The following is a 55,103-nucleotide window of genomic DNA, read 5'->3' on the forward strand; positions in this document are numbered from 1 at the left end:
CCCAATACAAACCCATGCCTGATTATGCCTCTTGCTCAATTTCATTATCAGTATCGTAGGGCGGGTGAAACCCGCCCTGCAAATTAAAAAACCAAGTCTCTCGCTCAAGAAATCTATCTACACAGAGTCCATTGAGTAAGAGGCGTAATCAGAAACCCATAAATTTGATGCGCTTAATGAACAACATCTTCTCATTATTTTTTATCACTTTGCTGTGCTATAGCCATACTGCATTTTCTGGCGACAACCCACTGACTATTGCATTTTTTGATTTTTCTAGTGGCGTAGGCAAGGCAAGCTTTAAATCGCTTCGCACAAGCGGCATTGAACACCCTTGCTGGCATGAAAGTTTTGTAGAAATTAGTGGCATTGAAACTGCGTATATCGAGAAACTACCAAAATCCTTAGACCCAAACGATTTTCGTCAGGCACTTCTCGGTAATACCGTAGTAGCAGAGCGTTTGCGTAAGTCTATTTCAGCTGCTGGGCTAAATGGGACTTATGCTTTTACTGTTGATGTATCGGGAAAGTTTGGAGTAATTCATGGTATGGGCACGCAGAACATAGGAATTGCATCATCTGCCTCTACACCAATTATTGAAGGCAAACTTATCCAAAACAGTACATTTTCTAAGCGCCTATGTGAGGCGAGTAAATCAATGGAATAGCCGTATTGCCGCAGAAAACAATCAGGACCAACCCAAAAATTTTCACCTGTCGAATGCTGCGACATTTTATATTTATTATTTTTTTCTATGCTATAAGCGCAGCTACAATGAGCTGGAAAATATTAACTATTTTTTTGATTTTATTAAAGGCCTAGGTATGAAAATCAATATGCGTAAGCTAAGTATGGCTATTGCACTCATCGCTGGCATCTCGGCCAATAGCTTTGCCGCCCTGCCACCAAAGTATCTTGAAATTAAAGATTTTAAACAATGCTTACAAGAAAAAGAAATCAATAGCTATCGCATCGTGTGCATGCCTAAAAAGAAGCTTGCTGCGTGCCCTAGGGCGAGCTGGAAGCAGCTCAATGCCTTAACAGAAAACGACAAAATACCCGCGTGCGTACAAAAATAATTTCAATTAAAGCGCCCTTAGTGTGGGAGCGAAGGCCCCCGCACTTATCGCTATCGGATTGATATGAACAGTACAATCAAAGATTAATACAAGCCCGCGCTTATTTTATGGCCTCTTATGCGACATCTATTTTTAATCTTGCTTCTCTCCCCTCTGATTACATGCACTGCACATGCGGCCAGCTGGCAAATATGTGATCTGGAAGTCCATGTTAATTCGCATAAGAAAGCCGATCGGCAAATGGATGTGAGCGTATTAAAGCGGCTTGATAAATCAGCTGCTGAATGTCCAACAATCGGGGAGCAAATTATTTTCAGGCCTGAAACGGCAGACTTTCAGAGTGAGTTGCCTAAAAAGTATTGGCCAAAAAGTGGTGCGTTTATTAAGATGCGCTATCAGTATCTGGATGGCATTTGCAAAGACAGAGGTCCTTGCAGGATTAAGCATTACCCGCTCTTACGATAAACGCCTCAAGATTATATCGTGCGGAGGCCCAGAAATGGGTTGAGGGCACTTTGCCATGCACGGGGATGCAAACCCCCATCCCACCCCACTTAACGCTTATTCCAAGGCCCTTTCATGGCTTATCGCCCACTAAAAAAATATCAAGGCAGTTGTCACTGTGGTGCCGTTCAGTTTGAAGTTGAAACGGATTTTCCAGAGCTTACGCGCTGTGATTGCTCGATTTGCTATCGAAAAAATGCGCTGATGGTTAAAGTGCATGAAACCGCATTTAAGTTATTAAAGGGCAATGAATATTTAAGTGAATATCAATTTCACACTCATACGGCTCATCATTTTTTCTGCAAGGTATGTGGTATTTACCCCTTTCACCGTAAGCGTGTTACGCCTGATTACTTTGGAATTAATGTATTTTGTCTGGCAGATTTTAATGCCGAAGGAATTCCAATCAGGCAGACTATTGGTATGGCAATGCCATAGCTATATCTACTAGGACTTTTAAAATGTATTTATCTAATTGGTTTGTTTTCTGCGGTGTAGCGCTACTGGTTACTTTTACACCCGGCCCCGGCGTACTACTGGCGATTTCCAATTCGCTGACTATCGGGCCATGGCGCAGCATGATTAGCTCGCTTGGCAATATGGTGGGGCTGTTTATTGTTTCTGGTGTAACCATGGCAGGTATGGGCGTTGTGCTGGCTACATCCGCCATCGCCTTTACTGCATTAAAACTAAGTGGTGCGGCGTATTTAATTTATTTAGGGATTAAACAGTGGCGTAGCAAGGCCAGTCTTTTTTCTGACACCCAAAGCCAGGCAAGCTCGCTGTCAGGCTGGCGTTTATTCTGTCAGGGCTTAACTGTTGCGTTGACTAATCCTAAGGCTATTCTGTTTTTTGCGGCGCTGTTTCCGCAATTTATTAAACAGGATGCGCCTGTCCTCACGCAATTCACCGTATTAACCACCACTTTTGCAGCTTGCGCCCTAATATCACATGCTTTTTATGTGCTACTGGCCCGTAGCTTAAAAAGCCAGTTTGCCAACCCTCGCCGTATGCAGCTGTTTAATTATGTATCAGGCGGTTTATTTGTTGTGCTAGGGCTTAGCTTGCTGCGCTTACGTAATAAAACGGCTTAAGACATTGCACCTGCGGGTGTATCCAAAGTATTGTGGCCTTTATCTCATTTAAGGAATCACGCCATATGGCTACTTTTGACCAAGTTGAATTACAAACATCACGTTTATTACTTCGTCCGCTACAAGAATCGGATGCGGCTGCCCTGCTGGCTATTTTTTCTGATGAAAAAGTTATGCAATATTGGAGCACACCACTCTGGGATTCTATTGATATTGCTCACGCGCTGATTGCCCGTGATTTAAAAGCAATGGCGGAAGGAACATATATTCGCCTGGGTATTGAGCGCGCAGAAGATCATGCCTTAATTGGTAATTGCACGCTGTTTGATCTGAACCAGCAAAGCCGCCGTGCAGAAATTGGCTATGGCATGGCGTATTCTGCCTGGGGAAAAGGCTATATGCATGAGGCGCTTAGTGCTCTGCTTGATTTTGGCTTTTCAGAATTAAAATTAAACCGCGTAGAGGCCGATATCGACCCTAGGAATCTCGCTTCCGCTAAAAGTCTGGAGCGCCTTGGCTTTAGCCGCGAAGGCTATTTGCGTGAACGCTGGATTGTAGATGGCGTGGTATCTGATACGGCGCTGTATGGGCTTTTATTTAGTGATTGGAAAACACGCGGCTTATAAAATCGTACTATTTGGCAAAATAAGGGTGGCGATTTAATCGCTACCCACCTGCTCGTCAGTTTTTATTCTGCCTACCCCTTTCGTATCAACACACTCGCCACTAAAAGCATTAAGCTATCGGCCAGCAAGCTGGCTTTTCTCATGCAGACCAGCCGCCTCTGTTTAATTGGAGCTTTAATGACTGCCAAGCACTTTATTGCGGCCGCTATGGCCTGTATTTCTATTCCCGCCTTTGCCGATGAAGTTCAAGTGGCTGTGGCAGCCAATTTTTCGGGGCCGATGCAAAAGATTGCTGCGCTATTTGAGCAGAGTAGTGGTCATAAATTACTACTGTCCAGCGGCGCAACAGGTAAGTTTTATGCGCAAATTAAAAATGGTGCGCCTTTTGAAATCTTACTGGCAGCCGATGATGAAACCCCTGCCAAGCTAGAAAAAGAAGGCTTAGCCACGAATCGTGTTACTTACGCCATCGGCAAATTAGTGCTGTGGAGTGAAAAAGCCAATTATGTTGACGATAAGGGTGAGATTCTAAAGAAAGGTAGTTTTGCTCACCTCGCCATTGCCAATCCCAAGCTTGCCCCCTATGGCTTAGCCGCAAGCGAAACATTAAAAGCCTTGGGCGTTTTTGATCTCCTTGCGCCTAAATTTGTGACTGGCGAAAACATCGCCCAAACCCATCAGTTTATTGCCACCGGCAATGCAGAGCTGGGCTTTATTGCGATGTCGCAAGCGTTTGTTGCGGGCAAGCTTAAAAGCGGATCTGCATGGGTTGTGCCGCCGTCTTTATACTCTGCGATTCGGCAAGATGCTGTCTTGCTGAACAGGGGCAAAGGTAAGCCTGCGGCTGAAGCGCTGTTTAAATTTTTACAATCACCCTCTGCCAAAGCAATCATTAATGCTTCTGGGTATGCGATTTGAGATGTGGCCTTGAAATTGGCCTGCGCCCCACCCTATATCGACCGGAAAAAAATGCATGCTTTTAACAGAGAGTGATTTGCAAGCCATCTGGCTGACGCTAAGGCTGGCAAGCATCGTAACCATCATCCTGCTCATCATCGGCACGCCGATTGCGTGGTGGCTGGCGCGCAGCAAGAAATGGTGGAAAGGGCCAGTGGCGGCCGTCGTGGCGCTACCGCTGGTTTTGCCACCTTCAGTACTGGGCTTTTATCTGCTGCTAGCGATGGGGCCGCAGGGGCCGGTTGGGCAGCTTACTCAAACGCTTGGTCTTGGGCTGCTACCGTTTACATTCTGGGGGCTGGTGATTGCTTCGGTGTTTTATTCACTGCCCTTTATGGTGCAGCCCTTGCAGACCGCTTTTGAGGCCGTGGGGGAACGCCCAATGGAAGTCGCCGCCACCTTGCGCGCGTCTCCGCTCGATGCTTTCTTTACCGTAGCCGTTCCCCTCTCCCTACCCGGCTTTATGACCGCAGGCATTCTGACTTTTGCCCATGCCGTGGGTGAGTTTGGCGTCGTGCTGATGATAGGCGGCAACATCCCTGGCGTCAGCCGTGTGGTTTCGGTACAGATTTATGATCATGTAGAAGCAATGGATTATCTGCAAGCACACCGGCTTTCCGCTGTCATGCTGGCGTTTTCCTTTTTTGTGTTGCTGGCGATGTATCTCTGGCGACCGAGTAGGGGCGTGAAATGACAGGTATTCAGGCACGCTTTCAATTGGATTGGCCAAACTTTAAGCTGGATGTCGATTTAGATTTACCCAGCCATGGCATCACCGCCCTTTTCGGATCTTCTGGTTCGGGCAAAACCACCTTGCTACGTTGTATTGCGGGGCTGGAACGTGCCGCAGGCCAGCTCGTCATCAATGGTGAAGTTTGGCAAGACGAGCACCATTTTTTAGCCACGCACAAACGTGCGCTGGGCTATGTGTTTCAAGAAGCTAGCTTGTTTGCGCATCTAAGCGTATTGGGTAATCTGCGCTATGGGCTAAAGCGCGTTCCCGCCAAGCAGCAAGTCAACTTAGAGCAAGCCATCGAGCTACTCGGTATTGCTCACCTGCTGGAGCGCAAACCCGAGCGACTATCGGGTGGCGAGCGCAGCCGAGTTGGCATCGCACGTGCCCTTGCGCTTAGCCCAGATATCTTACTGATGGACGAGCCACTGGCCGCACTTGATGTAAAACGTAAGCAAGAAATCCTGCCCTATCTGGAACGCCTGCACGAAGAATTGCGCATCCCTGTGCTGTATATCAGCCACTCCCCCGATGAAGTCGCCCGGCTCGCTGATCATTTGGTGGTGATGGAAAACGGTCGTGTACTGGCAACAGGCCCGCTGGCCGATACGCTGACCCGGCTCGATCTGCCGATTCGCTTAGGTGAAGATGCCGGTGCCATTCTGGATGTCAGCGTGGCAGAGCTGGACGCAGAATGGCATTTAGCCAGAGTCACTTTTTCAGGCGGCAGCCTGTGGGCCAGAGATCAGGGCCTGCCGGTGGGGCGTAAGCTGCGGGTGCGGGTACTCGCCAGAGATGTCAGCCTGGCCATTGAGCCGCCAGGCAAAAGCAGCATCCAGAATGTTTTACTTGGCTGTGTTGATGCCCTTGCCGGCGATGAACACCCCGGCCTTGTGCTGGTCAGGGTAAAAGTGGGCGAGGCCATCATTCTGGCAAGGCTGACCAAAAAATCGGCAGCCATGCTCAATATCCGTCCCGGCCTGCAGGTGTGGGCACAGATTAAATCAGTGGCTTTGATGGAATAGGCTTGGGGCGCTTTAATTAAAAAGACAGCCAAACTAGGCCACACAAATCTGCGTTTTATGATGCAAATGCTATTTTGAATTGACTCCCCAAAAATGTATGACCCTAAGGCGTTAAGGAGAAGTTTCATGATTTATAAAGGCAGCTGTCACTGTGGCCAGCTTGCGTTCAGTGCGGAAGGTGAAATTGGCAGCGCTCTCGCTTGCAATTGCTCGATCTGCTCGCGCAAAAGCTCTTTATTGTGGTTTGTGCCGGGTGATCAATTTACCCTTCATACACCAAGGGAAGCCCTCGGTACTTACACTTTCAATAAGCACCTGATTAAACACCATTTTTGCCCGAACTGCGGCATTCACCCCTTTGGCGAAGGCACAGACCCGCAGGGCAATTCTGTGGTGGCGGTTAATTTGCGCTGTCTGGAAGACATCGATCTTGCCGCCATTCCTGTACATCACTACGACGGCAAATCCTTATAAGACCCGCGGCCCGGCCATTATGGGCCCCGCCATATGCGGGGCCGCTTTTTAATTTGCGCTATTCATCACGCGTCAGCACTTCTAATAATTCCAATTCAAAAATCAAATTAGAATTTGGCTTAATATGCTCGCCGATTTGCCGCTCGCCATAGGCCAGATGCGCAGGCACCCAAAGCTTACGCTTGCCGCCCACCTTCATACCCATCAAACCCTGATCCCACCCCTTAATCACGCGCCCTGTACCAATGACACACTTAAACGGCACACCGCGATCATAGGAAGAATCAAATTGCGTACCATCTTCCAAAAAACCACGATATTGAGTGGTAATCAAAGCGCCTCTTACGGCTTCTTTGCCCTCACCCAGCTGTATATCTTCAATTTTTAGTTCATTACTCATTTTGTTCTCTTTTAAATAAGCCATATCGGAATTATAAACGCGATAGATGCAATCTCGGCATTGCATTATTCGTCGGGACCGCGAATTCAATCCTAGTTATCTACCCACGAAAAATTAATCTTGATGAAAGCAAGTTGGCATGGCAACATCAACTCCGCAATAAGGGACTGTTTGAAGTCGTAAGCAAACGCATAAGTTCACCTTTTTTATAAGGCAGTCATCATGAGCGATGAGAAAATAGAGCAGCTACTCCGTGATATTTGCCTAAACAACCCTGAGCTGCATACGGTGGTGCAATCCATTCGGGCGCTGATTTATTCTCTTATCCCCCATGCCAGTGAGCGCGTCATGTATGGCGGCTTAATTTTTGCGGATGTCACTCCGTTTTGCGGCGTGTTTGCGTATACCAGCCATATTAGCCTTGAATTTAGCCGGGGCTGTGATCTGCAAGACCCCCATCAAGTACTGGAAGGCAAAGGAAAAATTCGTCGCCATATCAAAATTCAGCAAGCGGGCGATATAGAAGCAAAACATTTAAAGACATATCTATTAGAAGCACATCAAAATAGTATTGAAAAATAGATTTAATCAATCATAAATACCCACCGGATGCTTTGCCTTGCGTTTTATTCTGCTGCTATTCATTCAAATATATAAAAAATATATTTCACCTTATAAAGGCTTTTGTTGCGCCTACCATGTCCATACAGGTAGAGCCAGCTGCTCCACACTGGGTTTTCGTGCCGTTCGCAGGTATGGTGTATTTGCAGGGCTTGCGGTGCTTAGGCAGCGCATGGCCCGTTGCGGTCAAGTTTATCGGCAACATACTCCTTTACAACGTCGCCCGCCCATCGCGCAAAGAGGAGATTGCGATCTCCCCGGCAATAGTAGCTTTAGCGATGCGGGTGATTGGCTAAGCTGCTGCTGCAATAACTGCGACTGGCCGAGACGTAAACAGCAATCAGCGAACGCTCCAAAGAAACAGTCTCGCTGGCGGCGTCAATAAAAACCGTTCTTTATCAGGAGCCACGATGCACATTTCGAACATCCCTTTTGGTGTTACCGACTGGTCCAAAATTGAACGCATCGAGCACCGTGGCGAAAGCGGAGTTGCTTTTTGGCGCACCCAGCTTTTTGGCGACCTGCGAGTGCGCATGGTGGAATATAGCGCTGGCTATTTAGCTGATCATTGGTGCAGCAAAGGGCATGTTTTGCTCTGTCTGGAAGGAGAGCTGCATACCGAGCTTGAAGATGGGCGCAGTTTTATCTTAAGCGCAGGCATGAGCTACCAGGTTGCAGATCAGGCCGAGCCTCATCGCTCGTCTACCGCGCTTGGAGCCAAATTATTTATCGTGGATTAAATCACTTATCCCCGCCTATGCCCTGTACTTTTAAGCACAAGATAAAACATCTCCCATGGCCAGAAATAGAGAAATAAAAGCCCAGATTAGTAGCATTGAAGCGCTCATCCCTATTGTGGCCGCTCTGGCACAAACGCCCCCGGAGCATGTCGCTCAGGACGATACTTTTTTCCTCTGCCCCAATGGGCGATTACACAAAAAGCCATTGATAGCCTACAAGGATGCCCATGCCCACTCATGCTAAGCCCTATAAAGGCCAATGTTTATGCGGGATGATTCAATATGAAGCCGATGAAATTGGCCCAAGGATGGCGCATTGCCACTGCACCATGTGTCGTAAATTTCATGGTGCAGCATTTTCCACTTTTGCTGAGGCTAAAAAGAGCGCTTTTCGCTGGTTAACCGGGGAAGCTTCACTCAAAACTTATCTCGCCTCCAACGGTACTCAGCGGCAATTTTGCGAGCACTGCGGTTCAAGCCTTGTTTTTATTTCATCAAATGACCAAGGCGAATGGATTGAATTTGCACTAGGCACTTTAGATAGCGATATCGACATCAAACCCGATGCCCATGTATTTACCCAATTCAAAGCACCATGGCATGAGATTAAAGATTCGCTGCCACAATTTGCAGCAGGCCGATCTATCCCTAAATAAGCACTGCCTTTAGTCATTGGGAATTTTGCGCATCATGAAATACCATATTTTATCTTTAGATGGTGGGGGTGCTTGGGCGCTCATTCAAGTTAAAACACTGATTAAACTTTATGGTGCTAATACCCGTGGACACGTTGTTTTAAAGCACTTTGATTTAGTCGCCGCCAATTCGGGCGGCAGTATTGTAGCGGCAGCGCTGATTGAAGATTTCACATTAGCAGAGATACTTGCCCTCTTTACGAGCGAGCCACAGCGGCGAGCCATATTTAGTGAATTACCTTGGTATAAGAAATTAAATCCTTTGAGTTTATTTTTGCCCTTGCCACGATTTTCTACCGCACAAAAATATCAAGCATTACTCGCTGCATTTACGCAGTACGGCTCTAAATGGCTGCGAGATATTCAAATAATGGGCAAAAACAATCAGCCCATTTTATTTATGTTTGTAAGCTACGACTATGACAGGGATCGTGCCAAGTTCTTTCGTTCATGGCCAAGCCTTGCGGGTGCAGTCACCTCCCCCTATGTCGATACATCGTTGGTCGATGCCGTGCATGCATCCAGTAATGCACCGATTCAATTTTTTGACCAACCCGCTCAAATAGCTGGCGGGCAATATTGGGATGGTGGCTTAACGGGTTATAACAACCCCGTATTAGCCGCTGCAGCAGAAGCAATTGCCGCAAATTGGAAAAAAGAGCAAATTGCCATTTTAAGTATCGGCACGGGCAATACCATGCTGCCGCTGCTAAATACCCGAAAAAACAATGAATCAAGCACACTATTTAAAGAACAACAAATATCATCCATTCAAAACGATATTAAAAAAGTAGCCGCCACGATTTTGGCCGATCCGCCTGATTCACACACCTTTCTGGCTCATTTATTAATGGGTGGGCGCTTACCATTAGCAATGGATGAATGCCCTATTATTGACTCTGGCCTCATTCGATTAAATCCTTTGATTCAAGCACGCGGCAATAGCCACGAGGGCTGGGTACTTCCAGATGGCTTTGACGAGGTGCAATTTAAGCGCCTTATCAATCTGGATATGGCCGTTATTGCACAGGCTGACATTGATTTAATTGTGCATTTTTGCGAATTATGGATGCAAAATAAGGTCCATAATCAAGCCATACGTGCTGGCAAAGATTTTATTTGCGAAATCGGCTTTGCCCGTTTTTCAGACGCCATTGAGAAATGGCAAAGCTACACCCTTACACCACTTACAGGCCAACATCATGACCACAGCAGGCAACTACTCTGACGATGACTTTTGGCAAAAACTCAAGTCATTCGCTATAAAAGCGGGCAAAAAAGTCATTGAAAAAGCCCTTTGGCTTTATTACGCAGCACAGCGCCCTGAAACACCGGCATGGGCAAAAGCCATTATCTTTGGCGCATTGGCCTATTTTATTCTGCCACTGGATGCTATTCCAGACGTTATTCCTGTGGCAGGTTTTAGTGATGATCTAGGTGCACTTGCCGCTGCAATTGGCATGGTTTCCATGTATATCACGGCAGATATTAAAGAGCGGACTGCGCAAAAATTACAGCAGTGGTTTGCTTAACTCCTGAGAGAAGCTGATGAGTATTCAAGCCATTCGATTTGAACAGGGCAAGCCCATATTACTAGGGGGCTTAAGACAACAACATGGTTTTGCTGAATCAAGCCGAAGCCAGCCTGAGCAATGGCGGCAGTTTCACTCCCTTTTGCCCATCCTTGGTCAGCAAGGCTCAAACGTTTACGGCGTGATGTGTGGCCATGATCCGGCGCATGGCTTTGAATATATGTGCGCCATTGAAGTGGCATCTTTGCAAAATTTACCGGCCGATATGGGGTGGATGCGAATTGCCAGCCAGCAATATGCTGTCTTCAAGCACAGCGGCCCTGCTGCTCATTTAGGAGAAACGTGGGAAGCGATTTGTAATGAATGGCTTCCTAACTCCGACTATCAATCCGCGCATAAGCCTGACTTTGAAACTTATGATGCGTCTTTTAACTGGAATGCGGGCATAGGTGAAATTGAAATATGGATTTCAATTGCTGATAAATAACAATCCATACTTATTGCAACGGCATATTTCTTTTGCTTGACGTAAGATCGCTGAATCTTTTATTTCAGCGGTAAGCTTATATGTCAATAAAGCGCCTGTGCAGCCTTATTTTAGTAGGCCAACTTTGTGCGTGCACCCTGCTAGGGGCGGTTGCTGGAAAACAACTTGATGATCATCGTAATACGCCTCTCTATCAAGAGCCGCTGATGCAGGTTGGCGCTGCGGTAAACGAAGAAATCATCAAGGGGCTACTCAGTAATCGCACTAAAAAGCCCGATGTTTGGGAAGAAGCCCCCATCCCATGCCCAAATGAGGTTTGCGTTTGTTCTGCTAAAAGTGGCGATTGCTGGTGCGAGCCACTTAAGAAATAGCATTGATCAGGTATGAAGCATCCCTATTTCACACACTCAAATACATAAAGATGAGCGACTCAGTGGCGATTTAGCATTGGGCTCTCTACACTGGATTGGGCGCTCAAGTCGCCTTTCAAACAGTGCATGGAATCTGCCACGCTAAAATCCTTTCTTCATTCTGAGAGCGCACCGATGAGCCGCAAAATCTTCGTCAATCTTCCTGTTAAAAACCTAGAAGCATCTCTCACGTTTTTCAAAGCACTTGGCTTTAGTTTTAACCCTCAGTTTTCTGACAGTACGGGCAGCGGTATGATTGTGTCTGATGACATCTTTGTGATGCTATTAGACGAAGTCAGATTTCAAACCTTTACGCCCAAAGCTATTTGCAATGCGCACACCCACACTGAAATGCTGCTCTGCCTATCGTGCGATAGTCATAAAGAAGTGGACGAGTTGGTCGCCAAAGCGGTAGCAGCAGGCGGCTCCACCTATAACGATCCACAAGATCACGGGTTTATGTACGCGCATGGTTTTCAGGATTTAGACGGGCATATTTGGGAGCTGGTGTATATGAAAGACGCGCTTTAAGAATTGAGTTTTAATTAATATCCATGCTTAGCCTTTATTTAAACTCAGCAAACACTAATGATTGGCGATCGTGCGGTCGATTTGCAAGCCGCACATATCAATGGCTTAAATGCTTGCGGTTTACTCTGGGGCTATGGCACTTTAAGCGAGCTTGAGGCAGAATCGCCCTCTTGCATACTTACAAAAACAAAAGAGCCTGGCCTATTTCTTCGCAAGACAGCTCAGCCATCTTTTTAACACCATGCACCCTTTGTTGCCTTATTAAAAGAAAACCAATCATCATGACAACGCCGACTCCTCGCTGCGCCCTTTCTGTAAACGTTAATAAAGTAGCGCTGCTTCGTAACACCCGCCATTTGGGGATTCCTAGTGTCGTGAAAGCCGCGCAAATTTGCCTTGCCGCTGGCGCGCAAGGGATTACGGTTCACCCCCGCCCTGATGCGCGCCATATTCGTAGCGATGATGTCAGCGATTTAGCCACCTTACTCAAAAGCTGGCCGCAAGCGGAATACAATATTGAAGGCAATCCCACTCAAAATCTGATGGATTTTATCCGTGAATTTCGCCCTCATCAGGCTACCTTTGTGCCCGATAGCGAAGAGCAATTCACCTCGAACGTAGGTTGGAATTTGCCCGCCGACATGGATCGTTTACGCCCGCTGATTGCCGAATGCAAAGCGCTGGGCGTGCGCGTTAGCCTCTTCATGGACCCTACCCCAGCAGCGATGCCCTTTGTGGCCGAGCTTGGCGCTGATCGTATCGAGCTTTATACCGAAACCTATGCCAATGCTTATGGTACAGATACAGAAAAGCAGGTTCTAGCGGGTTTTACGGCTACAGCTCAAGCAGCACTAGCCGCGGGGCTAGGTATTAACGCCGGCCACGATTTAAATCGCGATAACTTAACGTGCTTTTTGTGTGCCGTACCCGGCGTGCAAGAAGTATCCATCGGCCACGCCTTTATTGCTGACGCGTTAGAGCTGGGGTATACGCAGACGGTAAGCGAATACCTGCAGTGCATTCAAGATGCTTACGATTAACAGCGGATATTACGCAGCAAAAACCCAGATCTTGAATCACGGAGGTCACAGGACACACGGAGTTTCATGGAGAAAACCTTATTTTGTTGTGTTTTTCTCCGTAGTTTAAGATGTGGGTTCAATTCGAAATTCCATTACAACACAGGTACATCATGAAATCACTATTTGTTATCTCTCTTTGCGTCGCCCTAAGCGCCTGCGGACCCAGCCCGGCTCCGCATAAAATTGCTGAGCCACAACGCGAAGCTTTAGAAAAAGCCAAGGAAGTCGAAGGTATCGTGTTTAAACAAGCGGCAGAGCAAGCCTCCGCGGCAGAAAACAATTAAGCAGGGTGGCAATCCTTCTCTATCTAAATAATGACAAACACGACAGAATGCTCGGTTGATCATTGCACTGCTTACACTCCATGCCCGCCACTCCCGCCCTTATTACGCAACTCACCTGGCGTACCCTACTCTTACCACTGGCCTTAGTGCTGTTCGAGTTCTCCACCTATATCGCTAACGATATGATTTTGCCAGGGATGCTGGCGGTGACGCATGAATTTAATGCAGGCCCTCAGTGGATCCCTACCTCGATGACGGCCTATCTAGTGGGCGGCGCATCTTTGCAATGGCTGTTAGGGCCGCTATCTGATCGAATTGGCCGCAGACCAGTGATGCTAACGGGAGTGATGTTTTTTATTTGCATGTGTCTGCTCACGCTACTTACCCGCTCTATTGAGCAATTTATTGTGCTGCGGGTCTTCCAAGGTATCGGCATGTGTTTTATTGGCGCGGTGGGCTATGCGCTGGTGCAGGAATCCTTCGACGAGAAAACCGCAATTAAAGTGACTGCGCTGATGGCGAATGTGGCGATGATTGCCCCCTTGCTCGGGCCGCTTGCTGGCGCAATCATGATCGAGTTCGCGCCGTGGCGGATGATTTTTGTTGTGATTGCAGCAGTTTCTTTTGTGGCGTTTATTGGCCTCTGGCATGCCATGCCTAAAGTCACACCCGCTAAAGCGAATACACCATTCACTTTCAGCGCAGTTTGGCAAGATTACAGAAAGGTATTTAGCAACACCCACTTCTTAACGGGTGCATTGGCTATGGGCTTATGCAGTGTGCCTTTGCTAACCTGGATTGGCATTTCGCCCGTGATCTTAATTAAAGATGCGGGCCTTTCTCCGATTGAATTTGGCTACTGGCAAATGCCGGTTTTTGGTGCTCTGATTATTGGCAATTTCACACTGGCTAAATTAAGTAACTATCTGCCGGTGCGCCGTATGATTGGTCTAGGGTTAATTCCGCAGCTCTTTGGTTTGGCTTATTGTTTTATTAGTATGATTATCGCGCCTAGTCACTATATTTCATTGGTGATCGGCATCAGCTTCTATGCCTTTGGTTGCGGCTTGGTTAATGCCGGGCTATTCAGATTGGTGCTTTTTTCCAGCAATGTCAGCAAGGGCACGGTAGCCGCCGCATTTGGCATGATCACCATGGGCGTCTACTCCTTAGGCATTGAAGGGATTAAGGCGGGGCATTTATTGGCAGGCAATCGCTTCTTCGCTACCGCCCTCCTTATTGTTGGCGCAATTTTTGTGATTTCTTTAAAACGATTTATGGATAAGCACCAGCGCATCGAGGCGCTCAAGGCCTGATGTCTACCCCTCATGATTTTTTAGCCCGCCATCATCTACCAAGTCGCTGGCAAGGCAAAGATCGCTTTGTGATGCTGCAATTTGATTTTGCTAATGGAGCAGGGTTTTTGCAGGCATGGCAGGCATGGCGACAAGACCCGCAGCGCAGCCAGCGCCTCTACTACTTTACCATGATCAATGAGGCTGGCCTAGCAACTTGTCCGCAGCCAGAATTGGCAGGCTTACATGCCGAATTAGCCAGTCAATGGCCCGCTTTAACACGTGGTTTTCAACGGATTCATTTAGAAAACAGCGCGCTGATTCTCACGCTGATGTGGGGTGAACCACTGGCCCAGTTACGCAGCTTGAATGCAAAACTGGATGCGGCAGATATCAGCACAGATAGTCTAAGCGCTGTGCACTATAAAGCCCTATGGCGCTTATCGAGCGCTAATACACGCATAGTCACCCGCCACAAATCCGGCGAAGCGCATTTAAAAAGCGCGGGCTACGCCATGGAGGATTTAGGCGACTATCAAGCGGGCCAGTGCTCGCGCCCGCCTTTTGACAAAGCGCCCAAACACCCCCGTCACGCTATAATTATTGGCGCAGGCCTAGCTGGAACCAGCATCGCCGAGCGCTTGGCTGCCCGTGACTGGAAGATTGATTTACTCGAAGCGCAAGACGAGATTGCCAGTCAATCATCGGGCAATCACGCAGGGCTATTCCACCCTAGTGCTAGCCGTGATGATAATGCCCCCGCGCGCTTAAGCCGTGCAGGCTGCGCAGAAACCCGGCAACACTTGGCGCGATTGCAAAATGCGGGTTTAGAAGTTTTCTTTGGCATAGATGGCATTTTGCAAGTAGCAAAAGATGATGAGCAAGCTCTACTTATGCAGGAAATCGCTCAAGACTTGCCCGTCGAGGTATTGAGCTGGGTAGCGCAAGACACGGCCATGCAACTCTTAGGCGAGCGCCCGAGCCATGGCGGCTGGTGGTTTCCGCAGGGAGGCTGGGCCAATCCTGCTAGCGTATGCCACGCTAACCTTAGGTCTGAGCAGATACAGCTACGCTGCAATAGCCATGTTGCAAAGCTCGTACAAACGGGTGAAGGCTGGCAAGCACTGGATGCACGCGGCAATATATTAGCGGTGGCTCCTGTTCTGATCGTTGCCAACGCCACCGAAGCCTTAGCACTCTTGCCCGAGCTGGAGCTGCCCTTGAGCAAAACACTGCGTAGCACTACCCTCATCCCTGCATCTGACACCCCCCTGCACAGCTTAACCGGCTCTGGCTATATCACGCCTGCATTTAAAGGCTATCGCTGCATTGGAGCCACCGAAGTAAGGGGTAATGATCTCACCAGCGCCGAGCAGCGCAATCTGGCCGAGCTGCAAGCCCTGTTGCCTGAGCTTGCTCCAGTTCAAAGTGCGGGCAGCCGCGCCTGTTTTCGCCCTAACAGTCTGGATCGGCTTCCTTTAGTTGGCGCTTTGCCCGATCCGCAAAACATCAATGGCGCCATTCATCAGCTCCATCAAATACCAAGGCTGAAAGGAGCTTATGCCTTACTAGGCTTGGGTTCGCGCGGGTTAAGCTGGGCAATGATTGCGGCAGAGGCGCTGGCGTGCCAGCTAAATGGTGACCCAGCGCCTCTTGAATCTGACTTGCTACACGCGATTGATCCTGCCCGATTTTTGCTTCGTAAACATCGGCAGGCGCTAAATGAGCAGCAAGCCAAGATCAAGCCTCAATAAAAGCAAGGAATGCTAATTAGCTAAGCTATTTTCCCGAATTTTTCCATTTGTGATTGAATGTTACCGAACGTATCCGTTTGGCGGATTTACGCACATTTAACCCTTACAACCCTCATCTGCGCTCTATTCTGCAAATACAGAACAGGAGATTGATCATGCGCAGAATGATTCCTTTGTTGATTCTGGGGCTAGGCCTCATTCAGCCCCCTGCCTATGCCGACATCAATGACATCCTTGGTTTGCAACAGGCCATTCATGCTTTTTGCGGCTTAAAGATGAATGTCATTCTGGTGGACGAATCGCATAGCAACCCGCCCTGTATCATGAGCTATTCCGAAGGCTGTGAAGAAACTCAACCCGACAGCCCGCAAAGCTGTCAGGTGGTGCTAAAAGGTCAGGAAGATAAAAGCACCGAGGGCAAGGTGGTGAGTGTGTCATGGTAGAGCGATGGATATTTGCTGCCGGATCAGCTCGCCTAGGCGCGCAATGGCGTGCTCATGCTGCTGGCTCCATGATTCATTGCAGCAAATACGCAGGCAATGACCGTAGCTATGGCTTGGTGAAAACAAAGGGCCGGGAGTAAAGCTAATCCCCTCTTTCAGCGCTTGTTGCAATAACAGCAAAGTATCTACCGCCGCATTTAACTCTACCCAGAACACATAACCGCCTTGTGGCACATAAAGGCGCGTATCTGCTGGAAATGATCGCTCGATAGCCGCTACCGCATGCCCCACCTGTTCATGACAAGCTCGGCGCAAGCGGCGCAAATGATGATCGTAGCCACCACTTTCTAAAAACTTAGCAATGGTTCTTTGCAGCGGCATCGCATTTGAAAACGTATTAATAAATTTAAGCTGCTCTATTTTCTGGTGGTGTTTTCCTGCTACGACCCAGCCAATTCTAAAGCCCGGCGCAACCGTTTTAGTAAAAGACGAAATCAGCATCACATTGCCCTCTTTATCAAAGGCTTTTGCTGGCCGCGGGCGCTCGCCCTTGTAATAAAACTCACCGTATAAATCGTCTTCAATGAGGGGAATATGCCGCTCTGCTAATAATTCAACAAGGCGTTTTTTATTTTCATCGGGCATTAAACTACCCAATGGATTAGAGAAATTAGGCAGCAATACACAGGCTTTTACTTCGCCATTTCGCGTGGCAAATTCTAAAGCTTCAATAGAAATACCGGTTTGCGGATGAGTCGGAATTTCCAGCGCTTTAAGTTGAAAACTCTCTAATATTTGCAATAAACCAAAATAAGAAGGCGATTCAATCGCCACCACATCACCAGGCTGCGTTACCGCCCTTAGGCATAAATTAAGCGCCTCAATGGCCCCTTGTGTAATCAGAATTTCATCGGCTTCAAATTGCCCGCCCCAATTTAAAGAGCGGCGAGCAATTTGGCGACGCAACTCAACATCGCCGGCTGGCCGACCATAATCGGCAATTAAATCCGGATCTTGCCGAGTCACTTGTGCCAATAAACGCTGCAATTGCTGATTGGGAAATAAAGCCGGAGCTAAAATAGCAAAGCCAAAATCAACTTTAATATCGTGCAGGCGCGCCAAGGTGGCGGGCAACCACATTGGATCAATCACTACATCGCTTGGGGATTGCGGTGGCTGTGTTAATTCAGGTGCAAATAAGGCCGTTGGTTTATTGCGTACATAAAAGCCGGATTGGGGGCGCACTTCAATTAAAGCGCGATCTTCCAGCTCTCGATAGGCTTCCATGACAGTAGAAAGGCTAACCTGCCTTTGCGACGATAATTTACGAATTGACGGCAGTTTTTCCCCTGATTGCAAAACACCAGAAGCAATCGCCTGGGCAATTTCGCCCGCCAATTGAAAATACAATGTATCTGCTTTACGCCTTACGCTGGCGTTGGGCACTGAAAGATCTGCCATATGCACCCCCTTTTTAAGACTCACTATACCTGAGTATGTCAGTTACAGTTAAAAATAGTAGCTCAAAAAAAGAAAGTGTTATGGCTACTCTAGTGATCGGCTGGGGGCGACTGAGGGGTGGCCGTTAAGGCGGGGTGATTTTTATCTAAGACCTGAAAAAACACTTCATCTTGCCGAATCATGCCTAGCTCGTTACGGCCGCGCTCTTCAATTGCATCTGATCCGGTTTTTAAATCGCGCACATCAGCATCTAATGCATCGTTGCGCTCTTTTAGTTTTTCATTATGTTGTTTTTTTTCGACTAACTGATGATCAAGCTGCCAAACGCGCAACCAACTCCCCTTGCCAACCCAAAGAGGCCATTGCAAAGCGGCAATCATAATAGAAAAGATAATAGCAAGCAGGCGCATAGTTCATTCTGTATAGAAGAAAACCGGAGCCTGATAGCTCCGGTTCGGTATATTACTCTAACTCTAGTAATTATTTATTGATTTGGTAAAAAGCCCCAATACCTGGGTATACCGCTGCTTCACCTAATTCTTCTTCAATACGAATCAATTGATTGTATTTAGCAATACGATCTGAACGGCTTAATGAGCCCGTTTTGATTTGCATGCAGTTGGTTGCAACAGCCAGATCAGCAATCGTTGCATCTTCGGTTTCGCCTGAACGATGGCTCATCACGGATGTATAGCCATTGCGCTTAGCCAGATCAACTGCAGCCAGTGTTTCGGACAGCGAGCCAATTTGGTTAACTTTGATCAGGATAGAGTTACAAACGCCTAAGCGAATCCCTTCAGCCAGAATCTTAGTGTTGGTTACAAATAAATCATCGCCCACGATTTGTACGCGTTTACCCAAGCGATCGGTCAATACTTTCCAGCCCGCCCAATCGCGCTCGCCCATACCATCTTCAATCGAGATAATCGGGAATTTATTAACGAGGCTTTCTAGGTAATCCACTTGCTGCTCTGAAGTCAGCGCGCGGTTGTCGCTTTTCTTGTAAACGTACTTGCCGGTTTCTTTATCAAAGAATTCAGAAGCAGCACAATCCAGCGCGATGCAGAAATCAGTACCGGCTTTGTAGCCTGCTTTTTCGATGGCAGACATAATCATTTCTAATGCTTCTTCTGCATTAGCTACGTCTGGTGCAAAACCACCTTCATCGCCAACTTGGGTAGGCATCCCCTTGTCATGCAGAATTTTTTTCAGGTTATGGAATACTTCAGCGCCATAACGCAATGCTTCGCGGAAAGTAGGCGCGCCAACAGGAACAATCATCAATTCCTGGAAATCCAGGCTGTTTGATGCGTGCTCGCCGCCGTTGACTACATTCATCATTGGCACTGGCAGGCTCATTGGACCCGAACCACCGATATAACGATAGAGAGGCAGGCCTGCTTCTTCAGCAGCAGCCTTAGCTACGGCCATCGATACAGCCAGAATGGCATTTGCACCCAGATTGCGTTTGTCTTCAGTACCATCTAAATCAATCATGGTTTTGTCGATAAACGCTTGGTCAGCCGCATCAAGACCGATGATGGCTTCACAGATTTCGGTGTTGATATTCTCAACGGCCTTCAGTACACCCTTACCCAGATAACGAGATTTATCGCCATCACGCAGCTCAAGCGCTTCGCGCTCGCCAGTGGATGCGCCAGACGGCACTGCTGCACGGCCCATTACGCCGGATTCCAGCAATACATCGGCTTCTACAGTTGGATTGCCACGAGAATCAAGGATTTCGCGGGCGATCACTTCAACAATTGCGCTCATATTTCAAACACCTATGTGGAGGGTTGGTCTGAAGACTAGCTTGCCGGAATAATCCGGCACTAAATTACACGCCTGATATTACAGCGAGTGTTCAATATGCAAGTGTGCACTATGGTGCAGGCACTGTCTTTGAGTACGATCAGCAAATCTTTTATTCGCCACGAATGACTGACGCATCAGCCATTCGCAAGCAATATTACAAACTATGCTCGATGAAAGAATGCCCTTTTACTGCGCGGTCAATATCTTTCAATACAATCAACAGCTCTTTCATCCTTGCTAAAGGCCACGCATTCGGGCCGTCAGAAAGCGCTTTGGACGGATCTGGATGGGTTTCCATAAACAAGCCTGAAATCCCTGCCGCCACCGCAGCCCGCGCCAATACAGGTACAAATTCACGCTGACCGCCAGAGCGGTCCCCTTGCCCACCTGGCTGCTGCACCGAGTGTGTAGCATCGAACACGATCGGGCAGCCGGTTTCGCGCATAATTGCCAAACCGCGCATATCGCTCACCAAGGTGTTATAGCCAAAAGATGCGCCGCGCTCGCAGACCATTAGATTATCCAGCCCGCCGTTTGCATCGCGCGCCTTATTAATCACATTAACCATATCGCCAGGGGCCATAAATTGGCCTTTCTTGATATTTACTGGCTTGCCAGTCGCGCAAACTGCATGAATAAAATCAGTTTGACGCGCTAAAAAGGCTGGCGTTTGCAATACATCAACCACGCTCGCTACAACAGGCGCTTCGGCTTCGGTATGCACATCGGTAATAACAGGAACACCAATCTGTTTTTTAACTTCAGACAAAATGCGCAGGCCTTCATCAATTCCTAAACCACGGAATGATTTACCAGAGCTGCGATTGGCTTTATCAAAACTCGATTTATAGATAAAAGGAATGCCCAATGCATCGGTCATTTCTTTTAATTGGCCTGCGGTATCCAGCGCCATTTGCTCGCTTTCAATTACGCAGGTGCCGGCGATCAAAAAGAAAGGTTGATCGATACCGACTTCAAAGCCACATAGTTTCATTTTTCGCTCCGTGAGGAGTGAGGAGTAAGGTGTAAGGTGAGAGGGAGTTCCTCCTGGCCCCTCACACCTACTCCTCACGGTTTTAGCAGCTCAGACCTTCACGACCCTGCTCTTTGGCGTACGACAGTGCCGCCTCGACATAGGAAGTAAACAGCGGATGACCATCACGCGGTGTGGACGTGAATTCAGGGTGGAACTGACAAGCAAAGAACCAGCGATGGCCGCTTAATTCTACGGTTTCAACTAATTGCTCGGCACCTGTCGATTTGCCACTAATGGTCAAGCCAGCCGCTTCTAAGCGTGGCAGATAGTAGTTGTTTACTTCATAACGGTGACGATGACGCTCGGTAATCGTTGATGCGCCATACACGCGCGCAGCCAATGAATCCTCGCCCAAGCGACACTCTTGTGCACCCAGACGCATCGTGCCGCCCAGATTGGAGTTTGCATCGCGTGTTTCAATCTTGCCGTCGTGATTAACCCACTCATTAATCAGTGCCACAACAGGGAATTCGGTATCTAAATCGAATTCTGTTGAATTGGCGCCTTTCATGCCAGCTACATCACGTGCGTATTCGATCAGCGCAATTTGCATGCCGAGGCAAATACCGAGGTAAGGCACATTGTTTTCACGCGCATATTTCACGGCAAGAATCTTGCCTTCTACACCGCGTTTACCAAAGCCGCCCGGCACCAGAATGGCGTCCATGTTTTTCAGGCTATCCGTGCCATTTTTTTCAAGCTCTTCAGAATCCATATAATGGATCTGCACTTTGCTTGAGGTATGTACACCGGCATGAATTAGCGCTTCAGATAGAGATTTATACGATTCGGTCAGGTCAACATACTTACCTACCATCGCAATATTCACGGTGCGTGTTGGATTGTTTAAGCCATAAACAATCTTATCCCAAGCCGACAAATCAGCTTTTGGCGCGTCAATTTGTAGTAATTCGCACGCAATATCATCAATACCCTGGGCGTGTAACATGCCCGGTACCTGATAAATGCTGCCTGCGTCGTAGCAGGCAATCACTGCGTTTTCTTCTACATTACAGAACAGTGCCAGCTTGCGACGTTCTTCATCTGGCAATTCTCTGTCCATACGGCACAGCAAGATATCTGGCTGAATACCGATCTGACGCAGCTCTCTTACGCTGTGCTGAGTTGGCTTGGTTTTAATTTCGCCAGCAGTCGCCAGGTAAGGCACATACGAGAGGTGAACGTAGAGCGTGTTTTTACGACCGAGGTTGGAGCGCATTTGACGAATAGCTTCAAGAAACGGCAGCGATTCGATATCGCCAACTGTACCGCCGATTTCTACAATCGCCACATCAACATCACCCGCGCCTTCTTTCACCTTCATTTTGATTTCGTCGGTGATATGCGGAATCACTTGCACCGTGCCACCTAGGTAATCGCCACGGCGCTCCTTAGTAATCACGGATTCATAGATTTGTCCGGTCGTGAAGTTATTAGATTTACGCATCTTCGAGCGAATAAAGCGCTCGTAATGGCCGAGATCCAAATCGGTTTCTGCGCCGTCTTCGGTTACGAAAACTTCGCCGTGCTGAAATGGACTCATTGTGCCCGGATCAACGTTGATATACGGATCGAGCTTCATCATCGTGACTTTAAGGCCACGCGATTCAAGAATAGCAGCCAGCGATGCAGCGGCGATGCCCTTGCCCAGTGAGGAAACGACACCACCGGTTACGAAAATAAACTTGGTCATGGCATGAATAGCAGGTTGGAATTCGCTATTTTACCCGATAGGGAGAGGCGGCTCAATTCTCGACAAGCGCCCGACTTTGTGCGTCCACCTAAAAAAAGACTCATTATTTTCTCCAAACGGGGTTGACTCGTCATTAAACACAGCAAAAACACCGCTTCAGCACTTATTTTGCGCGTTTTTGCGCTAAAAATTAAAAATCAAGTGTAGAAATCACCAGACATTTAAGAGCGTCCATAACTGCATCCGGGCTCATCTCCTGATGCTTTTAACAAAATATAATCAAGTACACGGCTTGGTAAGATTTTTTTAAGCATCCAGAATACTTTTGTTGGCGTCGTTATCTGGTAGCGAGCAGATGGGCGGCGAACCGTGAGCGCTTTTAACACCACAGCCAATACCGCCTCTGCGGGCAGAGTAAATGGCGCTGCTGGCCCCACTTTAGCCAGCCGTGCTTGCATAGCTAAATAAGAAGGCTGATGAAAGCTTTTATCTGCACAAATCCAGCGCATAAATTGTTGCTGCGCATTGGCCCTAAAACGACTCGTAATGGGGCCGGGCTGCAAAAGAACAGTATGAATCCCACTTCCCATCATTTCTTGACGCAAGGTGTCTGCAAATCCCTCTAAAGCAAACTTACTTGCATTATAAGCACCGCGATAAGGCATCGCTGCAAAACCCAGTACCGATCCATTAAAAATAATTCGCCCGTGTCCTTGCTGGCGCATGACAGGCAAAACGGCGTTAGTTAGCTCGATTGCACCAAAAACATTGGTTTCAAACTGATAACGCATCGCTTCCCGACTTAAGTCTTCCACTGCGCCGGGCAAGCCAAAACCGGCGTTATTAAATAGCGCATCAATGCGTCCGCCGGTTTTTTTGAGCATGGCCGCTACGGCATTCTGTATCGATACAGAATCTGCCACATCAAGCTGCAAAGCTTCAAAGCCTTCGTTTTTTAACTGCTCCACATCGTCCGTAGCACGGGCTGTTGCAAAAACACGCCACCCTTTGGCCTTCAGCCCATGTGCTGTGACATAGCCAATTCCACTTGAACAACCGCTAATTAAGATCACTCCAACTGTCACAACACGCATCCTTTTTTATCATCACCGCGCAATAAAGCACTAATAAATTTCAAAATACTACAATTAAGCTTGCAAATACATTAAGAAGTTAAAATAAAGCTAAACATTCACCAAAATTAGCCATGCCAAAAACATTTAATGATATATTCATAAAATACATACAGTTATGCAACACAATCTTGATTTTTTGCCCACAAAAAACTAGTAATAAAATTCACACATACCTTACACAAAAACATGCTTTGCTTATACATACAAAAGATGTAAGATTTATTGGCAGTTCCACATAACTAAGCACACAAGCAAAGAAAGGGAGAGTCTATGAAGAAAATCGCACTCGTCACCGGCGGCATGGGTGGTATCGGTTCTGCTATTTGCAAAGCACTCGCAGATAGCGGCTTTAATGTTGTAGCGACTTACTCCAAGGCCGGCCGAGAGCTTCAATGGCTGGCAGATATGAAAGCATCCGGCTATCTTTTTAGCGCCTATGAGTGTGATGTGACTGATTTTGATGCCTGCGTTCGCATGGCTGAAAAAATCAATGAAGAAATCGGCCCTGTTGATGTATTGGTGAATAACGCAGGTATTACCCGCGATGCCACGTTCAAACGTATGGGCAAGCTGGATTGGGATAGCGTGATTAGCACCAATCTTAACTCGCTATTTAATGTATCCAAGCAATTCTTAGATGCCATGGTTGAGCGCAACTGGGGCCGCGTCATTAATATTTCATCGATTAATGGCCAGAAAGGCCAGTTTGGCCAAACCAACTACTCCGCAGCAAAAGCAGGCGTACACGGCTTTAGTATGGCTTTGGCGCAAGAAGTTGCAAAAAAAGGCGTTACTGTTAATACAATTTCACCTGGCTATATCGCCACAGAGATGGTTATGGCGGTGCCTGAAGATGTACGCAACAAGATTATTGCCGGCATTCCTGTTAACCGCCTTGGCACACCGGAAGAAATTGCAGGCCTAGTCAGCTATCTTGCTTCTGACCTCTCTGGCTTTATGACCGGCGCAAATATCGCCATCAATGGTGGTCAGCACACCTGCTGAGTATATTAAAACCACACCTGCTGATTATATAAAGCCATATCAGCCAAAAGCAGCAAGGCGGGTTAATGATGTTGAGGCCACACCCTCTTATCTTTAACCCGCCTTTTTCACAACTGCCCTTAAGTAACGCCGTACCTATCCAGCGGGCTTTGCACGCCCATACCGCCACGATTTAAGACATGTGTGTAAATCATGGTAGTGCGCACATCGCTATGCCCCAGCAGCGAGGCGTACCCATTACATGCTTTCATGGACTAATCTGTAATTTCTTAATCCAACATAGCCTACCGTAGTTTCCGCCAATGTCCATACATCGAAGTATTTTTATCAAAAAAAATCAATACAAATGTCCATGGCGCACATAGATAATAAAATTAGAGATAGCTTCAAAACTGACCGCTCATCACGAGCAGCTTGGGTTCATAGATCGGTTTTTAAAATCATGCTTAAGCTGTAGAAGTTCAGACCTGATCTGACAGTCCCCGTTTTGATTAGTGCCGGATTGTCAGATTAGTTTAGATTGTCGACCTTCTCCTTCCAGAGTGATTTGCCTTCTAACAACGTCTGCAGCGGCGTCCTGCCGCAGCACATTTTCCCTTGATGTGTACGTTGGCGGTTGTAGTAGTCCAGCCATGCGTCCAGATCCGTTTGCAGCTCGTCCAGTGACTGATACAGCTTACGCCTGAAGGTCACTTGGTAAAACTCTTGCAGAATCGTTTTATGGAAGCGCTCGCAAATACCGTTCGTTTGTGGATGCCGCACTTTAGTTTTGGTGTGCTCAATCTCATTGATCGCCAGATACAGCTGGTAATCATGCGTTTCGGCTTTGCCGCAATACTCAGTGCCACGGTCGGTCAGAATGCGCAGCATCCCCATTTCCTGCTCGGCAAAGAACGGTAGCACCCGGTCATTGAGTAAGTCTGCGGCAGTGATCGGCGTTTTGGTGGTATAAAGTTTGGCAAAGGCCACTTTGCTGTAGGTATCGACAAAGGTCTGCTGATAAATCCGGCCAACCCCTTTGATGGTGCCGACGTAAAACGTGTCCTGTGAGCCCAGATAACCTGGATGAGCCGTGTCAATTTCGCCATGTGCGACATCATCATCCTGTTTACGTTCCAGTGCCGCAACTTGAGCCTCACTCAGCACGATTTGCTGTTCAGTAACCTGCTTCTCCAGTGCATGCAAACGCTGTTTGAACGAAGCCAAATCATGCCTGAGCCAGATTGAACGCACACCAGAGGCAGAGACAAATACACCGCGCAGCCGGAGTTCGTTGCTGGTGCGTACTTGTCCATGGGCGGGCTGCTCAGTGGCATACGCAATGACGGCGGATTCTGTTGCCTCATCGACTCGGTTCTTGGGATTGGGTTTGCGGCGATTGGCGTCGAAGAGTGCTTCGACGCCACCGTCTTCAACCGCATGTTGATAGCGATAAAAGGTATCGCGCGACAGCCCCATCATTTTGCAGGCTTTGGATACGTTGCCCAGTTCGGTGGCGAGATTGAGCAAGCCGATTTTGTGCTTAATGAAGTTTTGGTTTAGATTAGCCATGGGGTTACTCCTGCGCTTGCGCGCTGTTTTGAATAAAGATTCGCACCTCTATCAAAACGGGTAACCCCACCTACTGGCAAGGCCTACTGTCAGATCAAGTCTGAACTTCTACACGTTAGGCACCCCTGCCAATTGTTTTGTTTTTTAGTTGGCGCGTTGTTGTGGCAGTTTGTGTTGCGGTATGTTGATATTTTTATTCTGTTTTGCAGCTTTCTGTTTACACGGTTTATTAATACGCTTTTAATTCGTTTGCTCCGTTTTCGTGGCTTTCTTATTTAGTTTTGTGGTTTGCTACGAAAAACGTGGGCATCATTTTTTGTGTAGTGGCAATTCGCCTAACATAGCATTCAAGCAGACTGGCCGGAACGTGCGGCTTTTTGTTCAAGTGCAGCGTAGGCCAGCTGCTTAATTTTGACGTTAGGTTGCTCGAATATATGCTCATGCGCCGTTCAACTTCACTCTTAATTGCTCTGGGTTTTATCCTTGGGTTGCTCGCCCTTTCTGGTGTAAGGCCGTATGACCGAGCGACTTGGTTAATGGAAGTGTTACCCATCATCATTGCAATTCCCGCTCTCTGCGCAACCTACAAGCGCTTCCCGTTCACTACGCTCATATATGCACTCATTTTTGCACATGCCCTAGTCCTAATGCTGGGTGGCGCCTACACTTACGCCCGTGTACCGCTTGGCTTTGAAATCGCAGAGCTCTTCGGTTTTCACCGCAACCCATACGACAAGATCGGGCATTTTTTCCAAGGCTTCGTACCGGCACTGGTTGCACGTGAGATCTTCATTCGTGGCGAATACATCCGAGGCCACAAAATGTTAGCGTTCATAGTTGTGTGCACAGTGCTCGCCATAAGCGCCACGTATGAGTTCATTGAGTGGGGTGCTGCTCTCGCGATGGGCCAAGGCGCAGACGAATTCCTCGGAACGCAGGGTGACCCATGGGATACACAGTCGGACATGTTCTTCGCGTTCATCGGTGCCATCACCGCGCTGCTACTTTTGTCCGGAGTGCACAACGGCCAGATCCAACGTCTGCAGGCCCATGAGCGAGCAACCTAACCAGCCAATGGAGCGGACGCTCCGGCGCCGCTCATCGGCGCGTTAGACACGCATGCTCATTGCTTTATTTTTTAGTTGATGCGTTGTGGTGGCTTTTTGTATTGCGGTGTACTGATATATTTATTCTGTTTTGTAGACGACTTATTAATACGCCTTTAATTCGTTTGCTCCGTTTTCGTGGCTTCCTTATTTAGGTTTGTGGTTTATTACGAAAAACGGGACTTTATTTTTTGTGCAGCGGCAATACGCCTAGCATGGCATTCAAGCAGACTAGCCGGAATGTGCGGCTTTTTATCCAATTGCAGCGTAGGCCAGCTGCTTAATTTTGACGTTAGGCTGTTATGGTTAAATACGAATTAGACAATGGTGAAGAGATGCATGCCGATGCACCTGAAACATTTTACCTTCCTCCACTCGATGTTAGAAATAATATCAAACCAGAGGATACGGTGAAATTAGTATTCAGAATTGAACACGACAATGGTTTTGATGTTGAAAGAATGTGGGTGGATGTTAAAAGTGTTACCTCTACGGGTTACATTGGCATCCTTGATAATGACCCGTACTGCACTGAAGAATTGAAATCTGGTGAAGTCATTGAATTTGAACCTAAACACGTCATTCAAATTTATGAAGTTTAACCCATCATTCAAGCGGAACGCCTAACGGTGCCCCTTAATTCAAACGTTAGGCAATAACAGCACACATAATTTCCAGGAAGACAATGAGAAATTTCATACTTACAGCAACCCTAATCGGATTTAGTGTACGAAGCTTCGCATTCGGAGCGCAGGAAGCCAGTTTTCACAATCAATCAACATCACTAACTGCTAGCCGCCATGAGGATTCCAAGTCAATGTCTAAATCAAAAAATCCAGTTCAATTAATTGCTGAAAATCTGAAGACGCACAAAATAATCCGCTCGGAACTCAACACAAATTCAATAACTGATGAATACGCACTAATGAAACTCATCAGAGAAAACACAAAGAAATCACAAGTTAAACTTTACGATCAAGAGATCGGAACCGACAATGATGCTGACGCAGACTACATTGTTATCATGCAAAAATTTAGCAAAGTTACTAACGGAGCCATTACTTACGAAGCTATAACCTCAAGAACTTCTGAAAATAATGTGAAAATAAATTTCACGTACAATCAAAAAGAATATTCATGGTCATTTGAGCAAGAATCCAGCAACATCAGCGAAGAATTTCTTACACTTTTAATGAACCACTCTAAAAATTGCGAGACCGGCGAATTCATTAATCTTATGGATGAAAATTCAATAATGATTGGTTTTCTGCCAAAAGAAACAGTCTCGCTTCTTTACCAAAATAATATCATCTATTGAATGTCATTTATAACTAACGCGGTCCTTGCGGTGCTTCAAAAACATCCTTTGTATCGCCTAACAAACGGTTCAAATCATTCGCTTCGCGCGTGCTGCAGCCCCTTAACCTAAACGTTAGCCAGCGTACCCATTGTTTCTTAGTTGACGCGCTGTAGCAGCAGTTTGTATTGTGGTGTATTAATGTTTTTATTCTGTTTTGCAGTTTTCTGTTCACGCTGTTTATTTAATACGCTCTTAATTTGTTTGTTCCGTTTTCGTGGTTTACTTATTTAGTTTTGTAGTTTTTTTACGAAAAACGGGGCATTATTTTTTGTGCAGTGGTAATACGCCTAACATGTCATTCAAGCAGACTGGCCGGAACGTGCGGCTTTTTTATCCAATTGCAGCGTAGGCAAGCTGCTGTGTTTGACGTTAGGCCGACAACAACATGAGGTTCACCATCATGCCGAGCAACAGAAGCCGCTTTGACCGTCGCGTAATCGTACTCGCCGCAAGCTTGTTCTCACTCTGCGCTGCATCGGCGGGTTCAGAGCCGCCTTCGACCGATTTGCAAGCGCTTGTCGAACGTCAAGCGCGCGACAAACAGGTATGCGCTGTGTCATATGCCACGATTCATGCTGGCAAGATTTCAAGCTCGGGCGGTGCCAGCGGATGTGACCACACTCGAGTGCCAACTGACGATTCTGTTTTTCAAGCGGCGTCCCTGAGTAAGCCGGTCTTTGCTTACGCCGTCTTGAAACTTGCTCAAGAGGGCTTGCTGAATCTTGACGCACCTCTTGTTGGCTACCTGCCACAGGGCTACCTGCACATCCGAAACCCGTTTGCATTTGGTCGCCCGTCGATCACTGATCGCGTAGTTGCACCAGAACTACAAGTAGTCACTGCTCGAATGGTTCTGACTCACACTTCCGGCCTACCAAACTGGTCCGGCGATCCGCTTGCGTTTGACTTCGAGCCGGGAACCAGCTGGCAGTACTCGGGGGAGGGATTCATGCTGTTGCAGCGAGTCGTCGAAGAAATTACGACTGAAAAGCTCGATGACTTCATGCGACATCGGCTCTTTGACCCATTGGGAATGTCAAACACCGCCTTCCGATGGAAGCCGCAATTCGCTGCTGCGTTCACCCCCGGTGTGCCGCGATACATGGATATTCCTGAAGCGTTTGCCCCTTTTTCGCTCCATACCTCGGCGAAGGACTACGCGAAGTTTCTTGCCGCCCTCATGGGCGATCCTTTGGCCATTCAACTGATCGTCGAAGCGCCCGCGAGTGTCATTCCTAAGCTGGGTCTAGGTTGGGGCCTTGGTTGGGGGCTTGAAACCGGCGAGCAGGAATCCTTTATTTGGCAATGGGGCAACAATCCCGGATACCGAGCATTTGTGATGGCCTCAACGAGCTCCGGTGACGCTGTGGTCATGCTAACAAGCAGCGAGAACGGGCTGGAAATGGCTGAACCGATCGTCACAACCGTGTTCCCCGGAACCCACAGCGTGTTCAAGTCCTATTTGGTCCGCGAAGGCTTTGCGTATTTCGCGTGCAAGCATCTCAATTGGTGCATTTAGCCATCTCTCCTACAACATTAAGTGTGGCCTAATCCTTCTTTCAAGTGGGCGTGCCTACTGAACGCCGCTTAAGTCAAACGTTAGGCACACGTGCTTGTTGTTATTCTTTCTCAACCGTTTTTTATTTTATTTTCGTATTAACACGCTACAATTCGTCGGCATTATTTTTTGTACAGTGGCAATACGCCTAACACGGAATTCAAGCAGACTGGTCGGAACGTGCGGCTTTTTATTCAATTGCAGCGTAGGCCAGCTGCTTAATTTTGACGTTAGGCAAAAGGTAACTCAAACTAATGCGGCAAGGCCTAAGAAAGAAAGTCATTAACGTGTGCGAGAAGAAAATAATTGCCAAGGGTGAGTCTGTTGGCATTTCTTTTTATGCGTTTTTCGCAAATAAAAATGATGACCCAGAGCTCCTTATGGAGGCCGCAACATGGTGGATAAAAACCCACAAACTAGATCACTTTGAAAAAGCCACAAAAATAAAGCTCATGATTGAGTCAGGGCTTTGATGTAGGCCTATAACCAGGACACGAAGTTGGCGCTGAGGCGCTTCAAACACCGAGAGGAAAAGCGAAGGAATGCATGCACAAATACATCAAAAATCAAAGGCAGGTACAAGCCTATAGGGTCAGGTATTACATTTGACATGAATTACTCAATTTAAGCTGCTTTGCAAACCACTGTAAATTTTATCTTATGTAAAATGTAAGACCTGACCCCGTTAGGCACATGAGGGTGTGAAACATAGCAGGATTTAAGTTTGCTATGACCCCAGTTACTCCGAAGTCGCTCATTTCATTCGCTTGGACGGCATCGCGCCCCTTAGCTTAAACGCTAGGATTTTCCTTGGACGCATCTAAGTTCACACAGAAATTCATCGACCTTGAGTGGTTGCTCTTAAATGAAGGCACTCGGCTTGATGCTGAATTACTGGACAAGCTCATTGACGATGAATTCCAAGAATTCGGTGCTTCCGGTCTATCATCCATTTGGCGCCAGTCACAAAATGAATGGCGCATGGTTTTTCACCAAGGTACAAGAACTGATGCGTTTGAAAAACCCTAACCTTTCGGCCTACGAGACACCCCATCCCCCTCGGTTTTTGATCATGTTTAAATTTATATCCTTGGCTGTGCTGATGCTTTTGTCAGCATCCCCGGTCTTCGCTGCCCACCCCGCATAAATACGCTGGCGATCAGCCGATCTGAAACGGGGTTGACGACGCTTGCTTGTACACGGGCCGAACTCTGTGTCGAAATCACGCCATCGCAAGGCTGCGAAGGCCAAGCGTGTGCCACCGACGTGGCCAGTGGCATGAACTTGAGCCTCAAGCTGCCTGGTGCCCAGCGTGATCCGGGGCAAACGCACTATCAGTTAGCGGATCTGTCATCCACAGATGAAGATTCCTCGTTTCAACTGTGGCCAAAGCTTATTCGTTTTGAGGGCGGCATCTTGGCAGGCGTGGAAACGCAGGTGCGTACCATGTATTCAGGCGGCGGGGCGAGCTCAAGCACTCTGCACCTCATCGCCTTTCTGCCCGGCCAAGCACCGTTCAAGGTGCTCAGTGTTCCGCAGAGCGCCAGCGTGATGATCCGAGCGTGTTTCAGCGAGCATGATATGAAGCAGCGTGCCGGGGCCTGTCACGACGAATATAGCTTCAACGGCAGCCTCGCCCTGACTGGAGCATCCGTAGCAGCAATGCCGGTGCTGCGCTATCGTAGCAAGGCGACCACTTTTCCGGGACCTGTCTCGCGGTCCAAAGATTCACTGGCGGGGCGGCCTCTGCACAAACGCGACATCATTACCGTAACCGATCCCCAGTGCAGCTATCAGAGGCTGTATCACTTCGAGCCGACAGCCCGTGCTTATGTTGCTATAAGCCTGAGCCCGACTGCTCTGATTACACCGTGCCCTGATAATCATTGTGCCAAACATGGCGTTCACCCCGACTGCGTCACCGCCAAGAAAATGCGGCAATCCTCGCCACGGATGAATTGGGCGCTTCTGGCGTAAATTTGGTTTTTACTTGGTGAAAAGATTGTTTTTTCATTTAATAAATCGCCATAGCGGGAATGGGTGAGCGACTAGCCTTCGAGTGACTTGTCCAATAACGCCTGCATACCCATTCAGCAACGCTATTTTCATTGCAAAGCGCTTAGCAAAGCAGTGTTTATTGGGCATGAATGTTATGCTTATGCCCATTGGCAGAAAATACATCGCTGCCCGCAAACTATTCACTCCCTTAACTTAAGGAAAACAAATGGCTCAATATGTTTTCAGCATGAATCGTGTCGGGAAAATTGTCCCGCCAAAGCGCCAAATTTTAAAAGATATCTCGTTAAGCTTTTTCCCCGGCGCCAAAATTGGTGTTTTAGGTTTAAATGGCTCGGGTAAATCGACCGTACTTAAAATCATGGCGGGTATTGATAAAGATATTATTGGCGAAGCCACACCGATGCCGGGACTTAATATCGGTTATTTGCCACAAGAGCCACAGCTTGATCCACTCAAAACCGTGCGTGAAGAAGTGGAATCTGGTCTTGGCGAAGTGTTTGAAGCGCAAGCCAAGCTAGAAGCCGTTTACGTGGCTTATGCCGAGCCTGATGCCGATTTTGATGCGCTGGCCGAAGAGCAAGCGCGTTTAGAAGCGATTATTTCGGCCAGCTCTGGCGACAATGCTGAGCTGCAATTAGAAATCGCCGCCGATGCGCTGCGTCTACCGCCTTGGGATGCCATCATTGGCAATCTGTCTGGTGGTGAAAAGCGCCGTGTGGCGCTGTGTAAACTTCTACTTTCCAAGCCTGATATGTTGCTGCTCGACGAGCCAACCAATCACTTGGATGCAGAATCGGTAGATTGGCTAGAGCAATTTCTCTGCCGTTTCCCTGGCACTGTGGTGGCCGTTACCCACGATCGCTATTTCTTAGATAACGCGGCCGAGTGGATTTTAGAGCTGGATCGTGGCCATGGCATTCCTTGGAAAGGCAATTACTCTAGCTGGCTAGATCAAAAGCAAGCGCGTTTAAAAACCGAAGAAAACCAAGAATCTGCGCGCCAAAAAACCATTAAGAAAGAATTGGAATGGGTTCGTCAAAATCCTAAAGCGCGTCAGGCTAAATCCAAATCACGGATTGCCCGTTTTGAAGAACTCAATAGCCAAGATTATCAAAAGCAAAATGAAACACAGGAAATCTTTATTCCCGTGGCAGAGCGCTTAGGTAATGAAGTGATTGAATTCGAAAACGTGAGCAAAGCCTTTGGCGATCGCTTGCTGATCGATGATTTAAGCTTCCGCGTACCACCTGGCGCAATTGTTGGGATTATCGGGCCAAACGGCGCGGGTAAATCCACGCTATTTAAAATGCTAGCCGGTTTAGAGCAGCCAGACAGCGGCACGGTAAAGATCGGCACGACCACTAAAATGGCTTATGTTGACCAAAACCGTGATTCGCTGGGTGATGGCAACAAATCGGTATTTGATGTGATTTCTGGCGGGCACGACATTCTGACCGTTGGCCGTTACGAAACATCTAGCCGTGCTTATATCGGCCGCTTTAACTTTAAAGGCGCGGATCAAGCAAAAATCGTGAGCCAATTATCCGGTGGTGAGCGTGGCCGCTTGCACTTGGCTAAAACGCTAATTTCTGGCGGCAATGTCTTGCTACTCGATGAGCCATCCAACGATCTGGATATCGAAACCCTGCGCGCGCTTGAAGATGCGCTGTTGGAATTCGCCGGTTGCGTGATGGTGATCTCGCACGATCGCTGGTTCCTGGATCGTATCGCTACGCATATCTTAGCTTGTGAAGGCGATTCCAAATGGCAGTTCTTTGACGGTAACTATCAAGAATACGAAGCCGACAAGAAAAAACGTTTGGGTGAAGAAGGCGCAAAACCGAAGCGCATTCGCTATAAGCCAATCAGCCGCTAAAAAACTAAAACGGGAAGCCTTGGCTTCCCGTTTTTTTATGCTTGGTATTAGGCAGCTCCAATCACATCTGTAGAGCGAAAAACTCAAATCACTACGAGAGGCACCCTGCAAATAAAAAGGGGCTACTTTCGCGCCCCTTTTATTTATTCAGAAAAACTAAGCAATTAAGCCTGTAAGCCTTTCTTCAACAACTCAGCAACCAAATCAGCCATATTCACGCCACGTTGCTCTGCCGCTGCGTGCAATTCTTTGATCAAATCACCGTTGAGTTTTACTGCAAACGGCACTAAACCTGCTGCTTGATCTGCTTTACGTTGTTCGCGCTTATCCATGACTTTCACCGCTTCCTGTCCAAAGCGTCCCGGAGTACGCTCTTTTCTATTTTGTTCGTCGGATTTAAACCCGTCTAATTTATACAGCTGAAATTTACTTAACATACTGATCCCTCATTCAATCTGTAGCGCATCAACCAGTGCTCGTCAAAATAAGCCGAGCATTAGCCTCAGGCTAAAAAAACCAAGGGCGAAGGATGCGGTGTTTTGCCTAACAGCGCAAGGCTGCCAGCCACCAAATATCGATTTATCTGCCTAAGCGCTCAAAAAACAGGCAAAATACGCCCCCTTCCCGATAGCCAGCCCAGCCCTCCTCTTTATGACAATCCCTTTGATTTATCACGCCCATACCGACAATCCAGCCACTTGGATTAAATTTCGCGATGAACTCTGCAAAAACTGCCAGTCTTCCTGTTGCACCTTGCCAGTTGAAGTAAAACTCAGCGATTTAGTGCGCATGAATCTAGTGGATGCGTTTGAAGCAGAAGGCGAACCGCCTAAGCAAATCGCCAAGCGTTTAACGAAAGCCGGCATCATTGATCACTTTAATTTCAAAAATAGCATTTACACCCTAAAGCGTAAAGCCAATGGTGATTGTCGTTATTTAGATTTAAAAACACGGCTCTGCACTATTTATAAAAATCGCCCTAATACCTGTCGCAACCATCCACAGATTGGCCCGCGCCCCGGCTACTGCGCTTACCGCAGCCGCCCTGCCCAGCTATTAATCACTGACTAATTCTGACAGTGCTCAACGTCCGCGCGCCATCACAATGTTACGCTGCACAAGATGAAACCCATCCTCATTTTTTATGCCAGCCGTGATGGCCAGGCAGAGCGCATCGCGCAAACACTGGCCGTACATCTCAATACCTGGCCTGTACAACTCTGTGATTTAAAAACACCATCAGCACCGACCATACCCAGCGCCGCAATTATTGTCGTGGCTTCGGTGCGCTATGGGCGACACCTTCCTGAAGCGGTGCAGTTTTTTAAGCAAAAGACCAAACAGCTGGCACAAACGCCACTTGCCATTGCATCCGTCAGCCTTAGCGCCCGCAAAGGCGACGGCTCGCCCAATGGCTATCTTAAAAAGCTGATTTATCAACACCAGCTCTCCCCTTTTGCCGCCCTTTCTATCGCAGGCAAGCTGAACTACCCGCACTATGGCTGGCTAGATAAGCAAATTATTCGCCTGATTATGCGTATGACCGGCGGCCCAAGCGATGGAATAAGCTGCATTGAATATACAGATTGGCCGCAACTGACTGCCTTCGCGCAAAAAATCACAGCGCATCTTCGCCAAGACAACGCCGATGGATAGTAAACTGCGCCCCAAAGCCCTCACCGAGAAACACCATGACCACCAATACCATCAGCAACCTGATCAGCCATCAAATCAATAAAGAAGCTCACGGCCCTGTGAGCTTGCGCTTAAGCGATAAAGAAATTACCCACACCCCCGCAGCACAAAGGCTGATTGATCAACTCTGTAAGCTCTATACCCAAAAACTGGGTAAAGGCTTTGGCAGCTTTGAAGAAGACCAGGAAGCCTTCCCGATGCAAGGCTTGGTTCGTCAGCTTATGGAAGGTGCGGATTTTCTGGCTAGCTCACAGCAAATGATGCAGCACCTGCTTCTGCGCTTAGAGCAAGAGCCCCTCGCCAGCGGCGGCCATGTGTTGATTGCCCGGGTTAAAAGCGATGGGGCAGATTTCATCCTGTTTACAATTTTGTCTGAAATTATGGGCACGATGCTGGACGAAAATCTGAATGTGGCCGACAGCATTTACCTAGATACCGCCAACTTAAAAGTTGCCGGAAAAATTGATCTGCATGCATGGCAAAATGGTGCAGAGCGCTATATCAGCTTCTTGCGTGGCCGTGGCGATGTAGCCGCTTACTTCAAATCATTTTTAGGCTGCAATGATATTGTGGTTGCGCTGAAAGAAACTCAAAAGCTAGTACATGGCCTTAGCCAGTTTGCCGAAGAGCAACACTTACAGCCTGCAGAGCGCGATCAACTGTTCGAACGCGCCCACGAATACTTGGACGAGCTAGGCAATGCCAGCTGTCCAGTCACGCTAGAGCAAGTTGCCGAGCAAGTGTGGCCCGATGCACCGATGCAGCTACAGAATGTACTCGGCCATCAAGACCTTGAACTCACCAACGGCTTTGTGCCCGATCGCCGCGCCATTAAACCGCTGCGCACTTTCAAAACCAAAGCGCCACACTGGAAGCTGGAATTTGATCGCAGTAGCTTACGAAGTGGCGCAGTACATTACAACCCGGAAAACGACACCTTGGTTTTGTCTAATATTCCGGAAGAAATGCGTAAAGAATTACTTGCAGAAACAAACTAAAAGCAGGCATTGTAATTGATGTTGCAACGCAATAGATTTGAACTAAACTAAGCAGGCAAAGCGTGTAAGATCAATCACTTACTTGCTTTGCTAACTTAAAAAACCTTGGATGTAATATTACATAGATAAACTATTTGGCGTAGTATCTTTAAACTGTAATCTGCAACAGCAATGCTAGTGTGGCTCTATGCTCGGTTTCATGACCTGAAACCTCAGTGATCAAACGGTAACCCTCAAAAAAGGTACTCCCATGACTCTGTCGACTACGTTTAAAACCCCCCGCCAGCGCCGTCAGCTGGAACAATCGCAAAGAAATATGGAAATTGTGGTGATGGGACTTCATCGTGCTCAGTTTGAAGTAAGGCGTCAAATACGTAACGAGCTTGCAGATCGTAAAGCCGCCAAGGCAGAGAAAGAGCTGGATTATCTTGAAAGTATTAAATGATTAATTCAAGAATACAAAAAAGCCACGAAGATGATTCGTGGCTTTTTTAACGTCCTTTATTGCAAGCAAAAAAATATTATTTACGCCGCCCGCAATTTTCGTTCATAAACCACATAATTTCGATTTGGCATCCAGCCAGCATCCTGATAAAGCGTTAATGCTTTGGCTTCGCCCGCTTCTGATTCCATTTCCATGTAGCCCACATTCTGCTTAGCAGCGAAGTCTTCAGCAGCTTTAATTAATGCACGGCCAACACCTCGGCCTCGGGCCTCTTTGGTTACAAATAAATCATTGAGTAGCAAGGTTTTTTGCATGCGCAATGAAGATAAATTCCAATAAAGTTGCACAAAACCAACGGTTTTCGTGCCTTCACAAGCGGTAAACAATACTGAATCGCCCGCCTTTAAGCGCTCAATCAGATATTGATGCCCTGCTTCTAAATCCGCTTTTTGATTAAAGTGCTGCCGATACTCATCAAATAAAGCCCATGCCCCCCATAAGCGCCAGATTTCGTGCAAGTCATTTAAATCGGCTTGGTGTATGGTCAGTGTGCTTCCATCATTTAATAGCGTGTTCATTTTTCATCATCCAGATAAAGCATTAGGTAGCGGGCTACTCTTTAATTACTATTTTGTATTCGCTTGTTATTTAGCATTCAAACACATGCTTGATTTATGGTAAAACAAGCAATTCTTATGCTGCATAAGCCAAACTGATGCTTGATTACAAATTACTAGAAGCGCTGGAAATGGTGGTGCGTGAAAGCAGTTTTGAACGGGCGGCTAAGCGCCTGTTTTTAACGCAGTCGGCCGTGTCTCAGCGCATTAAATCGCTGGAAGAAAAACTAGGTAAAGTCTTGGTGGTGCGCGAAAGCCCTGTACATGCCACGCGTGCGGGTGAAAAGCTAATTGTGCATTTTCGCCAAGTACGCCAGCTAGAGGCCGCCTTGGCCGAGCAAATCGATTTTAAAGAGCAGGATTGGCAAAGCGTGCGCCTTGGCGTGAATGCCGATAGTTTGGCCATTGGTCTACTGGATGCGCTCGCCCCACTCTTAGAGAGCGAGCGTTTACTGCTGGAATGCGTGATTGATGATGAAGGCTATACGCTGGATTTACTGCGGGCGGGCGATGTAGCGGGTTGCATCAGCACCCAGCCCAGCGCGGTAACGGGCTGCGCAGTACAAAGCCTTGGTAACATGCCCTATGTATTTGTAGCGACACCTGCTTTTGCAGAGCGGCATTTTTCACAAGGATTTACCCAAACAGCATTGATGCACGCGCCTACCGCGATTTTTGGTAATCGGGATTCCCTGCACCGGCGCTGGTTAGGCGAGCGTTACGGCATTATGGATGATCACTTTCCCTGCCATCAGATTCCTGAAAGCCATGCACTGTTTGATGCGGTGTGCTTTGGCTTGGCCTACGCGGCAATTCCTTACGCTCAGGCCAAGCCAGCGATTGCCTCAGGTGAAATTATTGAGCTAGCCAGCAGCGAGCGTATTCATATCCCTCTGTATTGGCATCACTGGCAGAAACAAACGCAGGAAGCCAAGCGCATCAGCGATGCCGTCCTCGCTTTTGGCCGCCGCGCCCTGCCATCGCAAGAGGCTTCGTTGTATTTAAATGCTTTGTAGGCAAAAAAGATCTGTAGACACAGAGAGCACTGAGAAAACCATGAGTGCTGTTTCCTCTGTGCTCTCTGTGGTTCGAGATTTAACACGCTTAGCTTTACTCTGAACAATCTTTACCAATAAGGAAGCTTATTGCGTTTAAAACGCAGCCGTAAGCTCTGCGACAAACCTCAACATTAAAACGATCGTTTGTAAAGGCGGGATAGTCCGGTCACAAGGGGCACGGTTTCTTGCTATTTTATCTGCTATTCCAGCAAGTAAAGGCCGCCCTAATGACCCGCCCTCTCAATAAAATGAGCCGTATTGCCGCCAAGACTGCAAATCTGCCGCAAAACCTACGCAGCTTCATTCTGACTCGCCTATTTGGCCGTATCGTGCCATTTTTATCCACGGCCTCTGTACAGTTTGAAGAAGTCAGCGCGGCACGGCTGGTGGTGTCGATTAAAAACCGCCGTAAAGTACAAAACCATATCAAGGGCGTACACGCTGCGGCGATGGCGCTGCTGGCCGAAACCAGCACCGGCTTTGTAATGGGCATGAATGTGCCGGACGATAAGCTGCTGCTGCTTAAATCCATGCATGTGGATTACCAAAAACGCTCGCAGGGCGATATGCGGGCCGTGGCCACCTTAAGTAGCGATCAAATCGAGCTATTACACAGCACCGAAAAAGGTAATTTCGCGGTGAATGTAGAGATCAGCGATGAATCAGGCGAAGCGCCTATCCAATGCGAAATGGTCTGGGCATGGCTGCCTAAAAAACGCGATTAAGCCTTTCACTCCCAATCAATACCACTGCAAGCTTCTACTCACCAAGGATGCCCCATGCAATACGAAACGATTGAAGTGAATGTCAGCAATGCCATCGCCCTTGTCACGCTTAATCGCCCTAAAAAAGCCAATTCGCTCAATGCGCTGATGTGGCAGGAAATTAAAGCGGCGCTTAACTGGTGCGATCAAACGGCCGAAGTGCGCGCAGTGGTGCTTAATGGTGCCGGGCGCAATTTCTGTGCAGGGATTGATTTGATGATGCTGGCCGAAATTCAAACCAGCCTGACAAATGAATGCGAAGCGCGTAATCGCGAAACCATCCGCGCCTTGATTTTAAACCTGCAATCCTCCGTCAGCAGCCTAGAACATTGCCGCAAGCCAGTGATCGCCGCGATTCATGGCGCATGTGTGGGTGGTGGCTTAGATTTGGTGCTGGCGGCAGATTTCAGATACGCCAGCACGGATGCCAGCTTTAGCGTGCGTGAAGTAGCGATGGGCTTGGTGGCCGACGTAGGTAGCCTGCAACGCTTAGGCCGCGTTGTTGGTGAGGGCACAGCGCGTGAAATGACCTTCACCGCAATGGACATGCCCGCCAATGAAGCGCTTAGCGTGCGTTTGGTTAACCAAGTGTTTGTTAGCCCAGAGGAATGCCTTGCTGCGGCCATGCGCACCGCCAGCGTCATCGCAGCCCAATCGCCACTTGCCGTGCGCGGCAGCAAGCAGGTACTGAACTACAGCCGTGATCATAGCGTAAGCGATGGCCTGGAATACGTCGCCACCTGGAACGGCGGCATGCTGCTCTCTGCCGACATCAAAGAAGCCATCACCGCCCAAATGAGCGGGCGAGCGGCGCAGTTTTTGGATTAAACCCTCAGGCGCAGGCCCGGGCCGAAAACGCCCGGCGCCCCCCCCCTTGCAAGCGCCAATCAAAATGCTAATGCCGTTCGCTTAAGTTTTTTACCTAAGCCCCCTTGAAAAAAGAGCAGGGCCATTTATCTAAGTCTGGGGTGCCGGAGCAAATCCGTTTTGTGGAGCAGCTGCCGCGTACCAGTGTGGGTAAATTAAATAAGCAGGCAATGCGTGAACAACAGGCCTGATGGCCAGTGACGGATCAGCAGGTTTACCGTGGCTGACTTACAATGGCCGATTCCGTATAAAGGAGTGGGCCTGTGATCCGGCTGGCTTTAGTAGACGATCATCTTTTGGTGCGCTCAGGTTTTGCTCAGCTTTTATCTTTAGAAGCCGACATGCGTGTGGTGGCTCAGTTTGCCTCAGTACCTGAAGTATTAAAAGGTCTTTTGCCTGATATGGCGGATGTGTGTCTGCTGGATTTATCCTTACCGCCAGAAAGTGGCTTAACCCTGCTGGGCCGGTTGCCTGAGGGGGTGAAAGCGCTGATTTTAAGCGTTCAGGACGGCCCGGCTATGGTTGAGAAGGCATTACATCTGGGGGCCAGGGGATTTATCAGTAAGCGCTGCCAAGTGGAAGAGTTATTGCTGGCTATCCGCACCATTGCGGCCGGGGGCTGCTATCTGCCCCCGGCCCTAGCGGCAAATTTACTGGCTCCGCGTCAGGGTCTGGTTTGCCTGACGCCGCGCGAGCGGGAAGTCTGTGAGCTGCTGGCCGAAGGCTGTGATGTCCGTACCGTAGCGCTGCGTCTGGGTTTAAGTCACAAAACGGTCCATGTGCACCGGGCGCATGCGCTGGATAAACTCAATGTCAGTAATAATGTGGAACTTGCCCACCGGATGCAGCGTGAAAGCTAAGTTAAGTTCTTCGCTGGGACGGATGTTGCTGGCGATTCCCGTTTGTTGTGGCGTCTGGTTTGCACTTTGGTCGGTCAGTGCCGCGCTGTTGCACAGCCTGACCCTGGCGGTGCTGTTTTTACCCTGCGGCTTACGATTTTCCCTACTGTTATTTGCTCCACGCTTCTGCGCTCCCGCAATTATTGCGGCTGAATGGCTGGTGCTGGGCTTATTACTCAGCGCCTTAGAGCTGCCCGCGGAGCTGTTTTTGCTGGCTCCGCTTTCTTTTGCGGTACTGCTGCTGCAGCGCTGGCCTGTCCGGGATGAGTGGCAGGTGCTGCTGAAACAAGGCAGCGCGGTTTTGCTGACGGCACTTAGCTCTGCTTTGCTGTGGTTATGGCTTGGTAGCAATGCCTGGCAGGCCTTTTTAGCATCGCTTGCCGGATGCCTGTTGCTGGGGCCTGCACTGTTTATTTTATGGGAGGCATTAACCCGGATCCGCTGGTTGCCTATTGGCCCGGGGCAAAGGCGTAAAAGCTTTAATTTGCGTCTGCGCTTTGTTTTATCGTATCTGCTGCTGTTTACACTGAGCTTTTCCGTGCAGGCCGCCTTACCGGCCGACTTCGCTTTTTTTTCTCCGCTTTGCCTTGCTGTTCCTGTGGTGCTGCTGGCCTATTTACATGGCTGGCGCGGTGCGGTACTGGCTTCGTTTTGCAATAGTCTGGCACTGGCGATATTCAGCCATAGTGTACTGGATGATTTATTGCTGGCGCTGATTGCGCAAAATTTATTAGGTGTGGTGCTGGGCGTGGCCATTCAGGGCGCGCGTTTACGGGCGGCGGCATTAACGCGTTTAAATGAGCGCTTATCCCGCCAGCTGGCCAGAAATCATGCCCTAGCCCGGCAACTGGTTAATGCCGAGGAAGCGGTGCGCCGCGATGTTGCCCGGGAACTCCACGATGAAATCGGGCAAAATATTACAGCCATCCGGATTCAGGCCACGCTTTCCGGACGGATGACCCAGGATGCGGCGTTGAAAGCCTCTTTAGGCGTGATTGAGTCTTTATCGCTGAATGTCTACGACTGTGCCCGGGGATTATTGCTGCGTTTAAGACCACGCGCCTTGGATGATTTAAGTTTGCAAGAAGCCGTGCGGCAGCTGGCCGGCGAATTACAGTTCGCGGCGCGGGAGATTGAATTCAATCTGAGCTGGCCCCTGGATGAGCAGCTGTTTGATGAGGCATTAAAACTGACTTTATTCCGGGTGCTGCAAGAGGCGCTGAATAATGTCACGCGGCACGCCTGTGCCAGTCAGGTCTGCGTTAAGCTTTGGCAGGAAAACAACTGGCTGTATTTATCGGTCAGCGATAATGGTGCGGGCACGGCTCCCATTCAAGTGGGGATGGGGTTGCGCGGGATGCGGGAACGAGTCGAAGCCCTGGGCGGCAGATTAAGTTTAAGCCACCGGAGCGGAGTTTGTTTGCGGGTCAGTCTGCCCCTTGTTTAATCCGGTATTCTCCCAGCGGGCCCGGCATAAGACTTTTTCTTAGTTAACCTAAGACTTTGTCGGGCGCGGTACCGGGCGCTGATCTTTATGATGGTAGTCAGTTATTTTTGACTACATTAAGGCCTCTGCCATGTTTGGTCCCCTGAAAGCAGCGCCTGCTGCTCCGCTGATTACTGATCAGCAACAGATCGATACAACGTATCGCTTTTGGCGTATTCAGCTGATGTTCACCATGTATATTGGCTACGCAGTTTTTTACTTTACTCGCAAAAGCTTTAATTATGCGATGCCAAGTATGTTACTGGATCTTGGCTTGCAAAAAGCCGATATCGGCATGATGGGGACGTTGTTTTATATCACTTATGGTTGCTCTAAGTTTTTATCCGGGGTGATGAGTGATCATTCAAACCCGCGTTATTTTATGGGGCTGGGCCTGCTGGCAACCGGCGTGATTAATATCCTGTTCGGGCTGAGCTCATCCCTGTGGATGTTAATGCTGTTATGGATGCTGAACGGTTTCTTTCAAGGCTGGGGCTGGCCTCCGTGCTCAAAATTACTGACTTCCTGGTATTCCCGCACCGAACGGGGGTTTTGGTGGTCGATCTGGAATACCTCACATAATGTGGGCGGTGCCTTGATCCCCTTGATTGTAGGTACCGTGGCGGCCACCTATGGCTGGCGGATGGGGATGTTTGTGCCGGGGGTCATTGCCATCATGATTGGTCTGTTTTTATGCTGGCGTTTGCGCGACCGGCCGCAGTCCATGGGATTACCTTCGGTTGGTGTATGGCGCAATGACAAACTGGAGCAGGCGCAGGAAGGGGAAGGACAGGGCTTATCTAATAAAGAAATTCTGAAGCGCTATGTACTGACTAATAAATATATCTGGTTGCTGGCATTTTGTTATGTGTTGGTTTATATAGTTCGCACCGCCATTAATGACTGGGGTAATTTATATTTAACTGAGCAATATGGTTATTCATTAATGACGGCCAATTCTGCTTTATCCCTGTTTGAAGTCGGAGGATTTATTGGCTCATTAGTGGCCGGCTGGGGATCGGATAAGTTTTTTTCCGGAAACCGCGGACCAATGAATCTGATTTTTGCGCTGGGTATTTTGGTTTCTGTCGGTGCTTTATGGCTGTTACCCGTACATAACTATATTCTTCTGGCGGCTTGTTTCTTTGTGATTGGTTTTTTTGTTTTTGGTCCGCAAATGCTGATTGGTATGGCCGCCGCTGAATGCTCACATAAAGATGCCGCAGGAGCAGCAACTGGTTTTGTCGGTTTATTTGCCTATATGGGCGCGGCACTGGCAGGCTATCCAATTGCCAAGGTGATTGAATTCTGGCATTGGAATGGGTTTTTTACGGTCGTGGCACTGGCCGCTGCTGGATCCGGTTTATTGTTATTACCTCTGTTAAAAGTCTCTTCCAACAATAAATAGTAGGTTTATTTATAAAAAAGCCGCTCGCTATGAACTGACCCCAGCTTTCCAAGCCGCCAATCTAATTCCGGCATAGCAAGGGGTAATTAGCGCGGCTTGATAAGACCAACCCGCCCTACACAAATCAAAAAGACGTTTTTAATTCTTCATTCAGTGCAAAGCGCTGCATGGCCAACTCGATCAATTGACTGATAAGCTCTCTATATGCCAAGCCAGTGGCCTGCCACAAAAGTGGGTACATGCTCATACTGGTAAATCCCGGAATCGTATTAATTTCATTCACAAGGAGGCTGCCATCCTTGCTCAGGAAAAAATCGATCCGGGCCATACCAGTACAACACAGCACATGAAAGGACTGCACGCTCAACGTTCTGACACGATCAGCGATCGTCGAATCTATACTTGCTGGCACCGTTAATTTCACAGTCTTCTTATCGACATACTTTGCCTCATACGAATAGAAATCATGGCTGCTGCTTATTTCGCCAACAACGGATGCAATTGGATCGTCGTTTCCTAACACGGCGCACTCGATTTCTCGCCCTTCAATAAACTTTTCCACCAGAACCTTAGCATCAAATTTAAAGGCGGCGTCTATCGCTGCTTGCAACTCGGACGCGTCTTCCACTTTTGCTACGCCAACCGACGATCCAAGGCTCGCGGGCTTAACGAATACAGGCAATCCAAGCTCTTCCAGCACTTTGCGGCAGTCAATCGCGTCGCCCCGCTTGAACGCATAAAAGGGAGCAACAGGAATACCTGCCTCGCGCAATAATCGCTTGCTGACATCCTTATCCATGCCAATGGCAGATCCAATAATTTCCGACCCAACATAGGGAACACCAGCGAGCCTCAACAAGCCCTGAATGCTGCCATCCTCGCCGCACAAGCCGTGCAGCACGGGAAACACAACGTCAACATAGGTGCTGCTCACCATGTCGGAAAGATGCACCAACCTCCCCTTGCCGCCAGGAACAAACGAAACCAATTGACCATGGCTGATTGCAGCCCCGCCTGACTCTGCTGCCGTTTTCTTGAGCAAAGCATCCAGAGAGTCCACCAGCAACCATCGCCCAGCTTTATCAATAAAGATCGGGACAAGCTCGAACCTGTCTAAATCAAGTGCATCCATCACGTTTTTCGCGGACAGCAATGATACTTCGTGCTCGACCGACTTCCCGCCAAAAAGGATGCCCACCTTTAGTCTCACTAACGCTTTCTCCATAATGTGCAGTGCCCTTATCTAAACCAATAATTTATTAAAATTTGCCAATATATGTTTTTTTAAATGCTGTGAAGCGATGCAGACCGAGCGAAACAAATGCGGCAAAATATTATAAAAAATAAAACAAAACAGCTGCAGATTACCTTGGGTCATTGGACTTGTCAGCTAAGCGTTATAAATGTGGCGCTGAAATAAAATACATCTACGATGTAGATGTAGGGCGGGTTAGCCGAAGGCGTAACCCTCCAATCTGATTCTGATATCACAACGGGGTAATAAGTGCGAGTTGATACCCCCTGCATAGCTCTTTGTTCAGAAGGGGCTTGGCCAAACGATTTGGATGTAGTGCCGAATGCCATCAACGACAAAATCAAACGCAATGGCGTTTGAATCATGCACCAAAGGAAGATCATGGCTCTAACTGCATATTTTGTTGGTGGTTCACGCGATGGGCAAAATGAATCCATTCTGAATGAAAGTGTTGAATTCGATGGATATACAAGATTTTTGCGCTCACATAGTAACTCTAAAAGCACATCTGTTATCTACTGTGATAACAACCTTAATCTAGATGAGAGGGGCCATTTAGTTACAGAGCGTGCGTTGCGCGGTCAATTTAATAGTCCGTAAATAGAAAACTCGCTATAAATGAATCTGACCAGACTAGTTAATCAATTGATTGAATAATTACGAAAAAAATTGGAAGTGGCATCAGCGATGTACGCCGGGTTAGACAAAGGAGTAACCCGCGCCAATCCCAACATAACAATGGGTAATCAGCGCGGGTTGATAAAACCAAGCCGACCTACACGGCTAAACTAAATACGAGTAATTTGGCTCAAGCATACCTGCCATTCACTAGCTAATTGGCGTACTGCGCATCGCTGAGCGACTAAAAACTGTCGCACGCGGAGCTTCGAGTACGCCCTACACATATCATCCAAATAACAAACCTAAGCCAATCCCTGCTCCAGATCGGCAATCAAATCATCAATATATTCCAAACCTACCGAAATACGGATCAAGCCTTCAGTAATCCCTGCGGCTTCACGCGCTGCGGGGGTGATGCGGGCGTGGGTGGTGCTGGCGGGGTGGGTGATGGTGCTGCGGGTGTCGCCTAGATTGGCGGTGCGGCTGATGAGTTGCACAGCATCGACGATTTTCCAAGCTTGCTCGCGGCCACCCTTCACTACAAAAGACACCATGCCGCCACCGGCGTTTTGCTGGGTCATCGCCAGCGCATGCTGTGGATGCGAAGGCAGGCCGGGGTAGTAGACTTGCTCAATAGCAGGATGCGCTTCTAGGTAGGTAGCTAGCTTTAAAGCGGTTTCTGAATGGGCGCGCATGCGGATAGGCAAGGTTTCTAGGCCCTTGAGCAAAACCCAGGCATTGAAGGCCGACAAACTAGGGCCAGCGGTGCGTAGGAATAGATACACCGGCTCAACAAGTACCGATGAGCCGACCACGGCCCCGCCCAAGACGCGGCCTTGGCCATCAATATATTTAGTGGCCGAATGCACCACCAAATCCGCGCCTAGTGCTAATGGCTTTTGCAAGATGGGGGTGCAAAAGCAGTTATCCACTACCAACAAGGCATCGTGCGCATGGGCGATGTCGGCAATCGTGCGAATGTCGCTAATTTCTGTCAGCGGATTGGACGGCGTTTCTAAGAACAGCAGCTTGGTGTTCGGCTGGCAAGCATCTGCCCATTCGGCGGTATCTGTCGCTGAAACATAGGTGACACTCACACCAAACTTACTGAGATACACATTGAGCAGCTGAATGGTGGAGCCAAATAAGCTGGCCGAGGCCACTACATGATCGCCAGATTTTAAATGCGCCATAAACAGCGACAAGATGGCGCTCATGCCCGATGCCGTGGCCACGGCACGCTCTGCGCCTTCCAGGGCAGCGAGTCTTTCTTCAAAAGCGCTGACGGTGGGATTGGTAAAGCGGGAGTAGATAAAGCCTGGAATTTGGCCAGTAAATTTAAGCGAGGCTTCTTCGGCGCTGCCAACCACAAAGCTGGATGTCAGATACATCGCATCAGAGTGTTCGCCAAACTGACTGCGGGTAGTGCCCGCTCTGACGGCTAAAGTATCGGGGTGCAGGAATTCATCTTCAAACATGGCTTTCTCTACTTGATCACGGGCTAAGGAAGGGCATTCATTCAAGGCAGCGACATCCGCTTTTGGCGCTTATTATAACGTAAGCATTACAGCGCGCCGCCTCTTACCCTGCTTATTCAAGCCTTTTTCCTTAACCAGCTCCATGTAATGCGATTACTCATCAGCAAAGCGATCCTGAATGCCCCGCCGCTCCTGTTCTGCACCACGTAAAGCATTTACACATTCCGCATCCAAGCGCCCCAGATCCGCTTCATGCTGAAGCTCCGCCCACACACGCTCTTCTGTCCATGCCAGTTTATAGGGGCGCAAGTTTGTAAGCGCGTCAAACACGTCAGCTACCGCCACAATACGTGCTTCAAGTGGGATATCTGCCATCAGCAAGCCACGCGGGTAGCCAGAGCCGTCACCCCGCTCATGATGGCCCGCCACTATATTTCGCATCACACTGGTCGACATATTTTCTGTCATGCCCAAGCCTGAAATAATCTGATCAATCAAATTTTCGCCCATTTCTACATGCCTGCGCATAACCAGCCATTCTTCATCATCTAATTGGCCGGGTTTAAATAAAATCCGGTCAGGCACGCCCACCTTGCCAATATCATGCAAAGGCGCAAATAAATAAACATACTCAACAAATTCATCCGGCAAAGAATGTGAAGGCGCCAATTCTTTAGCAATAATGCGCGAATAGCTTGCCATACGCTCCAGATGATTGCCTGTTTCCAAATCTCTTACTCTGGCCAGATCACTTGCGATATGCACAGTACCAATTAAGCTACGCACGGCAGTAAGCTGCAATAAATAGAGTTGTGCAATTAAGCCCGTAAAAATATCTAAAAAACGCACAGACTCTTCAGTAAAAAAACTGGCTGACTTCGAATCAAAGAAAACGAATCCTGCCAGCTCGTCCCTTTGATAAACGGGCACGGTATAGCTGGATAAATACCCCTTCTCTTTTAGCCAATCCGTGTGCTCTGCAGATTTAGAAAAGTTATCAGGTATGTCTTGAACAACCCTTGACTGGTGGGTATGAGCAAGCGCCTTTAAAGAAGGTACGTTCTGTAATTTGGCTTCGTAAGCCACCAAAGCTACCCCATCGTGATTGCTGCTCACAAAGGTTTTGAGTAAATCACTGGTTGCGTCATAAATCGCCATTGCCACCCTGTCAACACCAGGATAGCGGGATGAAATGACTTTATGAATGGTTTCTACACTTTCAGTCATATTCTGAGCAGAGGGGCCCAGCTCTAAAAATTGTGGCATCGTATTTTGCATACAAACCCTGCTTAATGTGAAAAGCGTCATGAAAGCAAAAGAAAAAAACCAGCAAGAAAACAAGCTTCACCACTGAACAATAGATTCTATCCCTAGCAGCAACAAGACTGCATACCACCTTTTGGCAGATAACAAAAAATACATGTAAGGAAACACCAGCAAACGGAATGTTTTTGTAAACAAACGTATGCCTTAGGCAAAAAAAACGCCAGCCCGAGGGCTGGCGTTTTAAAAGTGAATGGGCTTAAAGCAGATTCTGCTCGCCCACACCGATATTCATATCTAATAAGCGGCTTTCTGCCACATCACCGGCTTTGGCCGATAAAGGAGACAAACGCTTTGCTTCTAATTCATCCAGATACGCGGAAGTAATATCACCCGTGATGTATTTGCCATCGAAACAGGAGGTTTCAAACGAAGTAATTGCACCACCACTGGCTTTGCTGCACGCATCAATCAGGGCATCTAGCTCTTGATAAATAATGGCATCTACACCAATTTCATCGGCAATTTGCTGATCCGTACGGCCCGTTGCAATCAGTTCTGCACGCGTTGGCATATCAATACCATAAACATGTGGGAACATCACTGGCGGTGCTGCGGAAGCTAAATAAACTTTAGTTGCACCGCAATCTCTCACCATTTGCACAATTTGGCGGCTGGTTGTACCACGTACAATTGAATCGTCTACCAGCAATACATTCTTGCCACGAAATTCAACAGCAATTGGATTAAGCTTTTGGCGAACTGATTTTTTACGGCTGGCTTGACCCGGCATAATAAAAGTGCGGCCAATATAGCGGTTTTTCATAAAGCCTTCGCGATATGGCAAACCTAATTTATTAGCTAATTGCAAGGCTGAATCACGGCTGGTATCCGGAATAGGAATAACCACGTCGATATCAAGCTTTGGAATCACAGCAGCGACTTTATCGGCTAGATTTTCACCCATATTTAATCGCGCTTCGTGCACTGAAATACCATCAATGACAGTATCAGGGCGGGCGAAATAAACATGTTCAAAAATACAAGGCACCAGCACAGGATTGGCGTGGCATTGCTTGCTATGGAACTCGCCTTCAAAGGTCACATAAACAGCTTCACCCGGCGCAATATCACGCTCAAACTTAAAGCCTAATACATCGTGAGCCACCGATTCAGAGGCCACAATGTATTCAAGGCCTTCAGGTGTTTCATGTGTGCCTAAGCAAAGCGGGCGAATACCGTAAGGGTCACGAAACGCCACCAAGCCAAAACCAGCAATCATCGCAACCACAGCGTAAGCACCTTTAACCCGTGCATGCACCGCCGTAATGGCATCAAAAACGGTATCCGCATCAAGCTGCGGGCCTTTTACGCGTCGGGATAATTCATGGGCAAACACATTCAGCAGCGCTTCAGAATCTGAATTGGTGTTGATATGGCGCAGATCAGTGCGGTACATATCTTCTTTTAGCTGCTTATCATTGGTCAGATTGCCGTTATGCGCCAGCACGATACCAAAAGGGCTGTTGACATAAAATGGCTGTGATTCCGCCAGGCTGGATGCGGAGCCTGCTGTTGGGTAGCGTACATGCCCAATCCCTGCATTGCCCATCAAAGAGCGCATATTGCGAGTGCGGAATACATCACTCACTAAGCCTTGCCCTTTGTGCATATGGAGCGTCAGCCCCTCTGCCGTCACAATCCCTGCTGCATCTTGCCCACGATGCTGTAAAACCAACAAGCCATCGTATAACAGCTGATTAACGGGTGTCTTGGCGACGATACCTACAATGCCACACATCAGAAATGCCCCTTTGAGTTCTTAATCGTAACGAATGCGTTGCCAATCATTCTGGCAATAAATTTTGGCCTTAACGGCGACTTCTAAAACAAGGAATTAAACGCACAGGCCATAGATCAAGCCTATAAAACGCAATTAATCGTAACGAATACGTGCAGCCAGCGATTCTGGTAACCAGATTTTAGTCATCACCGCCGCTTCTTCAAATAAAGGGCTAAACATGGCATTTCGCCAGATGGTTTGTTTGGGTAGGCTGGTAAAGCCAGCTAGTAGTACCAGGGTAAGGCTTAATAAAAACCCCCGCACCAAACCAAACCCTGCACCAAATAAGCGATCCACAGGCTTTAAACCCGTTACTTGCATAAATTGATTGAGCGTCACCCTGAGTAAGGCAGAAAGCACCCATGTCACAAAGAAAATAGACACAAAAGCAGCTAAGTAACGCAGCTCTTCATTGGGTAAATTTTGTGGCATCCATTGAGCCACAGCGCTTGAATAGTGACTAGCCAGCCAAAACGCCAGCACCCATGCTGCCAGTGCCAGCGCTTCCTGTACTAGGCCCCGCATCACTGAAAGCAGCATGGAAAGGCCCATAATGCCTAAAACCGTGTAATCAAAGCCAGTCATGCTTAAGCCTATTTGCTAGACAGGTGCCCGCTAAATCCAAGCACTCCCATTTTTTTAAGGTAACTTTGTGCTTTTGCTTCATCGCTTACTGGCCCCACTCTTACCCGGGTTAATGAGCCTTTGTCTGTTGCGGTTTTTTCTGAATAGGCAGGAATTCCTGTGCCTTGTAATTTGCTGACGACTTGAGCCGCTTTTTCAGCGTCTGCATACGCACCCACTTGAATGAAGTAGCGCTTATCGGCGGAGGCGGTTTGCTTCGCGGCGGGCGCACCATCTAAGCCTTCCAGAATCCGTAAAGGATCAACAGCGGGCTTGGCTTTAGGCGTTGGCGGTGTCGTAGGTGCAGGCGTAGCAACCACTACTTTTTTCTGATGATTAACCAGCTTGCCTGGCAACACATTCTGTGCGGTACTCGCGGCACGATAAGCGGGTACTGCTGTTGGCACAGGCGTTGCGGGCAACACGACTGGGTCTGGTACAGGCGTCAGCAGCGCGGCTTCAGCAGGCGCAGATGCGACTTGCCCGGGCAAGGCTGCCAGCACCGGCTCTGAGGTGGGCGGCTGTTGCAAGGCGGGCGAGCTTGAAATAATTTCGATCGCGTTTGCCCCTGCAATCGTCGCAGGTGGCTCGCTATCAAGCGCTGTCCATAAAACGATCAAGGCGAACAGCACTAAGGCAATCGCTCCGACTAAGCGGCGACGTGCACGTTTTTTAAGTTGCAGCAAATCTTCGCTGACATTTCTATTAAGCATATTCAGCGCTCACGCGTCGCCATCACTTCAGCAACTGTGTAAAAGGATCCAAAGGCGAGAATTCTATCACTTTCCTCGGCCAGCTTACAGGCCGCAGTAAAAGCAAGAGGCACATTCTCATAAATATTTATTTTAGCAAGCGGTGCAAGCTTGCCGACAAGCTTCGCAAGTTGCTCTGGAGCGGCTGCGCGTGGCAGTTGTGGTGCGGCCAAATGCCAAACATCAATACGATCTGCCAATAATTCCACCACACCCGCAATATCTTTATCCGCCATCATCCCCATCACAGCATGGGTGACTGGGTAAAAGCCCATACTATCTAAATTAGCGCGTAAGACTTTAGCGGCATGCGGATTATGCCCCACATCCAGTACAACCGCCGGACGACCCGGTAAAACTTGAAAACGCGCTGCTAATTCCACTTCCAGCAAACCACGCTTGATATCACCAATTGCAACCGGCAGCACTTCTTTTACCGCATCAAGCAGCGCCAGCACAACGGCAGCATTACCCAATTGATATTGGCCACGTAATGCAGGAAACGGCAGAGCGTGGCGGTGAACACCCGCCTTATTCCACCATGTCCACTGCTGACCTTCAGCCTGTTTTTCAAAACCAAAATCCTGACCGATCAATTGCAGATTTGCGCCCATACGCTGCGCTTCTGCGATCAAGGTATGGGGCGGCTCAGGGTCTGCACAAATTGCAATTTTGCCCGGGCGGTAAACTCCCGCTTTTTCATGGCCAATCGCTTCACGCGTGTCACCCAAGTACGCTTGGTGATCCAAACCAACATTCACTACCGCAGAAGCAAATGGCTCAAAAACATTAACAGCATCTAAACGCCCACCCAAGCCCACCTCAAGCACGGCCACATCAACGCCCGCCACCATAAACTGCTGCATGGCAGCTAAAGTGCCAAATTCAAAGTAAGTGAGTGAGACATCTGCGCGCGCGACCTCAATGGCCTGAAAGCTAGCCACAATCGCAGCATCAGCAGCAGGCACAAGGTTAATTGCTACCCGTTCCTGATAGTGCAATAAATGGGGCGAGGTATAAGTACCTACCTTATAACCTGCGGCACACAAAATACTGGACAGCATAGTGCATACCGAACCTTTGCCGTTTGTCCCCCCTACCAGTAATACAGGAAAATCGGGCTTTAAACCCAAAGCATCACGCACGCGAGCAACCCGCTCCAGCCCCATATCAATGGCACTGGGGTGAAGTTGTTCTAAATGGGAAAGCCACGCATCAAGGGAGAGGGAATCAAACGGGATAGGCATCAGTTGAGGGCTGGCTGTTTAGAAAGAAGGGTCATTAGTTGCGCTAATTTCTGGCGCATTTCACGGCGATCAACAATCATATCAATCGCGCCTTTTTGCAATAAGAATTCAGAACGCTGAAAACCTTCTGGCAGTGTTTCACGCACCGTTTGCTCGATCACACGCGGGCCAGCAAAACCAATCAACGCACCCGGCTCGGCCATGACCACATCGCCCAGAAAAGCAAAAGAAGCAGATACGCCGCCCATGGTCGGATCGGTCAAAATCGAAATAAAGGGGAGTTTTTTATCCGCAAGCTTAGTTAGAATGGCGCTGGTTTTAGCCATTTGCATCAAGGAATTCAAGCCTTCCTGCATCCGTGCACCACCCGAGGCAGATACACAAATAAACGGCACATTGTTTTCGATGGCAGTACGCACACCCCGTACAAAGCGCTCGCCCACGACCGAGCCCATTGATCCGCCGATAAACTTAAACTCAAAAGCGGCTACGACAACGGGCACGGTTAAAATCGCACCTTGCATCACCACCAGTGCATCGTCTTCGCCTGTATCTGCTTGGGCAGCATTAATACGATCAATGTATTTTTTACTGTCTTTAAACTTCAGCACATCCAGCGGTTTAACTTCCGCACCAATCTCAAAGCGCCCTTCCTGATCAAGCAAGAGATCAAGACGACGACGAGCATAGACCGCATTGTGATAATCACATTTCGGGCAAACTTCTAAATTGTTTTCCAGATCAGTACGGTATAAAACCGCGCTGCAGGCCGGGCACTTATGCCACAGGCCTTCCGGTACACCGGATTTGGTTACCGTGGTACGGATCTTAATCTTCGGCGGAAGCAGTTTTTGCAGCCAGCTCATTGTTATTCCTCTATCAGTACAGCCCTAACAAAACCATTACAGGAGGCCACTTTAAAGCGGCCTCCTTGCTCAAAACCAAAGTAAGCCTGAGACTCAGGCTACCGTGTTGATGAACATTGCAACGATCTGCTAAGCGCGGGCGGTGTCCATCGCGGCACGAATGCCGGTAAGAAAATCAGTTAATCGATCAGCTAGGCCTTCTTCTCCGGCCTCGGCTTCTTTTACCAAACGTGAACCAATCACCACTGCATCGGCCACAGCAGCCACGGCTTTCGCTGCGGCTGCATCACTAATCCCAAAACCAACACCAACCGGGATGGTGAGATATTCTTTGATTACACTTAGCTTTTCGGTCACATCGCTAATATCCAGATTCGCCGAGCCGGTTACCCCTTTCAGCGAAACATAGTACACATAGCCTGCAGCCATCTCAGCAACTGCTTTAATTCGCGATACATGCGTGGTTGGTGCAAGCAAAAAGATCGGATCTATCCCGTGTGCTTTTAAAATAGCCACACGCTCTTTTGCTTC

At 48.3% G+C, this 55,103-nt stretch carries 66 protein-coding genes (1 of these 66 running past the window's edge); 45 read left to right on the forward strand and 21 right to left on the reverse strand.

All coding sequences use genetic code 11. The features are described from left to right. The first annotated feature begins 176 nt into the window (after window positions 1-176). From VN23_RS06505 to VN23_RS06550, 10 genes are all read left to right on the forward strand, one after another. Window positions 177-668, forward strand: coding sequence for a hypothetical protein (locus VN23_RS06505; protein ID WP_156455134.1), 492 nt, complete (start codon window positions 177-179; stop codon window positions 666-668). Between the two features lie 157 nt (window positions 669-825). Continuing rightward, a complete protein-coding gene (locus tag VN23_RS21725; RefSeq protein ID WP_156455135.1) occupies window positions 826-1,080 on the forward strand; it encodes a hypothetical protein in 255 nt (84 codons plus the stop codon). Between the two features lie 117 nt (window positions 1,081-1,197). Further along, window positions 1,198-1,545: a hypothetical protein gene (locus VN23_RS06515; RefSeq protein ID WP_046351999.1), complete on the forward strand. Its 348-nt coding sequence runs from the start codon at window positions 1,198-1,200 to the stop codon at window positions 1,543-1,545. Between the two features lie 114 nt (window positions 1,546-1,659). Continuing rightward, window positions 1,660-2,022 (forward strand): GFA family protein, encoded by a 363-nt coding sequence (locus VN23_RS06520; RefSeq protein ID WP_046351998.1) that lies wholly within the window; start codon window positions 1,660-1,662, stop codon window positions 2,020-2,022. Between the two features lie 23 nt (window positions 2,023-2,045). After that, window positions 2,046-2,678 carry a LysE family translocator gene (locus VN23_RS06525; RefSeq protein ID WP_046351997.1) on the forward strand — a complete coding sequence of 211 codons (633 nt, stop codon included), beginning with the start codon at window positions 2,046-2,048 and terminating at the stop codon, window positions 2,676-2,678. Between the two features lie 65 nt (window positions 2,679-2,743). Beyond that, on the forward strand, window positions 2,744-3,304 hold the full coding sequence (locus tag VN23_RS06530; RefSeq protein ID WP_046351996.1) for a GNAT family N-acetyltransferase: 561 nt from the start codon (window positions 2,744-2,746) through the stop codon (window positions 3,302-3,304). Window positions 3,305-3,481: 177 nt separating this feature from the next. After that, a complete protein-coding gene (gene modA / locus VN23_RS06535) occupies window positions 3,482-4,222 on the forward strand; it encodes a molybdate ABC transporter substrate-binding protein (protein ID WP_046351995.1) in 741 nt (246 codons plus the stop codon). A gap of 55 nt (window positions 4,223-4,277) precedes the next feature. Then, window positions 4,278-4,955, forward strand: coding sequence for a molybdate ABC transporter permease subunit (gene modB, locus VN23_RS06540; protein ID WP_046351994.1), 678 nt, complete (start codon window positions 4,278-4,280; stop codon window positions 4,953-4,955). Beyond that, a complete protein-coding gene (modC, locus tag VN23_RS06545; RefSeq protein ID WP_046351993.1) occupies window positions 4,952-6,019 on the forward strand; it encodes a molybdenum ABC transporter ATP-binding protein in 1,068 nt (355 codons plus the stop codon). Before modB ends, modC begins: the two co-directional genes overlap by 4 nt. A 126-nt stretch (window positions 6,020-6,145) precedes the next feature. After that, window positions 6,146-6,493: a GFA family protein gene (locus VN23_RS06550; RefSeq protein WP_046351992.1), complete on the forward strand. Its 348-nt coding sequence runs from the start codon at window positions 6,146-6,148 to the stop codon at window positions 6,491-6,493. 58 nt (window positions 6,494-6,551) lie between these two features. Here VN23_RS06550 and VN23_RS06555 read toward each other — a convergent pair whose 3' ends face one another. Further along, complete coding sequence (locus VN23_RS06555; RefSeq protein WP_046352046.1) at window positions 6,552-6,893, reverse strand: FKBP-type peptidyl-prolyl cis-trans isomerase; 342 nt, start codon at window positions 6,891-6,893, stop codon at window positions 6,552-6,554. A 222-nt stretch (window positions 6,894-7,115) separates the two neighbouring features. Between VN23_RS06555 and VN23_RS06560 the strand changes: the two genes are divergently transcribed. The 15 genes from VN23_RS06560 to VN23_RS06630 all read left to right on the forward strand — a co-directional run bounded on the left by VN23_RS06560 (window position 7,116) and on the right by VN23_RS06630 (window position 16,767). Then, window positions 7,116-7,475, forward strand: coding sequence for a DUF1801 domain-containing protein (locus VN23_RS06560; protein WP_046351991.1), 360 nt, complete (start codon window positions 7,116-7,118; stop codon window positions 7,473-7,475). Window positions 7,476-7,512: 37 nt separating this feature from the next. Continuing rightward, window positions 7,513-7,899 carry a membrane protein insertion efficiency factor YidD gene (gene yidD, locus VN23_RS22410; RefSeq protein WP_197433041.1) on the forward strand — a complete coding sequence of 129 codons (387 nt, stop codon included), beginning with the start codon at window positions 7,513-7,515 and terminating at the stop codon, window positions 7,897-7,899. A gap of 25 nt (window positions 7,900-7,924) precedes the next feature. Next, window positions 7,925-8,254, forward strand: a complete 330-nt coding sequence (locus VN23_RS06570; RefSeq protein WP_046351989.1) for a DHCW motif cupin fold protein — start codon at window positions 7,925-7,927, stop codon at window positions 8,252-8,254. Between the two features lie 227 nt (window positions 8,255-8,481). Further along, window positions 8,482-8,910 carry a GFA family protein gene (locus VN23_RS06580; protein WP_046351987.1) on the forward strand — a complete coding sequence of 143 codons (429 nt, stop codon included), beginning with the start codon at window positions 8,482-8,484 and terminating at the stop codon, window positions 8,908-8,910. Between the two features lie 34 nt (window positions 8,911-8,944). Next, window positions 8,945-10,177 (forward strand): patatin-like phospholipase family protein, encoded by a 1,233-nt coding sequence (locus VN23_RS06585; protein WP_046351986.1) that lies wholly within the window; start codon window positions 8,945-8,947, stop codon window positions 10,175-10,177. Further along, entirely contained in the window at window positions 10,152-10,481 is a 330-nt protein-coding gene (locus VN23_RS06590; protein WP_046351985.1) for a YkvA family protein, read from the forward strand. The genes VN23_RS06585 and VN23_RS06590 overlap by 26 nt, the downstream gene beginning before the upstream one ends. 16 nt (window positions 10,482-10,497) lie before the next feature. After that, window positions 10,498-10,968 (forward strand): GyrI-like domain-containing protein, encoded by a 471-nt coding sequence (locus tag VN23_RS06595; protein WP_046351984.1) that lies wholly within the window; start codon window positions 10,498-10,500, stop codon window positions 10,966-10,968. An 80-nt stretch (window positions 10,969-11,048) separates the two neighbouring features. Beyond that, window positions 11,049-11,339 carry a hypothetical protein gene (locus VN23_RS06600; RefSeq protein WP_046351983.1) on the forward strand — a complete coding sequence of 97 codons (291 nt, stop codon included), beginning with the start codon at window positions 11,049-11,051 and terminating at the stop codon, window positions 11,337-11,339. A 174-nt stretch (window positions 11,340-11,513) separates the two neighbouring features. Further along, on the forward strand, window positions 11,514-11,909 hold the full coding sequence (locus VN23_RS06605) for a VOC family protein (protein WP_046352045.1): 396 nt from the start codon (window positions 11,514-11,516) through the stop codon (window positions 11,907-11,909). 57 nt (window positions 11,910-11,966) lie between these two features. Beyond that, complete coding sequence (locus VN23_RS06610; protein ID WP_046351982.1) at window positions 11,967-12,146, forward strand: HAD family hydrolase; 180 nt, start codon at window positions 11,967-11,969, stop codon at window positions 12,144-12,146. 44 nt (window positions 12,147-12,190) lie between these two features. After that, on the forward strand, window positions 12,191-12,949 hold the full coding sequence (locus VN23_RS06615) for a pyridoxine 5'-phosphate synthase (RefSeq protein ID WP_046351981.1): 759 nt from the start codon (window positions 12,191-12,193) through the stop codon (window positions 12,947-12,949). A 152-nt stretch (window positions 12,950-13,101) separates the two neighbouring features. Beyond that, a complete protein-coding gene (locus VN23_RS21730; RefSeq protein ID WP_156455136.1) occupies window positions 13,102-13,275 on the forward strand; it encodes a hypothetical protein in 174 nt (57 codons plus the stop codon). A gap of 80 nt (window positions 13,276-13,355) precedes the next feature. Beyond that, window positions 13,356-14,591 carry an MFS transporter gene (locus VN23_RS06620; RefSeq protein WP_046351980.1) on the forward strand — a complete coding sequence of 412 codons (1,236 nt, stop codon included), beginning with the start codon at window positions 13,356-13,358 and terminating at the stop codon, window positions 14,589-14,591. Continuing rightward, window positions 14,591-16,324, forward strand: coding sequence for an FAD-dependent 5-carboxymethylaminomethyl-2-thiouridine(34) oxidoreductase MnmC (gene mnmC, locus VN23_RS06625; RefSeq protein WP_052746590.1), 1,734 nt, complete (start codon window positions 14,591-14,593; stop codon window positions 16,322-16,324). Before VN23_RS06620 ends, mnmC begins: the two co-directional genes overlap by 1 nt. 155 nt (window positions 16,325-16,479) lie before the next feature. Beyond that, the gene (locus tag VN23_RS06630) at window positions 16,480-16,767 is read left to right on the forward strand and encodes a hypothetical protein (RefSeq protein WP_046351979.1); all 288 of its coding nucleotides are present in this window, start codon (window positions 16,480-16,482) and stop codon (window positions 16,765-16,767) included. Here VN23_RS06630 and VN23_RS06635 read toward each other — a convergent pair. The 6 genes from VN23_RS06635 to VN23_RS06660 all read right to left on the reverse strand — a co-directional run bounded on the left by VN23_RS06635 (window position 16,759) and on the right by VN23_RS06660 (window position 23,860). Then, complete coding sequence (locus VN23_RS06635) at window positions 16,759-18,228, reverse strand: aminotransferase-like domain-containing protein (RefSeq protein ID WP_046351978.1); 1,470 nt, start codon at window positions 18,226-18,228, stop codon at window positions 16,759-16,761. The genes VN23_RS06630 and VN23_RS06635 overlap by 9 nt on opposite strands. 89 nt (window positions 18,229-18,317) lie before the next feature. Further along, on the reverse strand, window positions 18,318-18,638 hold the full coding sequence (ftsB, locus tag VN23_RS06640) for a cell division protein FtsB (RefSeq protein WP_046351977.1): 321 nt from the start codon (window positions 18,636-18,638) through the stop codon (window positions 18,318-18,320). A 70-nt stretch (window positions 18,639-18,708) separates the two neighbouring features. Next, the gene (gene eno, locus VN23_RS06645; protein ID WP_046351976.1) at window positions 18,709-20,004 is read right to left on the reverse strand and encodes a phosphopyruvate hydratase; all 1,296 of its coding nucleotides are present in this window, start codon (window positions 20,002-20,004) and stop codon (window positions 18,709-18,711) included. A gap of 196 nt (window positions 20,005-20,200) precedes the next feature. Then, window positions 20,201-21,040, reverse strand: a complete 840-nt coding sequence (gene kdsA, locus VN23_RS06650) for a 3-deoxy-8-phosphooctulonate synthase (protein ID WP_046351975.1) — start codon at window positions 21,038-21,040, stop codon at window positions 20,201-20,203. Window positions 21,041-21,122: 82 nt separating this feature from the next. Then, the gene (locus VN23_RS06655; protein WP_046351974.1) at window positions 21,123-22,775 is read right to left on the reverse strand and encodes a CTP synthase; all 1,653 of its coding nucleotides are present in this window, start codon (window positions 22,773-22,775) and stop codon (window positions 21,123-21,125) included. Between the two features lie 221 nt (window positions 22,776-22,996). Continuing rightward, window positions 22,997-23,860 (reverse strand): SDR family NAD(P)-dependent oxidoreductase, encoded by an 864-nt coding sequence (locus tag VN23_RS06660; protein ID WP_046351973.1) that lies wholly within the window; start codon window positions 23,858-23,860, stop codon window positions 22,997-22,999. A 321-nt stretch (window positions 23,861-24,181) separates the two neighbouring features. Between VN23_RS06660 and phbB the strand changes: the two genes are divergently transcribed. Then, on the forward strand, window positions 24,182-24,916 hold the full coding sequence (phbB, locus tag VN23_RS06665) for an acetoacetyl-CoA reductase (protein WP_046351972.1): 735 nt from the start codon (window positions 24,182-24,184) through the stop codon (window positions 24,914-24,916). Between the two features lie 119 nt (window positions 24,917-25,035). On the opposite strand, the gene VN23_RS22080 is transcribed toward phbB, so the two are convergent. Both VN23_RS22080 and VN23_RS06670 read right to left on the reverse strand, forming a co-directional pair. Next, window positions 25,036-25,167 (reverse strand): hypothetical protein, encoded by a 132-nt coding sequence (locus VN23_RS22080; protein WP_442905465.1) that lies wholly within the window; start codon window positions 25,165-25,167, stop codon window positions 25,036-25,038. A gap of 259 nt (window positions 25,168-25,426) precedes the next feature. After that, window positions 25,427-26,467, reverse strand: a complete 1,041-nt coding sequence (locus VN23_RS06670; protein WP_062654833.1) for an IS481 family transposase — start codon at window positions 26,465-26,467, stop codon at window positions 25,427-25,429. 440 nt (window positions 26,468-26,907) lie between these two features. On the opposite strand from VN23_RS06670, the gene VN23_RS06675 reads away from it, so the two are divergent. From VN23_RS06675 to VN23_RS06700, 6 genes are all read left to right on the forward strand, one after another. After that, a complete protein-coding gene (locus VN23_RS06675) occupies window positions 26,908-27,534 on the forward strand; it encodes a DUF2238 domain-containing protein (RefSeq protein WP_231743365.1) in 627 nt (208 codons plus the stop codon). A 341-nt stretch (window positions 27,535-27,875) separates the two neighbouring features. Continuing rightward, the gene (locus VN23_RS06680) at window positions 27,876-28,175 is read left to right on the forward strand and encodes a DUF2314 domain-containing protein (RefSeq protein WP_046351908.1); all 300 of its coding nucleotides are present in this window, start codon (window positions 27,876-27,878) and stop codon (window positions 28,173-28,175) included. Window positions 28,176-28,258: 83 nt separating this feature from the next. Continuing rightward, window positions 28,259-28,891 carry a hypothetical protein gene (locus tag VN23_RS06685; RefSeq protein ID WP_046351907.1) on the forward strand — a complete coding sequence of 211 codons (633 nt, stop codon included), beginning with the start codon at window positions 28,259-28,261 and terminating at the stop codon, window positions 28,889-28,891. Window positions 28,892-29,333: 442 nt separating this feature from the next. Continuing rightward, on the forward strand, window positions 29,334-30,452 hold the full coding sequence (locus tag VN23_RS06690; RefSeq protein ID WP_197433042.1) for a serine hydrolase domain-containing protein: 1,119 nt from the start codon (window positions 29,334-29,336) through the stop codon (window positions 30,450-30,452). A gap of 293 nt (window positions 30,453-30,745) precedes the next feature. Next, the gene (locus VN23_RS06695; protein ID WP_046351905.1) at window positions 30,746-30,964 is read left to right on the forward strand and encodes a DUF6500 family protein; all 219 of its coding nucleotides are present in this window, start codon (window positions 30,746-30,748) and stop codon (window positions 30,962-30,964) included. A 337-nt stretch (window positions 30,965-31,301) separates the two neighbouring features. Continuing rightward, window positions 31,302-31,520, forward strand: coding sequence for a hypothetical protein (locus VN23_RS06700; protein WP_046351904.1), 219 nt, complete (start codon window positions 31,302-31,304; stop codon window positions 31,518-31,520). Window positions 31,521-31,573: 53 nt separating this feature from the next. Here VN23_RS06700 and VN23_RS21735 read toward each other — a convergent pair whose 3' ends face one another. After that, a complete protein-coding gene (locus tag VN23_RS21735; protein WP_156455137.1) occupies window positions 31,574-31,771 on the reverse strand; it encodes a hypothetical protein in 198 nt (65 codons plus the stop codon). Between VN23_RS21735 and VN23_RS06705 the strand changes: the two genes are divergently transcribed. Beyond that, window positions 31,770-32,468, forward strand: a complete 699-nt coding sequence (locus VN23_RS06705; RefSeq protein ID WP_156455138.1) for a hypothetical protein — start codon at window positions 31,770-31,772, stop codon at window positions 32,466-32,468. The two genes, VN23_RS21735 and VN23_RS06705, sit on opposite strands and share 2 nt — an antisense overlap. Window positions 32,469-32,715: 247 nt before the next feature. After that, window positions 32,716-34,386, forward strand: coding sequence for an energy-dependent translational throttle protein EttA (ettA, locus tag VN23_RS06710; protein WP_046351903.1), 1,671 nt, complete (start codon window positions 32,716-32,718; stop codon window positions 34,384-34,386). Between the two features lie 164 nt (window positions 34,387-34,550). Here the strand turns inward: ettA and VN23_RS06715 are convergent, their stop codons facing one another. Then, the gene (locus VN23_RS06715) at window positions 34,551-34,823 is read right to left on the reverse strand and encodes a hypothetical protein (RefSeq protein WP_156455139.1); all 273 of its coding nucleotides are present in this window, start codon (window positions 34,821-34,823) and stop codon (window positions 34,551-34,553) included. 214 nt (window positions 34,824-35,037) lie between these two features. On the opposite strand from VN23_RS06715, the gene VN23_RS06720 reads away from it, so the two are divergent. The 4 genes from VN23_RS06720 (at window position 35,038) to VN23_RS06735 (ending at window position 37,524) form a co-directional block, all read left to right on the forward strand. After that, the gene (locus VN23_RS06720) at window positions 35,038-35,457 is read left to right on the forward strand and encodes a YkgJ family cysteine cluster protein (protein WP_046351902.1); all 420 of its coding nucleotides are present in this window, start codon (window positions 35,038-35,040) and stop codon (window positions 35,455-35,457) included. A 51-nt stretch (window positions 35,458-35,508) separates the two neighbouring features. Beyond that, window positions 35,509-36,042: a flavodoxin domain-containing protein gene (locus tag VN23_RS06725; protein ID WP_046351901.1), complete on the forward strand. Its 534-nt coding sequence runs from the start codon at window positions 35,509-35,511 to the stop codon at window positions 36,040-36,042. A 35-nt stretch (window positions 36,043-36,077) separates the two neighbouring features. Next, a complete protein-coding gene (locus VN23_RS06730) occupies window positions 36,078-37,079 on the forward strand; it encodes a nucleoid-associated protein (RefSeq protein WP_046351900.1) in 1,002 nt (333 codons plus the stop codon). Window positions 37,080-37,329: 250 nt separating this feature from the next. Beyond that, on the forward strand, window positions 37,330-37,524 hold the full coding sequence (locus VN23_RS06735) for a hypothetical protein (protein WP_046351899.1): 195 nt from the start codon (window positions 37,330-37,332) through the stop codon (window positions 37,522-37,524). 80 nt (window positions 37,525-37,604) lie between these two features. Here the strand turns inward: VN23_RS06735 and VN23_RS06740 are convergent, their stop codons facing one another. After that, on the reverse strand, window positions 37,605-38,102 hold the full coding sequence (locus VN23_RS06740) for a GNAT family N-acetyltransferase (RefSeq protein ID WP_046351898.1): 498 nt from the start codon (window positions 38,100-38,102) through the stop codon (window positions 37,605-37,607). 137 nt (window positions 38,103-38,239) lie between these two features. Between VN23_RS06740 and VN23_RS06745 the strand changes: the two genes are divergently transcribed. From VN23_RS06745 to VN23_RS06770, 6 genes are all read left to right on the forward strand, one after another. Beyond that, window positions 38,240-39,157, forward strand: coding sequence for a LysR family transcriptional regulator ArgP (locus tag VN23_RS06745; RefSeq protein ID WP_046351897.1), 918 nt, complete (start codon window positions 38,240-38,242; stop codon window positions 39,155-39,157). A gap of 269 nt (window positions 39,158-39,426) precedes the next feature. Next, the gene (locus VN23_RS06750; RefSeq protein WP_046351896.1) at window positions 39,427-39,924 is read left to right on the forward strand and encodes a DUF4442 domain-containing protein; all 498 of its coding nucleotides are present in this window, start codon (window positions 39,427-39,429) and stop codon (window positions 39,922-39,924) included. A 54-nt stretch (window positions 39,925-39,978) separates the two neighbouring features. After that, complete coding sequence (locus tag VN23_RS06755) at window positions 39,979-40,791, forward strand: crotonase/enoyl-CoA hydratase family protein (RefSeq protein WP_046351895.1); 813 nt, start codon at window positions 39,979-39,981, stop codon at window positions 40,789-40,791. Between the two features lie 302 nt (window positions 40,792-41,093). After that, window positions 41,094-41,690: a response regulator gene (locus tag VN23_RS06760; RefSeq protein ID WP_046351894.1), complete on the forward strand. Its 597-nt coding sequence runs from the start codon at window positions 41,094-41,096 to the stop codon at window positions 41,688-41,690. Then, entirely contained in the window at window positions 41,680-43,176 is a 1,497-nt protein-coding gene (gene uhpB, locus VN23_RS06765) for a signal transduction histidine-protein kinase/phosphatase UhpB (protein ID WP_197433043.1), read from the forward strand. The genes VN23_RS06760 and uhpB overlap by 11 nt, the downstream gene beginning before the upstream one ends. Before the next feature lie 130 nt (window positions 43,177-43,306). Next, on the forward strand, window positions 43,307-44,623 hold the full coding sequence (locus VN23_RS06770; RefSeq protein ID WP_046351892.1) for an MFS transporter: 1,317 nt from the start codon (window positions 43,307-43,309) through the stop codon (window positions 44,621-44,623). A 124-nt stretch (window positions 44,624-44,747) separates the two neighbouring features. On the opposite strand, the gene ddlA is transcribed toward VN23_RS06770, so the two are convergent. Then, window positions 44,748-45,848, reverse strand: coding sequence for a D-alanine--D-alanine ligase (ddlA, locus tag VN23_RS06775; protein ID WP_046351891.1), 1,101 nt, complete (start codon window positions 45,846-45,848; stop codon window positions 44,748-44,750). Between the two features lie 411 nt (window positions 45,849-46,259). Between ddlA and VN23_RS21740 the strand changes: the two genes are divergently transcribed. Next, window positions 46,260-46,478: a hypothetical protein gene (locus VN23_RS21740; RefSeq protein WP_156455140.1), complete on the forward strand. Its 219-nt coding sequence runs from the start codon at window positions 46,260-46,262 to the stop codon at window positions 46,476-46,478. Window positions 46,479-46,801: 323 nt separating this feature from the next. On the opposite strand, the gene VN23_RS06780 is transcribed toward VN23_RS21740, so the two are convergent. From VN23_RS06780 to trpA, 8 genes are all read right to left on the reverse strand, one after another. Next, entirely contained in the window at window positions 46,802-47,977 is a 1,176-nt protein-coding gene (locus VN23_RS06780; RefSeq protein WP_046351890.1) for an O-succinylhomoserine sulfhydrylase, read from the reverse strand. Window positions 47,978-48,130: 153 nt separating this feature from the next. Then, window positions 48,131-49,255, reverse strand: coding sequence for an HD-GYP domain-containing protein (locus VN23_RS06785; protein WP_046351889.1), 1,125 nt, complete (start codon window positions 49,253-49,255; stop codon window positions 48,131-48,133). 244 nt (window positions 49,256-49,499) lie between these two features. Further along, window positions 49,500-51,041 carry an amidophosphoribosyltransferase gene (purF, locus tag VN23_RS06790; RefSeq protein ID WP_046351888.1) on the reverse strand — a complete coding sequence of 514 codons (1,542 nt, stop codon included), beginning with the start codon at window positions 51,039-51,041 and terminating at the stop codon, window positions 49,500-49,502. 135 nt (window positions 51,042-51,176) lie between these two features. Then, a complete protein-coding gene (locus tag VN23_RS06795; protein WP_046351887.1) occupies window positions 51,177-51,668 on the reverse strand; it encodes a CvpA family protein in 492 nt (163 codons plus the stop codon). Window positions 51,669-51,676: 8 nt separating this feature from the next. Next, window positions 51,677-52,420, reverse strand: coding sequence for an SPOR domain-containing protein (locus VN23_RS06800; protein ID WP_046351886.1), 744 nt, complete (start codon window positions 52,418-52,420; stop codon window positions 51,677-51,679). 2 nt (window positions 52,421-52,422) lie between these two features. Continuing rightward, window positions 52,423-53,706, reverse strand: coding sequence for a bifunctional tetrahydrofolate synthase/dihydrofolate synthase (gene folC, locus VN23_RS06805; protein WP_046351885.1), 1,284 nt, complete (start codon window positions 53,704-53,706; stop codon window positions 52,423-52,425). Then, complete coding sequence (gene accD / locus VN23_RS06810; RefSeq protein WP_046351884.1) at window positions 53,706-54,572, reverse strand: acetyl-CoA carboxylase, carboxyltransferase subunit beta; 867 nt, start codon at window positions 54,570-54,572, stop codon at window positions 53,706-53,708. The genes folC and accD overlap by 1 nt, the downstream gene beginning before the upstream one ends. Window positions 54,573-54,701: 129 nt before the next feature. Beyond that, window positions 54,702-55,103, reverse strand: partial view of a tryptophan synthase subunit alpha gene (gene trpA / locus VN23_RS06815; protein WP_046351883.1) — the 3' end only. 402 nt of this gene lie beyond the right edge of the window; 402 of the gene's 804 nt are visible here — the last part of the coding sequence; the start codon falls outside the window, past its right edge — the gene reads right to left on this strand; the stop codon is at window positions 54,702-54,704.

Source organism: Janthinobacterium sp. B9-8 (assembly GCF_000969645.2).
GTDB lineage: Bacteria > Pseudomonadota > Gammaproteobacteria > Burkholderiales > Chitinibacteraceae > Iodobacter.

Excerpts from the sequence above, each read along its gene's own strand:
- VN23_RS06505 (WP_156455134.1), top strand. The coding sequence starts at position 177 with ATGAACAACATCTTCTCATTATTTTTTATCACTTTGCTGTGCTATAGC.
- VN23_RS21725 (WP_156455135.1), top strand. The coding sequence starts at position 826 with ATGAAAATCAATATGCGTAAGCTAAGTATGGCTATTGCACTCATCGCT.
- VN23_RS06515 (WP_046351999.1), top strand. The coding sequence starts at position 1,198 with ATGCGACATCTATTTTTAATCTTGCTTCTCTCCCCTCTGATTACATGC.
- VN23_RS06520 (WP_046351998.1), top strand. The coding sequence starts at position 1,660 with ATGGCTTATCGCCCACTAAAAAAATATCAAGGCAGTTGTCACTGTGGT.
- VN23_RS06525 (WP_046351997.1), top strand. The coding sequence starts at position 2,046 with ATGTATTTATCTAATTGGTTTGTTTTCTGCGGTGTAGCGCTACTGGTT.
- VN23_RS06530 (WP_046351996.1), top strand. The coding sequence starts at position 2,744 with ATGGCTACTTTTGACCAAGTTGAATTACAAACATCACGTTTATTACTT.
- modA (WP_046351995.1), top strand. The coding sequence starts at position 3,482 with ATGACTGCCAAGCACTTTATTGCGGCCGCTATGGCCTGTATTTCTATT.
- modB (WP_046351994.1), top strand. The coding sequence starts at position 4,278 with ATGCTTTTAACAGAGAGTGATTTGCAAGCCATCTGGCTGACGCTAAGG.
- modC (WP_046351993.1), top strand. The coding sequence starts at position 4,952 with ATGACAGGTATTCAGGCACGCTTTCAATTGGATTGGCCAAACTTTAAG.
- VN23_RS06550 (WP_046351992.1), top strand. The coding sequence starts at position 6,146 with ATGATTTATAAAGGCAGCTGTCACTGTGGCCAGCTTGCGTTCAGTGCG.
- VN23_RS06555 (WP_046352046.1), bottom strand. The coding sequence starts at position 6,893 with ATGAGTAATGAACTAAAAATTGAAGATATACAGCTGGGTGAGGGCAAA.
- VN23_RS06560 (WP_046351991.1), top strand. The coding sequence starts at position 7,116 with ATGAGCGATGAGAAAATAGAGCAGCTACTCCGTGATATTTGCCTAAAC.
- VN23_RS06570 (WP_046351989.1), top strand. The coding sequence starts at position 7,925 with ATGCACATTTCGAACATCCCTTTTGGTGTTACCGACTGGTCCAAAATT.
- VN23_RS06580 (WP_046351987.1), top strand. The coding sequence starts at position 8,482 with ATGCCCACTCATGCTAAGCCCTATAAAGGCCAATGTTTATGCGGGATG.
- VN23_RS06585 (WP_046351986.1), top strand. The coding sequence starts at position 8,945 with ATGAAATACCATATTTTATCTTTAGATGGTGGGGGTGCTTGGGCGCTC.
- VN23_RS06590 (WP_046351985.1), top strand. The coding sequence starts at position 10,152 with ATGACCACAGCAGGCAACTACTCTGACGATGACTTTTGGCAAAAACTC.
- VN23_RS06595 (WP_046351984.1), top strand. The coding sequence starts at position 10,498 with ATGAGTATTCAAGCCATTCGATTTGAACAGGGCAAGCCCATATTACTA.
- VN23_RS06600 (WP_046351983.1), top strand. The coding sequence starts at position 11,049 with ATGTCAATAAAGCGCCTGTGCAGCCTTATTTTAGTAGGCCAACTTTGT.
- VN23_RS06605 (WP_046352045.1), top strand. The coding sequence starts at position 11,514 with ATGAGCCGCAAAATCTTCGTCAATCTTCCTGTTAAAAACCTAGAAGCA.
- VN23_RS06610 (WP_046351982.1), top strand. The coding sequence starts at position 11,967 with ATGATTGGCGATCGTGCGGTCGATTTGCAAGCCGCACATATCAATGGC.
- VN23_RS06615 (WP_046351981.1), top strand. The coding sequence starts at position 12,191 with ATGACAACGCCGACTCCTCGCTGCGCCCTTTCTGTAAACGTTAATAAA.
- VN23_RS21730 (WP_156455136.1), top strand. The coding sequence starts at position 13,102 with ATGAAATCACTATTTGTTATCTCTCTTTGCGTCGCCCTAAGCGCCTGC.
- VN23_RS06620 (WP_046351980.1), top strand. The coding sequence starts at position 13,356 with ATGCCCGCCACTCCCGCCCTTATTACGCAACTCACCTGGCGTACCCTA.
- mnmC (WP_052746590.1), top strand. The coding sequence starts at position 14,591 with ATGTCTACCCCTCATGATTTTTTAGCCCGCCATCATCTACCAAGTCGC.
- VN23_RS06630 (WP_046351979.1), top strand. The coding sequence starts at position 16,480 with ATGCGCAGAATGATTCCTTTGTTGATTCTGGGGCTAGGCCTCATTCAG.
- VN23_RS06635 (WP_046351978.1), bottom strand. The coding sequence starts at position 18,228 with ATGGCAGATCTTTCAGTGCCCAACGCCAGCGTAAGGCGTAAAGCAGAT.
- ftsB (WP_046351977.1), bottom strand. The coding sequence starts at position 18,638 with ATGCGCCTGCTTGCTATTATCTTTTCTATTATGATTGCCGCTTTGCAA.
- eno (WP_046351976.1), bottom strand. The coding sequence starts at position 20,004 with ATGAGCGCAATTGTTGAAGTGATCGCCCGCGAAATCCTTGATTCTCGT.
- kdsA (WP_046351975.1), bottom strand. The coding sequence starts at position 21,040 with ATGAAACTATGTGGCTTTGAAGTCGGTATCGATCAACCTTTCTTTTTG.
- VN23_RS06655 (WP_046351974.1), bottom strand. The coding sequence starts at position 22,775 with ATGACCAAGTTTATTTTCGTAACCGGTGGTGTCGTTTCCTCACTGGGC.
- phbB (WP_046351972.1), top strand. The coding sequence starts at position 24,182 with ATGAAGAAAATCGCACTCGTCACCGGCGGCATGGGTGGTATCGGTTCT.
- VN23_RS22080 (WP_442905465.1), bottom strand. The coding sequence starts at position 25,167 with ATGAAAGCATGTAATGGGTACGCCTCGCTGCTGGGGCATAGCGATGTG.
- VN23_RS06670 (WP_062654833.1), bottom strand. The coding sequence starts at position 26,467 with ATGGCTAATCTAAACCAAAACTTCATTAAGCACAAAATCGGCTTGCTC.
- VN23_RS06675 (WP_231743365.1), top strand. The coding sequence starts at position 26,908 with ATGCGCCGTTCAACTTCACTCTTAATTGCTCTGGGTTTTATCCTTGGG.
- VN23_RS06680 (WP_046351908.1), top strand. The coding sequence starts at position 27,876 with ATGGTTAAATACGAATTAGACAATGGTGAAGAGATGCATGCCGATGCA.
- VN23_RS06685 (WP_046351907.1), top strand. The coding sequence starts at position 28,259 with ATGAGAAATTTCATACTTACAGCAACCCTAATCGGATTTAGTGTACGA.
- VN23_RS06690 (WP_197433042.1), top strand. The coding sequence starts at position 29,334 with ATGCCGAGCAACAGAAGCCGCTTTGACCGTCGCGTAATCGTACTCGCC.
- VN23_RS06695 (WP_046351905.1), top strand. The coding sequence starts at position 30,746 with ATGCGGCAAGGCCTAAGAAAGAAAGTCATTAACGTGTGCGAGAAGAAA.
- VN23_RS06705 (WP_156455138.1), top strand. The coding sequence starts at position 31,770 with ATGAACTTGAGCCTCAAGCTGCCTGGTGCCCAGCGTGATCCGGGGCAA.
- VN23_RS21735 (WP_156455137.1), bottom strand. The coding sequence starts at position 31,771 with ATGCCACTGGCCACGTCGGTGGCACACGCTTGGCCTTCGCAGCCTTGC.
- ettA (WP_046351903.1), top strand. The coding sequence starts at position 32,716 with ATGGCTCAATATGTTTTCAGCATGAATCGTGTCGGGAAAATTGTCCCG.
- VN23_RS06715 (WP_156455139.1), bottom strand. The coding sequence starts at position 34,823 with ATGTTAAGTAAATTTCAGCTGTATAAATTAGACGGGTTTAAATCCGAC.
- VN23_RS06720 (WP_046351902.1), top strand. The coding sequence starts at position 35,038 with ATGACAATCCCTTTGATTTATCACGCCCATACCGACAATCCAGCCACT.
- VN23_RS06725 (WP_046351901.1), top strand. The coding sequence starts at position 35,509 with ATGAAACCCATCCTCATTTTTTATGCCAGCCGTGATGGCCAGGCAGAG.
- VN23_RS06730 (WP_046351900.1), top strand. The coding sequence starts at position 36,078 with ATGACCACCAATACCATCAGCAACCTGATCAGCCATCAAATCAATAAA.
- VN23_RS06735 (WP_046351899.1), top strand. The coding sequence starts at position 37,330 with ATGACTCTGTCGACTACGTTTAAAACCCCCCGCCAGCGCCGTCAGCTG.
- VN23_RS06740 (WP_046351898.1), bottom strand. The coding sequence starts at position 38,102 with ATGAACACGCTATTAAATGATGGAAGCACACTGACCATACACCAAGCC.
- VN23_RS06745 (WP_046351897.1), top strand. The coding sequence starts at position 38,240 with ATGCTTGATTACAAATTACTAGAAGCGCTGGAAATGGTGGTGCGTGAA.
- VN23_RS06750 (WP_046351896.1), top strand. The coding sequence starts at position 39,427 with ATGACCCGCCCTCTCAATAAAATGAGCCGTATTGCCGCCAAGACTGCA.
- VN23_RS06755 (WP_046351895.1), top strand. The coding sequence starts at position 39,979 with ATGCAATACGAAACGATTGAAGTGAATGTCAGCAATGCCATCGCCCTT.
- VN23_RS06770 (WP_046351892.1), top strand. The coding sequence starts at position 43,307 with ATGTTTGGTCCCCTGAAAGCAGCGCCTGCTGCTCCGCTGATTACTGAT.
- ddlA (WP_046351891.1), bottom strand. The coding sequence starts at position 45,848 with ATGGAGAAAGCGTTAGTGAGACTAAAGGTGGGCATCCTTTTTGGCGGG.
- VN23_RS21740 (WP_156455140.1), top strand. The coding sequence starts at position 46,260 with ATGGCTCTAACTGCATATTTTGTTGGTGGTTCACGCGATGGGCAAAAT.
- VN23_RS06780 (WP_046351890.1), bottom strand. The coding sequence starts at position 47,977 with ATGTTTGAAGATGAATTCCTGCACCCCGATACTTTAGCCGTCAGAGCG.
- VN23_RS06785 (WP_046351889.1), bottom strand. The coding sequence starts at position 49,255 with ATGCAAAATACGATGCCACAATTTTTAGAGCTGGGCCCCTCTGCTCAG.
- purF (WP_046351888.1), bottom strand. The coding sequence starts at position 51,041 with ATGTGTGGCATTGTAGGTATCGTCGCCAAGACACCCGTTAATCAGCTG.
- VN23_RS06795 (WP_046351887.1), bottom strand. The coding sequence starts at position 51,668 with ATGACTGGCTTTGATTACACGGTTTTAGGCATTATGGGCCTTTCCATG.
- VN23_RS06800 (WP_046351886.1), bottom strand. The coding sequence starts at position 52,420 with ATGCTTAATAGAAATGTCAGCGAAGATTTGCTGCAACTTAAAAAACGT.
- folC (WP_046351885.1), bottom strand. The coding sequence starts at position 53,706 with ATGCCTATCCCGTTTGATTCCCTCTCCCTTGATGCGTGGCTTTCCCAT.
- accD (WP_046351884.1), bottom strand. The coding sequence starts at position 54,572 with ATGAGCTGGCTGCAAAAACTGCTTCCGCCGAAGATTAAGATCCGTACC.